Raw genomic sequence first — 57,671 nt, 5'->3', positions numbered from 1 at the left:
GCTCTACGAGAAGGCCGGGCTCGATCCGGCGAGCCCCGCCACCACCTGGGACAAGTTCCTCGCCGACTGCGCCGCGATCGACAAGGCCGGCGCCAAGTGCTTCGCCCTGGGCAACAAGGAGGGCGCCGGAATCCAGTTCTGGATGTCGGCGCTGGGCTCCGGCATTCTCACCGCCCAGGAGTACGACGACTGGATCGCGGGCAAGCGCAACTGGAACTCGCCAAACGTGAAGCGGATCTTCGAGCTGTGGAAGGAAGCCGGCGACGCCGGTCTGAACAACGACGGTGCCAACTCGACCGCGATGTTCAACGACTCGTTCGCACTCTTCCAGTCCGCCAAGGCCGCGCACGTCATCGGGCTGATGTCGGACGTCGGGCACTGGAAGGACTTCAACGAGTTCCTGACGCCCGACAAGCTCGGCGTGATGGGCGCTCCGGTCGTCACCGCCGGCACCACGCCGAGCCTGGCCTACGACGGTGGCATCGGATACGCGGTGGCGAAGTGGACCAAGGATCCCAAGGTCGCCGCCGACCTGGTGCGATCGCTGACGTCGACCGAGGCGCTCCAGGCGTTCTACGCCGACGCCGGCGCGATCGCCGCCGACACCACCATCGACGTGTCGCAGGCCGGTCCGGCCGCCGCCACGATCGTCGCCGCGCTGCAGAGCGGTAAGCCCGCCCTGCACGTGGCGCTCTCCTCGAAGACCCTGGATCTGATGGGACGGGTCTCCCAGCAACTGCTCAGCGGGTCGATCAGCGTCGACGAGGCGGTGAAGCAGCTGGCAGCTTCCGACCAGGCGGGCTGATTTCGTGCCGATCGGAAACGCAGAGCCGTCGGTCCGTCCGGTTCCCCCCGGACGGACCGACGGGGCGGCGGCCGGGTCAGCGGGCCCCCGTCGTGGCGCCGGGTCACGGCCCGTCCGCGGCGGCTCGCGGGCCGAGCGCTTCGCCCCTTACGTCCTGGTCGCACCCGCCATCCTGATCATCGTGGTGCTGCGGCTGTACCCGTTGCTGCTCGGCGTCAACTTCTCCTTCACCGGAGACGGCGAGCGCAACGGTACGACGGTGGGCTTCGACAACTACCTTGAGTTGATCGATGACCCGTTGTTCCGCACCGCGCTGGGCAACGTCGGGCTGCTGGTGTTGTTGCTCCCGGTGGCGGTGGCGATCCCCGGGCTGCTCGCGACGTTCATCTACCTGCGGGTACCGGGTCATCGCTTCTACCGCAGCGTCTACTTCTTCCCGGCGGTGCTCTCACCGGTCATCGTCGGCGCGATCTTCAACCTGCTGCTCGCCTTCGACGGCCCCGTCAACGCCGTGTTCGAGGCGGTCGGCATCAGCCCGGTGGACTGGCTCGGGAATCCCGACGTCGCGATGTTCGTGGTGGTCGGTGTACACATCTGGGCGACCTTCGGCATGGCGCTTGTGGTGTTCCTGGCCGGGTTCGCGACCCTGGACGCCGCGCTGTTGGACGCGGCCCGGGTGGACGGAGCGTCGCTGCCCCAGGTCATCCGGCACGTGATCATCCCGGGCCTGTCCCGCACCATCGCGTTCGTCGCCGTGACCACCATGGTCGGGATGCTGACCTCGATGTTCGGCCTGCTCTACGTGATGACCAGCGGCGGGCCGGAAGGATCCACCTACCTCCCGGAGTACTACATCTGGATCCAGCAGGGCCAGATGAATCGGCCCGCCCTCGCCTCGGCCGCGTCGACGGTGCTCTTCGTGATCATGCTCGTCGTGGGGCTGCTACAGGTGCAGCTGCTCAGGCGGGCGGGAGGGGAGGACTGATGTCCCGCGTACGACTGAGTCGGTGGCTGCTGGCCGTTCCGATGTCACTGCTCGCGCTGGCGACGATCTACCCACTGCTGTTCACCGTCAACGTGGCGATGAAGACCCGCCGCGACTACATCCTCGACCGGTTCTCGCTGACCGACACCCTGCGCTGGGACAACATCAGCACGGCATGGAACAGCGTCGGCATGGACCGCTACTTCGTCAACTCCCTCATCGTGGTGACCTCGTCGGTGGTCCTGCTGCTGTTGCTCGGGTCGATGGCCGGCTTCGCCCTGAGCCAGCTTCGGTTCCGTGGTTCCTCGGTGCTGTTCCTGGGCTGCCTCGCGGGTCTGTTCGTGCCGTTCCAGGTGATCATGGTGCCGCTCGCCCGGATCATGGCCGACACCGCCCTCATCGACACGTACCCCGGACTGGTCCTGGTCTTCGTGGCACAGTTCCTGCCCTTCACCGTCTTCCTGATGACGAGTTACTACAAGACCATTCCGCGGGAGGTCATCGACGCGGCCAGGATCGACGGCAACAGCGTGTACGGCGTGTACCGCCGGATCATGCTGCCGTTGGGCACCCCGGCCCTGCTGTCGGTCGGCATCCTCAACGCGCTGTTCTGCTGGAACGACGTCCTGATGTCGCTGGTGATGATGCCGTCGGCGGATCACCGCACGCTCATGGTCGGCGTGACCTCGCTGCGCGGTCAGTACTCCGACGACATCCCCACCTTCGCCTCGGGCGTACTGATCGCCGCGATACCGGTCCTGGTGGTCTACCTCTTCCTCCAGCGCCAGATTGCCGACGGCGTCGCCGCCGGCTCCACGAAGGGCTGAAATGCGCATCACCGGATATCGGACGCTCACCACGGTCCAGGAATGGGGGCGCCCGGTCGGCGACGCCAACGGCGTCCTCGCCGACGGAATCGTCCCGGTGCCGATCGTCGTCGTGGAGACCGACGAGGGGCTGTCGGGTGTCGGCATCGGCCCGCACGTCGAGATCGAGCGAATCTTCGAGGCCATCGACGGTGAAGATCCCCGCGCGGTGACGACGCTCTACGACCGCATGCTGCGCCACACCTTCAAGGCCGGTCACGCGGGCCCGGTGTTCGGCACCATCGGCGCACTCGACACCGCACTGTGGGACATCAAGGCGCAGGCGGCCGGCCAGCCGCTGTGGCGATTGCTGGGCGGCCGCGACCGCCGGGTGCCGGCGTACGCGTCCGGGCTCGACATCGCCCTGACCGACGAGGAACTCGTCTCGGCGTACACCCGTTACGCCGAGCACGGGCTGCGGGCCGCCAAGCTCAAGGGCGGTCTCGACATCGAGCATGACCGACACCGGCTCCACCTGGTCAAGGAGGTCCTGGCCGAGGCCGGCCACGGACTGCGGCCGGGCCTGATGCTCGACGTCAACGAGGCGTGGACCCGCAAGCAGGCCGTCCGGCACGTCTGCGAACTCGAACGCACCCTCGACCTCATCTGGATCGAGGAGCCGGTTCGGCGCTGGGACGCCGACGGGCTCGCCGCCGTCGGCCGAGGGGTGCGCGCCTCCGTCGCCACCGGGGAGAACCTCACCGGGCTCGAGCAGTACCGGCCGCTGATCGCCGCCGGCGCGGTCGACGTCGTCCAGACGTCCGCGGTCGGGGGAGTCACCCACTTCCTGCGGGTGTCCGCCCTGGCGCATGCCTACGACCTGCCGGTCAGCCCGATCGGCAACAGCCCGCTCGGGCTGCTGCACGCCGCCACCTCGGTGCCGAACCACCTGACCAGCGAGTTGCAGGACCTCTGGCCGCCGGTCGGTGTCTCGGTCGACATGCACGTCGAGGACGGGGTCTTCGTCCTGGGCGACTCGCCCGGCCTCGGCCTCCGAGTGGACGAACAGCGGATCCGGGCCGTGGACCGGCACCCCCAGGCACCGGCGGTCGACGGCCCGAACGTCCGGCCGGAGCAGGCCGGGCGACGGCTGCTGGCGGCGACGGACGGCGTCCTGCCCGCCGCGGCTGGCTTCCCGCTGGCCCCGGCGGCCACCCCGGCACACAACAGCAACCAGGTGTCGCCGACCGGAAGTCACTGAACGGACCCGATGGTGGTGGCCGGCGGCACGAGCGGCGTGCGGTCGTTGATACGGAGGATCGATGAAGGCAGTGGTCTACCGGGGAGCACGGCACCTCGGAATCGAGGAACGTGAGCCGGCGGCACCCGGACGCGGCGAAGTGCGGATCTCGGTGGCCTACACCGGGATCTGCGGCACCGACCTGCACATCTACCACGGCGACATGGACAATCGGGTCGGCGCCGCCGCGATCATCGGGCACGAGATGTCCGGGCGGATCGCGGCGCTGGGCGAGGACGTCACCGGCTGGTCCATCGGCCAGCCGGTGACGGTGCTGCCCACCAGGTGGTGCGGGCGGTGTGCCGCCTGCCGGCGCGGCAACTCGCACATCTGCCACGCCATGAACTTCCTCGGCATCGACTCGCCCGGCGCCATGCAGTCCGCCTGGAACGTGCCGGCGGAACTGGTCCTGCCGCTGCCCGAGGAACTGCCGCTCGATCAGGGCGCACTCGTCGAACCGGTCGCCGTCGCCGTGCACGACGTGCGGCGTGGAAAGGTGGCCTCAGGCGATCATGTGGTCGTCGTCGGCGGCGGGCCGATCGGGGTGCTCATCGGCACCGTCGCCCAGGGGCGCGGTGCGCGGGTACTGCTCGTCGAGCCGGACGAGGCTCGCCGCGCCGTGGCAAGCGAAATCGGGATCGAGGCGGTTGACCCGGGCGCGATCGACGTGGCGGCGTTGGTCGCCGACCGGACCGACGGTGCGGGTGCCGACGTCGCCTTCGAGGTCTCCGGCGCTGCGGCGGGTGTCGCCACCGCGGTCGAGGTGCTGACCGCCCGGGGTCGGCTGGTGATGGTGGCGATCCATCCCCGGCCCCGGGAGGTCGACCTGCACCGGTTCTTCTGGCGCGAGTTGGAACTGCTCGGCGCCCGGTTGTACCAGCGCGACGACATGGCGGAGGCGATCAGGTTGGTCGCCTCCGGCGCGATCCCGGCACGGCAGCTGATCTCCCGGGTCGAGCCGCCCGAGGCGGCGACCGCGGCGTTCACCGCGCTGGAGGGCGGCGGTGTCATGAAGGTGCTGCTGGACTGGCGGGAGGGCGACCGGTGACGAATCTGTTCGACCTGTCCGGACGAACCGCTGTGGTGACCGGCGCCCGGCGGGGCATCGGCCTGGCCATGGCCGAGGCGCTGGCCCAGGCCGGTGCCGACGTCGTGGGTGTCTCCGCGCACCTCGAACCGGAGGAGAGCGAGGTGGGGCGCCGGGTGCGGGCCGCCGGTCGGCGGTTCACCGCGCTGCGCGCCGATCTGGCCGATCGGGCGGCCGTGCGCCGGCTCGCCGACGAGCTGGTCGCGCTCGGCCCGATCGACATCCTGGTCAACAACGGCGGCACGATCGCCCGCGCCCCGGCCGTCGATCACCCCGACGAACTCTGGGATCATGTGATCGAGGTGAACCTGAACAGCCAGTTCGTGCTGAGTCGGGAGGTCGGTCGGACGATGGTCGAGCGCGGCCACGGGAAGATCATCTTCACCGCGTCCCTGCTCAGCTTCCAGGGCGGCATCACGGTGCCCGGGTACGCTGCGTCGAAGTCGGGCGTGGCTGGTCTCACCAAGGCCCTGGCGAACGAGTGGGCGGCGCACGGGGTGAACGTGAACGCCATCGCCCCTGGCTACATCGCCACCGACAACACCCGGGCCCTGCGTGCGGACCCGGAGCGCGACCAGGCGATCCTCGCCCGGATTCCGGCCGGCAGGTGGGGCGTCGCCGATGACCTCGGTGGTGCCACGGTGTTTCTGGCGTCGGCGGCCTCCGACTACGTCAACGGGATCGTGCTGCCGGTCGACGGGGGATGGTTGGGCCGATGACCGAGGTAGCTCCGGGGTCGGCCGGAATCGTCGACGCCCACCACCACCTGTGGGTCCGGGCACGGCATCCGCAGCCGTGGATCGACCCGGTGACCATGGCGGCCATCGACGCCGACTTCGAACTGGCCGACCTGGCCCCGCTGGCCCGGGCGACGGGCGTCACCAGCACCGTCGTCGTACAGTCCATCGCCTCGGCGAGGGAGACCGTGGACCTGCTCCGGGTCGCGGCCGACGACATCCTGGTCGGCGGTGTCGTCGGTTGGGTCGACCTGACGGCCGACGACGTCGCCGATCGCCTCGACCGCCTGCGCGCGGCGCCCGGTGGGCAGCGCCTGGTCGGCGTCCGTCACCTCGTGCAGAGCGAGACCGACCCGGCCTACCTGGACCGCCCGGACGTCCGCCGGGGCATCGCCGCGGTCGGCGCCGCAGGCCTGGTCTTCGACCTGCTGGTCCGGCAACACCAGCTGCCCATGGCCGCCCGGTTGGCGCAGGACCTGCCCGAGGTGCGCTTCGTCCTCGACCATCTCGGCAAGCCCGCGCTGGGCACCCGGGAGTTCGACCACTGGAAGCGGGACCTGCGGGCCCTCGCCGAAGCACCCAACACGACGGCCAAGGTGTCCGGCCTGACGACCGAGGTGCCCCGGTCACCTTGGGCGGTGGCCGATCTCCGACCCGCTGTCGACCACGCACTCGACGTGTTCGGGCCGCAGCGGCTGATGTTCGGTTCGGACTGGCCGGTGTGCCTGCTCGCCACCTCGTACCCCCGCTGGATCGAAGCGGTCACGGAGTTGCTGGGCGACCTCGACGCGACCGACCGGGCGGCGTTCTGGGCAGGCACCGCCCGGCGTGCCTACCGACTGGGGGCGTCGTGAGGACACACGCCCTGCCGCGCCGTCCGGCGATCGGCCTCACCGAGCTGGGCTTCGGCGCGGCACAGGGCGGCAACCTCTACCGGGTGACCACGGACGAGGAGTTCGTCGCCGCCATCGACTCCGCCTGGGCGGCCGGCGTGCGGTACTTCGACACCGCGCCGCACTACGGCCTCGGGTTGTCCGAACGTCGCCTGGGCAGCGCGTTGCGACACAGGCCACGCGACGAGTACGTGGTGTCGACGAAGGTGGGGCGACTCCTGGAGCCGTCTCCGCAGGACGCGCACCTGCGCGACCCCGAGGGGTTCGAGGTGCCCGCGAGCCATCGCCGGGTCTGGGACTTCAGCCGCGACGGGGTACGCCGTTCCATCGAGGCCAGCCTGGAGCGGACCGGCCTGGACCGGATCGACATCGCCTACCTGCATGACCCCGACGATCACTGGGAGCAGGCCGCCGCCGAGGCCGTGCCCGCTTTGGTCGAGTTGCGCGACCAGGGCGTCGTGGGCGCGATCGGGGCCGGGATGAACCAGTCGGCGATGCTCGCGCGGTTCGTTCGGGAAACCGACGTCGACGTGATGATGTGCGCCGGCCGGTACACCCTGCTCGAACAGGGCGCGGCCGGTGACCTGTTGCCGCTCGCGGCGAGTCGGGGGGTGGGTGTGGTGATCGCGGGCGTCTACAACTCGGGACTGCTGTCGCGGGACCGCCCGCCGGCCGACGCGTTCTACAACTATCAGCAGGCGCCGCCGGAGCTGATCGAGCGGGCGCGGCGGATCGCCGAGGTCTGCGAAGCACACGGTGTCACCCTGCCGCAGGCGGCGCTCGCCTTCGTCCGTCGGCACCCGGCCGTGGTGTCGACCGTGGTCGGCGTCCGCAATGGAACGCAGATGGCGGAGACCGTACGGCGCTCGGACGCGGTCGTGCCCGACGAACTCTGGCGGTCACTGGCCACCGCCGGTCTGCTCGCCTCGGCCCGCTGAACGTTCCTGAACACCGCACCGCGGCGGATGTCGAGGTACGGAAGTGGTTGGCGGGCCTGACCGCACCGGCGCGGGACGAGCCCGGCGCACCTATCACCGGTCAGGGCCTGGGTCGAAGTCGGCCGTCGCCCTTCGTTGCCTGCGGCGATGTGACGGTGGCGCCGTACGTCCCGGGTCGGGACCGGCTCCGCTTTCCAAGAACCGGTCCCGACCGAGGCGTCCCTGACGGTCGCGGTGGGTCGCGATGGTCAGGCCAGGCTGAACCGCCACTGCTGGTTGGTGCCGCTGTGGCAGGTCCACTGCAACAGGCGGGCGCCGTCGGTGGTGGCACCGCCGTTGACATCGATGCAGAGCCCGCTCAGCACACTCTTCACCGTGTAGACCCCGGTGGTTGCGGTGGACGTGACGGTGAACTTCTGCTGGTTGCTGTTGTTGCAGGTGGCCTGCTGAAGGAAGGCGCCGGCGCTGGTGGAACCGCCGATGATCTCCGCGCACTTGTTGCTGTGGACGGCCCGCAGATAGACCGCGCCGCCGCCGGCGTCGACCGCCTGCCACTTCTGGTTGTTGCCACCGGTGGCGGCCCACTGGTGGATCTGCGCGCCGTCGGCGGTGGAGACGCCGCTGACGTCCATCAACTTGTTGCTGTGTTGTGCGGTGAGCGTCCACGTACGGCCGGCTATCCCGCCGCCGGTGTCACCGACGCCCACTCCAGGACCACCGAAGGTGTGCGAGTCGAGGTCGAACCAGTTGTTGGCGCTGCCCTTGAACACCAGGTACAGGGTGTGGGTGCCGGCGAGGGACGTGACGTTCACCGGTGGCGTGGACTGGTAGTTGTCCCAGCCGCCGGTGCTCGGCACCGGAGTGGTGGCCAGTAGCGTGCCGGTCGGCGAACCGGCCCGCAGCTCGATCGATCCGCCGCCGGACGGCGACGACAGCCGGTAGCTCACGGTGTTGATGCCGGACAGGCTCATCGGGGTGAACGCCACCCAGTCGTTGTTGGAGATGTCCCCGATGCGCTTGCCGCTCTCCGCGCCGGCCTGGTCGATGATCCGGGTGCCGGACTGGCTGCTGTGGTACTCGGCCTGCTTGTGTTTGGGCTGGAGAATCACCTGGGCGCGGCCGGTGAGTGGGGCCGCGCCGCCCGCCCCACCGTCGTCGGTGTATCGCGCGTTGAGCACGTAGAACAGGTTGGCGCCGTCCGGGTGTCCGCCGAGCAGGTCGGTGGGGATGGTCCCGGAACAGCCGGCGTAGTCCGTGGTCTCGTGCGCGTGGTCGTCGTGCCCGAGCGCCGGGTTGAGGAAGACCTTGCTGCAGTCGATCGGTGCGCCGCCCGGGTCGGAGACGGTGATCTGGTACGAGACCCGGTCGCCGAAGGTGAGCATGCCACCGTTGGCGGGCGTGGTGATGGTGACCACCGGAGCGGTGTTGCCGACGGTGATCTGCACGTTGGCGAAGCCGGTCTTGCCCGAGCTGTCGGTGACCTTCAACTGCGCCGTGTAGTTGCCGTTGCTGGTGTAGACCTTCGACGGGTTGGCCGCCGTCGAGGTGGTGCCGTCGCCGAACGTCCACTGGTAGCTGATCGTGTCGCCGGGGTCGGGATCCGACGACCCGGCGCTGGAGAACTGCACGGTCAACGGGGCGTTTCCGCTGGTGGGAGTGCCGGTGGCCTTGGCGATCGGTGACCGGCCGCCCTGGACGTAGTCGATCCGGTAGAGACCGGAGTCGCTGTTGCCGCCACCGAAGTTGGTGCCCCACTCCAGCAGGTAGAGCGAGCCGTCCGGGCCGAACTCGAGGTCCATCGGGCTGTTGAACTGGGCGGTGGGCAGGAACGGGTTGATCCGGGTGACCGCCGACGCGGAGTCGAAGTGCATCTCCTTGATGTAGTCACGCGACCACTCGTAGAAGAAGTGCACGCCATCGTAGTAGGGCGGGAACTTCGTCGCCGACGGGTTCTCCGGGTCGTAGCGGTAGACGGGTCCGCCCATCGGCGCCGAGCCACCCGAGCCCACCTCCGGGAAGTTCTGCGAGGCGCCGTAGCCGTACCACATGTTGGGCGCGACGACTGGCCGGAGGTTGGTCAGGCCGGTGTTGTTGGGCGAGTTGTTTACCGGCGCGGCGCAGTTGAACTTGGCACCGACCTGGCCGGTGTCCGGGTTGTACGGCGCGTACGGCTGGTTGTCGCCGTGGCAGAACGGCCAGCCGTAGTTGCCCGGCGTCTTGATCACGTTGAGTTCGACGAGACCCTCGGGCCCCCGGTTGGTGGTCGGCGGGTTCCGGTCCGGTCCGTAGTCGGCCAGGTAGACCCAGCCGTTGGCCGGGTCGATCGAGAAGCGGAACGGGTTACGGAAGCCCATTGCGTAGATCTCCGGCCGGGTCTGCGCCGTTCCCTGGGGGTAGAGGTTGCCCGACGGGATGGTGTAGCCGCCGCCGGTGGAGGGACGGATGCGCAGCAGCTTGCCGCGCAGGTCGTTGGTGTTGCCGGCGGTACGCGCCGCGTCGAGCATGTGCTTCCCCGAGCGCCAGTCCAGCGGGGCGTAGCCCTGCCAGTTGGGGTCGAGGTTCGGCGCGACGTCGTCGCCGGTGCCGATGTACAGGTTGCCGTCGGGCCCGAAGGCGATGTACCCGCCGGTGTGGCCGGGCTCGGGGTACGTCCGATCCCGGTAGGCCGGGACGTCGATGATGGTCACCCCGCTGGACATGTTCAACGTGTCGCCGTTGAGCGTGTATCGGGAGACCCGGTTGACGTCGGTCGAGCTGCTGGCCGGCGCGTGGTACAGGTAGACGTACCCGTTGCTGGCGAAGTTCGGGTCGAGCGCCAGCCCGGTGAGCCCGTCCTCACCTCCGGTGTAGACGCTGAGCGTGCCGGCGGTGACCGTGCTGTTGGTGCTCGGCTTGAAGATCTTGACCTGGCCGCCGCGCTGGACGTAGAGCACCCGGCCGTCGGGTGCCACGGCCAGCGCCATCGGGTCGACGGTGTTGCTGTCGAGGGTCCGCTTCTCGAAGTTGCCCCAGACGGTGCCACCACAGTCGCCCGGCTCGTTGCCGGCGGCCCACTTCACCCCGCCGAGGACGTGGTTACGGAAGTGGGTCTCGCTGTAGGACGCCGCGGCGTGGCCCATCGCGGTGGCCCAGACCCGGCCACCGCCGGTGTTACGGCACCAGGAGATCGGGTGGTCGGAGCCCATCGCCCGGGGGCCCGGGTTGTACGTGCGTTCGTCGGCGGTGACCAGGACGTGCACCTCACCGCGCGGGTTCTTGTCGAAGTTGTACCACTCCTCGCTGCGGTTCCAGCGATCCGGCAGGCTGGCCGTCGACGGGTGCTTCTTGTCGGCGACGATGGCGGTGCCGGGCAGGACGCCGGGGGAGTGCTCCGGCATGTGCGCACCCGCGTTGATGGTCTGGTCCCACCAGGGGTACTCGCCCTCGATCCCCATGTCGGTGGCGTTGTGGATGGCCACGATGCCCTTGCCGCTGGCGAGGAAGCCCTCCACCGCCTGACGTTGGCTGGCCGAGGTCCACACCATGCCGGACGTCTGGAACATGATCAGGACATCGAAGGTGGCCAGGTTCGCTGCGGTGAAGACGCTGGAGTCCTCACTGTGTACCAGTTCGAAGTTGTCGGACGCGGCCTGCTGCTGGAACATCGAGACCCCGGCGGGGATCGAGTCGTGCCGATAGCCGGTGGTCTTGGTGAACAACAGGGCGCGGAAGGCCGGAGCCGCTGATGCCGGCTGGACCAGCGCGAGCGCCAGTAACAGACCGGTGATCAGCCCGATGATGGCTGTCTTACGACGCATGCCGTCTCCTCGTCGGGGCGGAGCAACAGGGGGTGCGACCACGGGTCCGGTCACCTCCCACGGCACGTCGGGTGGTGCCTGGTGGCACGACGGGGTGCGTGCGCGGTCGTCGTCGCACGGTTCGTCGCACCGATGTGACGCCGCTGGATGTGACGCAGAGTCACGGCCGGGTGGGTTCCGGGCCCCGTGGTGGCAAGGAGCCTAAATAGTATGGATATGGACATAAATTGATGTTAACGACAACATGGATGGGGCTGATCATCGGCGCCTGCGTTCCCCAGTGGACCTGACCCGGCATCGTTGCCTGCCACCAGCCCGGTCGGGAGTCCGGGAGATCGGGGATTGCGTACCTATCCCCGAGCATCTATCTTCATACGTGTGATGTTTCGGTCATGTCAAGCGAAAGTTTGAGCACGACAACAGGAAGCTTCGCTTCCGATAACTAAAGCCAGGTGACCGGCCGGTCCTAAGTGAATTCTGAGGTGGCGCACCGATGCCCTTGGCGATTACTATCCGTGAGGATTCTTGATGTCGGCTCGACCCCCGGCGCTGCTGACCCTGCGGGGCATAGGCAAGTCCTTCTTCGGGGTACGCGTCCTCGACGGTGTCGACCTCGACGTCGCCCCAGGCGAGGTGCACGCCGTGGTGGGGGAGAACGGTGCCGGCAAGTCGACCCTGATGAAGATCGTCTCGGGTGGATACGCCCCGGACGGCGGCACCGTCGAGTTCGCCGGGCAGGCACGCGTGTTCGGCGGCCCGCGTGACGCGCAGCGGGCCGGCATCGGCATCATCCACCAGGAGTTCAACCTTCTGCCGGAGCGCACCGTCGCGGAGAACGTGTACCTGGGCCATGAGCCGAGGCGGCGTGGCCTGGTCGACCGGCGACAGATGCTCAGCCGCACCAGGGAACTGCTGGCCACCATCGGGGAGACGGAACTGCCCGCCGATGCCGTGGTGGGCCGCCTCGGTGTCGCCCAGCAACAGGTGGTGGAGATCGCCAAGGCGCTCGCGCTCGACGCGCGCCTGCTCATCATGGACGAGCCCACCGCCGCGCTGGCCGACCACGAGGTCGAACTGCTCTACGGCCTGGTGCGACGGCTGCAACAGCAGGGCATCGGCCTGCTGTACGTCTCGCACCGGTTGACTGAGGTCTTCGACCTGTCCGACCGGATCACGGTCCTCAAGGACGGCCGCCTGGTGCGGACGATGCGCACCGCCGACGCCACGGCGGAGGACCTGGTACGCCAGATGGTCGGCCGGGAGTTGTCCAGCTACTACCCGGATCGGGCCGCTCCCGAGGACCTCGGTGCGGTCCGGCTCGCCGTGCGGGGTGGCGGGAACCGGAAGCTACGCGATGTCGACCTGGACCTGCGCGCCGGTGAGGTGCTGGGGGTCGGTGGCCTCCAGGGCTCCGGACGATCGGCGCTGGCCCGCGCGCTGTTCGGGGTCGAGCCGTTCACCACCGGCGTGGTCACGATCGACGGCCGGCCGGCGCGGCTGCGTTCACCGCGCGCGGCGACTCGGGCCAGCGTCGCGTACGTAAGCGAGGATCGCAAGGGCGAGGGCATCGCCGCCCGGCAGTCGGTGCTCGACAACGCGCTGCTCGCGAGCCGGGCGGTCTTCCCGGCCCGCTCGGGCCGCGCCGCGCGCACCGCGCGCGTCCGCGAGCTGCTCGCCGCGGTGGAGGTCCGGGCCGCCGGTGACGGCCAGGAGATCCGGTTCCTGTCCGGCGGCAACCAGCAGAAGGTGGTGCTGGCCAGGTGGCTCGCACTGGAACCATTGATCCTGCTCTTCGACGAGCCGACCCGGGGCATCGACGTGGGCGCGAAGTCGGCGATCCACGATCTCGTCCGGCGGCTCGCCCGGGCGGGTGCGGCGGTGCTGATGATCTCGTCCGAGCTGCCGGAGCTGCTCGGCATGAGTGACCGGATGCTCGTCATGCGCGACGGCCGCGTCGCGGGTGAGCTGCCCGCCGGCGCCACCGAGGAGGACGTCGTCGCCCTGGCGGTCGGCACCGTACGGGAGGCGGCGGCGTGAGTGAGCGTAGCGAGCGAACCATCAGGCTCAGCAGCGTGGCGTCTCGCGCCGCCGCGGAGCGAAGCGAGGCGGCGGCGTGAGCCTTCTGTCGCTGCGGCCGGCTCGACGGCCCCTGCCAGGCGTGTTCGTGGCGCTGACCATCACGCTGGCGCTCGGTTGGCTGATCGTCATGCTCGACGGCGGTCAGCTGTTCAACCAGTCGACGACGGTGAGCCTGCTGCACGTCGCCGCCGGGCTGGGCCTCGTCGCGGTCGGTCAGACCCTGGTCATCCTGGGTGGTTCGCTGGACCTCTCGGTGGCGTACGTGATCAGCCTGAGCACCCTCGTCGCGGCCGAGACGATGAACGGCAGCGACGGTGCGCTGCTGCCCGCGATCGGTCTGGCGCTGACCGTCAGCGCCGCTGTCGGGCTGCTCAACGGGCTGCTCGTCACCAGGCTGCGGATCAACGCCTTCATTGCCACCCTCGGCGTCGGGCTGCTGCTCAAGGGATACCTCGACAACGGCTACGACGGTCCGGCCGGCAGCACCTCACCCGGGCTCGTGCAGAGCCTCGGCTACCAACGCATCGGCCCCGTACCGCTGTCCTTCCTGCTGCTTCTCGCCGTGACCGGGGCATGCTGGTTCGCGCTGGTACGGACCCGGTTCGGTCACCATCTGATCGCTGTCGGCGGCGATCCGGAGGTGGCCCGGCTCTCCGGCGTCCGCAACGACCGGGTTCTGGTCATCGCCCACGTGCTCTGCTCGCTCTGCGCCGGGCTCGCCGGGATCTATCTGGCCAGTCGGCTCGGCTCGGGCGCCCCCCGGGTGGGCACCGAAGGTCTCTACGACCTGGAGTCGATCGCCGCCGTGGTCATCGGTGGCACCGCTCTCGCCGGTGGCCGTGGCGGTGTCGTCGGCACGCTCGGTGGCGTGCTGTTGCTCGCCAGCATCGACGCCATCTTCAACCAGCTCGAAGTGGACGCCTTCTTCAAGCAGGTGATCCGGGGGGCCATCATCATCGCCGCCGTGGCCGTCTACGCCCGTCGGGCCATGCGAAAGGCGGCCGTCTGACATGCAGCTCGTCAAGCGTCGCCCGCTGCCGCCCCAGCTGACCCGGGTACGCCGGGGCGGCCTCCTGCCGCTGCTCGCGATACTCGCGGTGTTGCTGGTCCTGGTCACCGTGCGCCAACCCGACTTCCTGGCTCCAGCGTCCCTGATGTCGTTCCTCGGCCGGTCGGCGCCGCTCATCCTGCTCGCCGCCGGTCAGTACTTCGTCATCGTCTCCGGCGAGTTCGACCTGTCCGTCGGCTCGTTGGTCACCGCGCAGGTCGTGGTCGCCGCGCGGCTGATCGACAGCGATCCGTCGCGGACCTGGCCGGTGGTGCTGGTGCTGCTCGCCGGCGGGGTGCTCGTCGGGCTGGTCAACGGTCTGATCACGACGCGACTACGGGTGCCCTCGTTCATCACCACCCTCGGCATGTTCCTGATCCTGGTGGGTGCGGTCTACCTCTGGTCCAACGGCGCGCCCAAGGGCGGCCTCTCCGAGGAGTTCCGTCGCTTCGGCCGGCGTGCGTTCGAGGACGTGCCGGTGTTCGGCCGCATCCCGTACGCCCTGCTGGTCCTGCTGGTCCTCGCGACGCTCGCGGTGCTGCTGATGCGCTCCGACTTCGGCCGGGTCCTGGTCGCGGTCGGGGACAACCCGCGTACGGCGGAGCTGAGCGGCGCCCGGGTGCGCCGTACCCGGACCATCGCCTTCATGCTCAGTGGTCTCGCCGCCGCCTTCGCGGCGATCCTGATCGGCGGCTACAGCGGCGTGTCCTTCCAGGCCGGTGCCGGCCTGGAGTTCGGAGCCATCACCGCGGTCGTTCTCGGCGGGGTCGCCCTGGGTGGCGGACGTGGCTCGGTCGTCGGCGCGATGCTCGGCGCGCTGACCCTCGAACTGCTCTTCACGCTCATGAACTTCTACGGCGTCTCCGGCGCACTCAGACCGACCGTCCAGGGCGCCATCATCCTGTTCGCCGTGGCGGTCTCAGCCCGACGTTCCACGTCGAGATAAGTCGAGATAAGGGGAGTCTTTCAATGAAACGACGCATGGCGGCCACGGCCGCGCTTCTCCTGGTGTCACTCGCCGGCTGTGCCACCGACGAGCCCGCTGCGACCCCGTCCGGTTCCTCCGCACCACCCGCCGGGGCCGGCACCGGCGAGCAGTCGAAGTTCTTCGTGCAGGCCGACTACGACAACGAACTCGCGCTGCTCGACGCCGCACCGACCGGACCGGCCGACAAGCCGTGGGAGCAGGTGCTCAACCCGAAGATGGTGGACACCGCCAAGTTCAAGAAGGACGGCCCGCACAAGATCTGCTTCTCGAACGCGGCGTTGAACAACCCGTGGCGGCAGGTCGGCTTCAAGACCATGCAGGCCGAGGTCGAGGCACAGGGCGACCGGATCAAGGAGTTCGTCCACGTCGACGCCGAAGGCAAGGACCAGAAGCAGATCGCCGACATCAACGACCTGCTCGGGAAGGGCTGTGACGCACTCATCGTCTCGCCGAACACCACCGCCACGCTCACCCCGGCCGTGACGGCGGCCTGCGACGCCGGCCTGCCGGTCATCGTCTTCGACCGCGGCGTGGACACCGACTGCCCGGTGACGTTCATCAACCCGATCGGCGGGTACGGGTTCGGTCACGTCGGAGCGGAGTTCGTCAGCCAGCAGATGAAGCCCGGCGGCAAGGTCCTCGCGCTGCGCATCCTGCCCGGCGTCGACGTACTGGAGACCCGCTGGTCCGCCGCGAAGGTCGCGTTCGACAAGGCTCAGGTCGACGTCGTCGGGGTCGAGTTCACCGACGGCGACCCGGCCAAGACCAAGAAGATCGTCAACGACTACATCCAGCGGCACGGCACCATCGACGGCGTCTGGATGGACGCGGGCGCGGTTGCCGTCGCGGCGGTGGAGGCGTTCCAGGACGCCGGTCAGCCGGTGCCTCCGATCAACGGCGAGGACCAGCTCGACTTCCTGAAGATGTGGAAGGACGAGGGGCTCACCGCCATCGCGCCCACGTACCCGACCTACCAGTGGCGTACGCCGATCATCGCGGCGCTGCGGATCCTCGACGGCCAGCAGGTGTCCGCCCCGTGGAAGCTGCCCCAGCCGACGATCACTCAGGAGAACCTGGACAGCTATCTCGACCCGAACATGCCGCCGCTGCACTACGCGATGTGCGGCTGCACCGACCTGCCGGGTTACCCGCAGCGCTGGAAGTAGGTGTCCGGTGCGTGCCGTCGGTGTCAATCCCTGGGTGTGGACCTCGCCGGTCGACGACGAGGCCCTGACCGCATTGATCCCACGGATCGCGGCGCTCGGCTTCGACGCGGTCGAACTGCCGATCGAGCAGCCGGGCGACTGGGATCCGTACCGCGTTCGTGACCTGCTCGCCAGGTACGGACTGGCCGCAGCCGGCGTCTGTGCGGTAACCCCGCCCGGCCGGGAACTGGTCAATGCCGCACCCACCGTGGTCGAGTCCACGGTGGCGTACCTGGACAGCTGCGTCGACAGTGCGGCGATCATCGGTGCGCCGTGCGTCGGTGGTCCGGTCTACGCGTCGGTGGGCCGGACCTGGCGGATGACGCCGACGGAGCGCGCGACCTGTTACGCCGATTTTCGTCGGGCGCTGGTACCGGTCGCCGACCGGGCCGCCGAGCGGGGCGTGTCCATCGGGGTCGAGGCGCTCAACCGGTACGAGACCAGCGTCGTCAACACGCTCGAACAGACCGTGGAGATGATCGACGGCCTGCCGTCGAACGTCGGCCTGATGATCGACACGTACCACATGAACATCGAGGAGGCGAACCCGTACGCGGCGCTGGCCGCGGCGGGTCCGCACATCAAGCACGTACAGGTCAGCGGCACCAACCGGGGGGCGCCCGGGTCCGATCACCTGGACTGGCCCCGGCTCCTCGCCGCCCTGGCCGCCACCGGCTACTGGGGTGCGATCTGCATCGAGTCGTTCACCCCGGAGAACGCGACGATCGCGACCGCCGCCTCGATCTGGCGCCCGCTCGCCCCGTCACCGGACCGGCTCGCGGGGGACGGGCTGGCCTATCTCCGGAGCATCCTCGGCTGAGCTGCGCCGCCCTCGCGTCGGCATCGGGTCACCGGCGTGATCTCAGTCGATCCTTGCGCAGACATCATTCGTATGATGAACTGCCGTCCACATACCACCCTCCACACCGCACCACCCGTCCAGGTAAGGAGACCCCCGTGTCCGTACCTCCACCCCCCGCTGCACCCCGACGGGTGCTGGCCGCGGCCGCGACGGTGGCGCTGACCGCTGCGGCCACCGTGACCGCCGTGACGGCGTTCGCCGCCCCCGCCCTCGCCGCTACCACCACCCTCTACGCGTCGCCCTCCGGTGGCGGCAGCAGTTGCACCGCCGCCCAACCGTGTTCGTTGACCGGTGCGCAGTCGGTCGTCCGCTCGATGAACGGCTCGATGTCGGGTGACATCGTGGTGCAACTGGCTGACGGCGTGTACCGCCTCTCCTCGCCGCTGCGGTTCACCGCCGCCGACTCCGGCACCAACGGCTACCGGGTGATCTGGCAGGCGGCACCGTCGGCCCGTCCCGTGATCAGCGGCGCGCGGGCGGTCACCGGCTGGTCGCAGGTGGACGCCGGCCGCAACATCTGGCGGGCCAACGTCGGTGCCGGGACCGACACCCGTCAGCTCTACGTCAACGGCGCGCTCGCCACCCGGGCCCGTACCCAGGTCAACCGGGCGGACTTCACCGCGGACAGCACCGGCATGAGGTTCACCAGCGGCGCCCTGAACTACCTCAACAACCTGGCCAACCAGAGCCGCATCCAGATGGAGAGCGTCAACTCGTTCACCGACCGGTACGTGTCGGTGCAGAGCATCAGCGGGAACCTGATCCGGATGCAGCAGCCCGGCTGGAGCAACAACAACTTCGGCTACGACACCTTCACCAGCCCGCACCGGGCCGGCCCGCTCTACCTGGCCAACGCCTACGAGTTCCTGGACACGCCGGGGGAGTGGTACCTCGACCCGGGCAGCGGCGCGCTGTCCTACATCCCACTCGCCGGGCAGAACATGAACAGCGTCAGCGTGGAACTGCCGACGCAGCAGTCCCTGGTCAACCTCGGCGGGACCTACGCCTCGCCGGCACACCACATCACGTTCACCGGGATCACCTTCACCGGCACGACCTGGCTGGGCGCCAGCAGCAATCAGGGCTACGTGGACCAGCAGACCGGCGCCTACATCTACGGCAACTGGAACTGGCCCAGCTTCTCCTCGTGCCACAACGGCTGCCCGCAGTTCGAGGCCACCCGGCCGAACTGGCAGCAGATGCCTGCCGCCGTGCAGGTCTCGGCCGCCAACAACATCACCTTCAGCGACTCCCAGTTCGTCAACCTCGGGCAGACGGCCATCGGGATCGGCAACGACGCCAACGCCCACGCCAGTGGGGTGGGCCTGGGTGCCAGCAACATCATCGTCACCCGCTCCGAGATCGCCCGCAACGCGGCCGGTGGCATCGTCGTCGGTGGCGTACGCGCCGACGCCCACCACCCAAGTGACCAGCGCATGGTGAACCGGGACATCACCGTCAGCAACAACCGCCTGCACGACCTGGGGATCGAGTACCGCGGCATCGTCTCCGTGCTCACCACCTACGTCACCAACTCCACCGTCTCGTACAACGAGGTCTACAACATGCCGTACACGGGCATGTCGATCGGGTACGGCTGGGGATCCAACGACGCGGGCGGCAGCGAGCACTACGCCGGCCGTGGCCTGTACAACTACCAGCCCCGCTACACGACGGCCACCACCGCGTCCAACAACCGGCTCATCGGCAACTACGTGCACGACGTGATGCAGCAGATGAACGACGGCGGCTGCATCTACACCCTGTCCGCGAACCCGGGCGGGTTGATCAGCGACAACTACTGCCTGCGGACCAACGGCTACTTCGGCGTCTACTTCGACGAGGGGTCCCGCTACTACACCGCCCGCAACAACGTGTTCTCGTCCACCGGCACCTGGGCCACCGCCAACTACTGGTACGCGGAGAACATGGGCAACTTCACCGTCACCAACAACTGGTCGACAAACGGCAGCACCAACGTGACAAACGGTGACCGGGGCAACGTCGTGTCCGGCAACGTGACGGTGACCAACGGCAACTGGCCCTCCGGCGCCCAGGCGGTGATGGCCGGGGCCGGTCCGCAGGGCGGCAGCAGCCCGCAGGGTGTGCAGATCGTCGGTGCCCAGTCCGGCCGGTGCGTGGACATCGACGGTGCGAGCACCGCCAACGGCGCCCAGGTCAAGCTCTGGGACTGCCACGGCGGGACGAACCAGCGCTGGACCTACACCGCCAGCAAGCAACTGATGGTGTACGGCAACAAGTGCCTCGACGCGTCCGGCCAGGGCACCAGCAACGGCACCCTGGCGATCATCTGGGACTGCAACGGTCAGGCCAACCAGCAGTGGAACGTCAACGCCAACGGCACCATCACCGGCGCACAGTCCGGCCTGTGCCTCGATGCCAGCGGCTACGGCACCACCAACGGCACCGTGATCCACCTCTGGGCCTGCCACGGCGGCACCAACCAGCAGTGGAGTCTGCGTAGTTGACACTGCGGGTGGGTGGGGTCGACGCGCCGACCCCACCCACCCGGGTCACTCGGTTCAGGACGACTGACGTCGAAGGTGTTCGGCGAAGGCGGCCTGGCTGCCCAACATGACCATGATCGCGTTGCGGTAGGCGACCGACCCCCACAGGTGCAGTTCCTCGTCGTCGATACCGCCGAAAATGCCGGCGAGCGCCAGGCGTTCGCGGCGGCCGAGGACCTTCTGTGGCCGGGCGAGCAGCTCGCCCTCGCGGCGCAGGGCGTCGAGGTAGGCGGCGACCGCCGAGGTGTACGCGGGGCCGCCGAGTTCCTCAAGCATGCCGAACTCGAAGAGGTGCAGCGCCGCCTCCGACTCCCAGTCCGGGGTGCGCTGCACGTGGCGGATCAGCATCACGTGCCGCGCCTCGAACAGCAGCAGGATCCCGCGGCCGAGCCGACTCAGCGGCCGGCGGCTCGACGGCAGCCGCAACGTGCGTACCGGTTGCCCGGCGGCCACGTCCACCGCACCGGCGAAGCTGGGCATCCGCTCGCCGCCGGGCACCGGGTCGGGTACCAGGCAGACCCGGTCCGCGTAGACCGGGTCATCCTGACCGGAGAGCGACCGCATCGCCGCCGCGCACACCTCGGCGAAGGGACGGTCGTCGGCCGGCGCGTCGGGGTCGAGGGCGTAGACCATCCCCGGCAGGCCGGCGGGGACGCCCAGGACCGCTGAACTCCGCAGGAAACCCCAGGTCGTCGCGGCCCATCGGCTGCGGCGGGCCACCTCGGCGGCGGTGTCGCGCCAGTCGCGGGCGAGCCGCAGCCGCTCCCGGACGCCGGCGACGTCGGTCATCTCGAGCAGCGCCCGGGGCAGCACCGTCACGGGGTGCACGTCGAGCGGGTCGGTGACCACAGGGGGACCGATCGCCGCATGTTCGGCGCAGTCCGCGTCGGTGTGCGGGTTGCCGGTCGCACCGTGACAGTCGCCCAGCCAGGTGACCTCACGACTCACCGACTGCCGGGCGAACGCCGGCGCCGGCAGCATGCCGGCGCGCAGGATTCTCTCGTACTGCACCCGGGCACGGGCCGTCCGCAGCATGTCGAGCGGCAGGACCGGGGCCAGCTTCAGGACCGTCTCGATGATCAGACAGTGCGGGCAGGTGGGTCCGTCCGGGTCGACCACGCGGAACTCCCGCAGATGGTCGAGACCCGGCTGCTCCCACTGCACGCCGATGCCGCCGCCCTCGCGCAGCATCAGGTAAAGGTGAGTGGTGGCCTGCCGTTCCCGGGTGACGGCCACCATCTCGTCGAGGAACCGCCGCCGGCTGATCTGCTCCACCGGGTCACTGTATCGACCGGCGTCGCGATCGCGGCCCGGCGAAATCCAGTGCCGTCGTACGGCATCGGGTGGCTATCCTCCGCTTCGACATCCGTCGACGGACAGGAGTAGAGATGCGCCTCGACCTGGTCACGGCCCCCGCTCCGGCGCGAGAGTTCACCGTGCGCTGACCCGTGCGGCCCACCGTCGGTCCACCGACGGTGGCGGTGCTCCTCGCTGCGGAGCGGTCCCCTGCCGGCCGTTTCCTTTCCAGCTTGAGGAGCATTCTTGCGTGCCCTGGTATCCGCGCGTCTGGGCGCGGACTTCGCCAAACTCTGGACCGCCTCGGCGGTGTCCAGCGTCGGTGACGGCATCACCATGGCGGCCGGCCCGCTGCTGGTCGCCTCGATCACCGATAACCCGGCGCTGATCGCCGGTGCCGTCTTCGTACAACAGCTGCCCTGGTTGCTGTTCGCCCTGATCAGCGGTGCCTACGTGGATCGGCTCGACAGGCGTCGTCTGGTGGTGACGGTTAACCTGACCCGGGCCGTCGCCCTCACCACGTTGGCCCTCACCGTCGCCACCGGAACCGTCACGGTGGCGGTCTTCTACGCGGTGCTCTTCCTGCTCGGTACGGCAGAGACGCTTGCCGACACCGCAATGGGTGCGCTGCTGCCGTCGGTGGTCGCACCGGACCGGCTGCCGAGTGCGAACGCCCGGCTCTACGCGACCTTCACGATCGGCAACCAGTTCGTGGCCAAACCGTTGGGTGCCTGGCTGTTCGTCATCGCCGCAGCGGCACCGTTCGGACTCAACGCGCTCACGTTCGCCGTCGCCGCGGCGCTGCTTGCCGGAATCCGGCCGACCCCGGTGCCGACACCGGAAGCCACGGCGCACGCGTCGATCGTCCGCTCGATCGCCGAGGGTGTGCGGTGGTTGTGGCGGCACCGGCTGCTGCGGACCCTGGCCCTGAGCATGGGCGTGGGCAACGTCGCCTTCTGCGCCGCGTTCGCGGTGTTCGTGCTCTACTGCCGGCAGCGGCTGGGCGTCTCCGACGTCGGCTACGGTTTCCTGCTCACCGCGTTCGCGGTCGGTGGGTTGGCTGGCACGGCGGTGGCGACCCGCCTCGTCCGGACGTTCGGGCGGACCGTGGTGCTGCGCGCCGGGCTGGTCATCGAGATGGTCACGCACCTGATCCTGGCGACCGCCACGGCAGTCTGGGTCGTGGTGGTCGTCCTGGTCGTCTTCAGCGCGCACGGCATGGTCTGGGGAGTCACCGTCGCGTCGCTGCGTCAACGGCTGGTGCCGTCCCGGCTGCTCGGGCGGGTCGGCAGCGCGTACGCGGTACTCGACCTGGGCGGGGCGGCGGTCGGCTCCCTCGTCGGCGGTCTGATCGCCGCCACCTGGGGCATCACGACACCGTTCTGGATCGCCGGGGTGGCGATGGCGGTCGTCACGCTCGTTGCCTGGCGCCCGCTGGGGCGGAGTCCGAACCGGTCGGAGGCTATCGAAGAGAGCTGATTACCGTACCATCGGGCTGTTCTTCCCTGGGCGGGTGCGGAGGAGACCGCATGGACGATGTGACCCTCCGAGCCCTGCGGCTACTGGAGGAGGCGCAGGCCGGTGGCGCGTCCCAGGTGCTGGCGGAGGCGGTCGCGGCGCTGCGGGAACCGACCGGGGAACTGCGCGACGGTCCGGCGGCGATGCATTTCGCCCGCGTCGTGGCGCTGACCCGACTCGGTGACCTGCGCGCCGCGATCGCCGCCGCCGATCTGATGCTTGTCGCCGCGGAGCGGGAGAACAGCGCCGGGTGGCGCTCCTGCGCGCTGTCGCTGCGCGCCGACCGGCGGCTTCGCCTCGGCGACCAGGACATCGCCGAGTACGACATCGAGGCTGTCCTGCGGGATCTCGTCCGCGCGGAGACGGCCCTGCTGGCCGGCGAACCCGATCCGGTGATCGAGGGCAACGCCCGTACCGGGCTGGCGATCGGTTACGCCAAACTGCGGCTCTACGAACTGGCGGCGCCCCAGTTCCAGGCCGCGTACGAGACGACCTGCCGATCCGGGTATCCGGACAACGGCAACCGGGCGATGTGGTTGTGCAACCTTGCGGAACTCAACCTGATGTGGGCCCTGGAGCTGTACCAGGTGGGTCAGGTCGCCGAGGCGGAGAAGCACACCACGGTGGCCGAGGAGCACGCGATGCGGGCGATGACGGAAGCCTCCGGCCCCAAGGCGGAGGTGTGGCGGCTCTCCGCGTCGCTGTTCGCAGCGTGTGCCCGCGCCGACCGCCAGGACCCGGCCGGTGCGGCGGAGGACATCCCCCGGGTACTGGCGTCGTTGCAGGAGCACGGTGTCGGACAGGGACACCAGGAGCAACTGCTGTGCCGGCCGTTCCACGCCGTCGCGCTCAGCCGGTCCGGGCGGCCGGGTGAGGCGCTGCACGTCATCGAGGAGGCGGTGACCGGTCTCTCTCCCGACAACGACTGGTTGATCACAGCGGCGCTGCACCGTACGCACGCGGTGCTGCTGGCGAAGAACGGGGCGCGCGACGCGCTGCCGGGCCTCACCTACGGCGATGCGCTCGCGGAACTGCTGTGGCGTCAGCGGCACCGATGGCTGCACGCGGCGGTGACCATGCAGTCGTACGACGTGCTGCGGTGGCAGCACGAGCGGGCCGAACGGGCCGCGCGGATCGACCCGCTCACCGGGGTGGCCAACCGGCGTGGCCTGGACAGCTTCCTGGAACGCCTGGCCACTCCCACGGCGGCCGGGACCGATCCGGTGGCGGTGCTGATCGTGGACGTGGACCGGTTCAAGGACATCAACGACTCGTTGGGGCACGCCACCGGCGACGACGTGCTGAGGGCGGTGGCGCAGATGGTCGCGGCCAGTGTCCGCCGGGACGATTTCGTCGCCCGGCTGGGCGGTGACGAGTTCGTCGCGATCCTGCCGGGAGCGGATCTCGGTGCCGCTGAGCAGGTCGCCCAGCGGACCGTCGACGCGGTGGCCGGGATGGCGGCGTGGCAGGTGACGGTAAGCGTCGGGGTGGCCGGCGGTTCCGCGTACACCCTCGGGGAGACCCTGGCGCACGCGGACGGTGCGATGTACGCGGCGAAGCGGTCCGGCGGAAACCGGATGAGCAGCCGTCACCCCGGTACCTGACCGCGGATCGCGCCGGGTGCCGCGGCTTACGCCGGTCGGGCAGGATCGGTGCGTGGACATCGAGCCGGTCGACGCCGCGCCCATCCGGGGGTTCCGCCGCGCGATCCTTCGGCAACGCTGGGATGATCTGGTCTTCCTGCACTGGCCGGTCGAGCCGGCGCGGGTCGCGCCGCTGCTGCCCGCCGGCACCCGCCCCGACACGCTCGACGGAGTGACCTACGTCGGGCTGATCGGCTTCCGGATGGTCGGGTTGGGGCTCGGATGCGGGCCCGGCGTACCGTACTTCGGCAGCTTCTGGGAGACCAACGTCCGGTTGTACTCCGTGGACGACTCCGGCCGACGGGCCGTGGTCTTCCGCTCGCTCGACGCCTCCCGGCTGGTGCCGGTGCTGGTCGCCCGGGCGACCCTGCGGCTGCCGTACCTGTGGTCGGCCATGAAGCTGGAGCGCGACGGCGACCGACTCAGCTACCGGTGTCGGCGTCGCTGGCCGGGCCCGACCGGCGCGACCAGCCGGATCGAGGTCCGGGTCGGCGGGCCGATCGCCGAGCCGACGCCGCTGGACCACTTCGTCACCGCCCGCTGGGGCCTGCACACCCGGGCGTACGGACGTACCCGGCACCTGCCGAACTGGCACCCCCGCTGGCCGCTGCACCACGCGGAACTGCTCGCCTTGGACGACGAACTGGTCACCGCCGCCGGGCTGCCGCCGCCGCAGGGGCCACCGACAAGCGTGCTCTACTCACCGGGGGTGCCGGTCGCCTTCGGCCCGCCGACCAGCGTGCGCTAGCCCATGCTAGCATTGCTCTCATTAGGGTGGGTGGGAGGAACAGCATGGCAGCCCTCAGCATCAGAGATCTCGACGACAGCGTGCGCGACAAGCTGCGCCGCCGCGCTGCGCAACACGGCCGATCCATGGAGGCCGAGATTCGCGACATACTCACTGCGGCAGTTGCCGAGGACGCGCCGGCAAACGACCTGTTCAGCGCACTCACCGATCGATTCACCAGACTCGGTGGGGTCGAGCTGGATCTACCGGCACGTTCCACGGCCCCCCGTGCGGCGGATCTGCCCGAATGATGATCGTTCTCGACACCAACGTCGTCTCCGAGCTCATGCGGGCCGAGCCCGCTCCAGTGGTGCTCGCGTGGCTCCAGCAGAGTTCGAGCACCGGCCTGTACACCACAGCCGTCACCGTCGCCGAGATCCGCTACGGCATTGCGCGGCTGCCGGAAGGCCAGCGCCGGGAATCACTGCACCAGGCTGCCAGCGAGATCTTCGCCGCCTTTCCTCGCCAGGTGCTGCCCTTCGACCTCGCCGCAGCCGGTGCCTACGCCGACGTGGTCACGGTGCGGGAGAAACTAGGCCACCCGATCGATGGGTTCGACGCCCAAATCGCCGCCATCTGCCGCGTCCAGGCCGCCACCCTCGCCACCCGGAACACTAAGGACTTCACTGACACAGGGATCAATGTCGTCGATCCCTGGCGCGGCGCGACCAGCTGAGACGCCGGCACTCACTGCATGGTCGATCGGCATGAAGGCGCTTCAAGTGGTTGCCGGTGCCAGGAGCTGGAAGATCGGCGCGCAGGCGGCCACCGGGCGCGGACGATTGGCGTCAGTGCTAGCCGGTGGCCGCTCGGGGTGCGCGGCAGGTCAGAGGTAGCTGAACAGCGGGGGGAAGAGCAGGACCACGATCCAGGCCCAACCGGCGTACACCGGTAGGTAGCCGGTCTGCCAGCGTTCCAACGCTGCGAACGGGGTGCGGCGGCGGACGAATCCCAGCATCAGCCACGCCGACCAGGCGAGGTTGGCCAGCAGGATGACGTTCTCACCGAGTGCGGCGGCCTTGTTCGGGGTGGTGCCGTACTCGGTGATCCGCTCGGTGATCGCCCACAGCACCAGCACGTCGATGATGAGCGCGCTGATCACGAGGGCGAGTTGCAACCTGTCGAACAGTCCGGGCGGGGCCAGCGGGTCGCGGGCCGAGATCGAGTAGAGCAACAGCCCCAGCACCACGACCAGCAGCAGGTCGAACAGGATCAGGGCCTCCCGCTCGACGTTGATGCCGGTGGTGGTCCAGACGATGGCGACCAGGAAGGCCAGCAACGCGGCGGTGAACAGCGGCGTGAACAGGCGGGTGAGTACCGGGGCGATGTTCTCGACGACGCTCTGCTTGGCCTCGACGAGCCAGCCCGCCACGACCACCGCGGCCACCACGCCGCACGGCAGCAACCACTGCGAGACGAAGCCCTCGGGGTCGATCCCGATGGCCTGGAAGGTGCCGACCGTGAAGGCGGTCAGCACGCCGCCGCCGAGGGCGATGAGGACGAAGTAGACGAAGCATTCACCGGTGAATCTGATGAAGTCCATGCGTCGTCGCGACGATCGCAGGTCGTCGGAGACGTAGGCCAGGCCGACCACGAACCATAGGGCTATCGGCAGGTGGATGGTGGTCAGCACCAGCGACTGGGAGTCCTCCGCGAGGGAGTAGACGTTGGCGGCCACCGCACCGAGCGTGAACAAGGCGACCATCGCCCCGATCAGCGCCCTGCCGGCCCGGCGACGCCAGGCCAGGTACGCGGCCAGCCAGGGCAGCGTGAACAGCGCGAAGTTGGGTGCGTAGAAGGCGCCGTCCTGTTGGAAACCCAGGCCGAACAGCTCCGGTAGCTTGATCGACACGGCTGCGCCGACCGCGCAGACGATCATCGCGATCAGGTCGCGCCGGGACCGGTTGTCCGTCTCCGGGTCGTCGGTGCCGCCGGTGAGCACCAGTTGCTTCCACAGCCGCTCCGAGTGTTCCCGGGCGAACTCGCGGGACAGCTCGTCCAGGCCGCCGAGCCGTTTGACCGCGACCAGGAACGCCTCGTCGGGGCGCAGACCGGCGGCGATGAGCTCGTCGACCGAGCCACGAAGATGGTCCTCCAGTTCCTCGGCGTCGGAGCGTTGCAGCTCCGGGCGGCGTCGTACGTAGTTACGCCACTGGGTGAACTGGGCCTCCAACCCTTCCTGGCCGGGCGCCATCGTCGCGCCCTCGGGGTCGCCTGGCGCGGTCGTGCCGTCCGGGCCGGTGGATGCCGTGCTGCCGTCCGGCCCGCTGGGCGCGGTCATGCCAGACCTCCGAGGGGAATCGTCGTCGAGCGCCGTACGTCGCCGGGGTCGACCCAGATCGCCTTGAGCGCGCTCACCACGGTGTCCCACTGGCGACGTTGCTCGGCTAGCTCGGCGAGGCCGCTGTCGGTGATGCGGTAGTACTTGCGCCGCCGCTCGCCGGGGACCGACTGCCAGCTCGACTCCACGTGACCGAGCCGTTCGAGCCGGTGCAGCAGGGGATAGAGCAGCCCTTCGGTCCAGTCCAGCTCGCCGCCGGACAGCTCGTTGATGCGTCTGAGGATCGCGTACCCGTAGCTCTCCCCGTCGGCCAGGATGCCGAGCACCATCGGCGTCGCCGAGGCGGCGACGAGATCCTTGGTGACCTTCATGAGATTCTCCCACCACCAATACCTAGAACTATTAGGCATAGTAGTTCTAGGTATTCGAGGGGCGCAAGAAAAACCCGCCGGCATCGCCGGCGGGCTCTTGGAAGCGCTGCTCAGGATCGTTGACGGGAGCGTCCCGGGCGGCGGTGCCGCTCAGCGACCGCCGCCACGCCCGCCGGGCCGGGCCCGGGCGGAGAAGGCTGCCGCACCGGACCGGACGGCACCCGAGCGCGCCGAGCTGGCCGGGGCGGACCGCCCTGAACCGGCCGGAACGGACCGCCCCGAGCTGGCTGAAGCGGATCGGGTCGAGCCGGCCTGGGCGGGCTTGCCACCGCGCCGGCTCCGCCCTGCGGGGGCGGGTGACGCCTCCCGTCGGGCGGCCGTTGGCCGGACGGCCGGCGCGACCGCCAGCGTCCGTTCCCCCGGTGCGAGTTCACGCAGCAGCGCGTCCCCTGGGCGCAGTCGGGTGGTGGTCGCCGCGATGCCCGCCTTGCGGGTCAGTTCCCGCACCTCGGGGGCCTGCGTGTCGGTCATCAGCGTCACGACGGTCCCGGCCGCGCCGGCCCGCGCGGTACGCCCCGAGCGGTGCAGGTACGCCTTGTGCTCCACGGGCGGGTCGGCGTGCACGACGAGGGCCACGTCGTCGACGTGAATGCCCCGGGCCGCGATGTCGGTGGCCACAAGCGTCCGCACCGTGCCGTCGGAGAACGCCTGGAGGTTCCTGGTGCGGGCGCCCTGGGCCAGATTGCCGTGCAGCTCCACCGCGGCCACGCCGGCCGCGACCAGTCGGCGGGTGAGGGTCTTGGCACCTCGCTTGGTGCGGGTGAACACCACCGTCCGCCCCGGCGCGGCGGTCAGGTCGACCAGCACGGCGAACCGGTCCTCGGCGTGCACGTGCAGCACGTGGTGCGTCATCGCGGCGACCGGCGACTTGGTCGAGTCGACGCTGTGCACCACCGGATCGGTGAGGAAACGCCGGACGAGCACGTCGACGCCGGAATCCAGGGTGGCGGAGAAGAGCAGCCGTTGCCCGCCGCGCGGGGTCAGCTCCAGCAACCGGCGTACGGTCGGCAGGAACCCCAGGTCGGCCATGTGGTCGGCCTCGTCGAGCACGCTGATCTCGACGGCGTCCAGGTGGGCGTGTCCGGCCTGCACGTGGTCGGCGAGTCGACCCGGGCAGGCCACCAGGACGTCGACCCCGGCACGCAACCCGGTGATCTGTGGCCGAGCGGCCACGCCGCCGAAGACGGTCATGGTGCGCAGCGACAGTGCCTGGGCCAGCGGCGCCATCACGCTGTCGATCTGGGTGGCCAGCTCCCGGGTGGGCGCGAGGATGAGTGCCCGGGGACGTCCGGGCCGGCGCGGCGCGGCGGTGGCGGCGAGCCGGGTGAGCACGGCCAGGACGAAGGCGTACGTCTTACCCGAACCGGTGCGGCCTCGACCGAGCACGTCGCGACCGGCCAGGGCGTCGGGCAGAGTGGCCGCCTGGATCGGGAACGGCCGGTCCACCCCGGTCGCGGCCAGCACGCGGGTGAGTGCCGCGGGCACGCCCAGCTCGGCGAAGGTCGGGAGGGTGGGCGGGGTGGTCTGTTGCTGTGGGCGGCGTGCCGCCATGAAGGCTCCGAACGTAGAAGGGGACGTCCCACCCGGCGCTGCGGTGCCGGCCGTGGCCTGGCGCGTCGAAGGCGCGGGGCCCGGGACATCGAATCGGACCCGCGGTCAGGCGGGTCGCACGATCAGCTTACCCGACGGGCGGCGGGCAGGCCGCCGGTGAGGCTCAGGAGGGCGCCACGACCCGCCAGCGGCTCTGGCCGCCCATCCACGCCCCGGCCAGGATCTCCGCCGACTTGCGGCCGGGGCAGGGGTAGATCTTCGAGCGGCCGGTGCCGCCGCCGGCCCGGGCCTCGACCTCCCACAACTCGCCGTCGGTGCGGATGTAGACGTCGCGACGTCCGCGCGGGGTGTGGTCGCCGTTCCACCAGTGACGCTCAACTCTCACCCGCTGACCGTATAGCACCAGGTCCGCGAGGGAAACGTTAGATGATCTTGGGAGATGCCACCACCACGCAGGGTGTTTGTCTCCTCGACCCGTCGTGGTCGGACGAGGCTCGTCCGAGGTGATCCGGGCCACCCGCAGTCGGCGTCGGAGGGTGGCCTTGGTGGTTTCCGACAAAATCCGTTGTCCGGAGGTGGCAGTTCCCACGTCTTCCTTACCCGCCAGTAGCCACGAAGGTTGGTTCAACGGGACCCCTGTCCGAGGGTGAGTCCCGTCCTGTCAGGGACGATCTTCCGGAGGCCTGCTCGGTGTTCAGCCGCATCGCCATCGTCAACCGGGGAGAGGCCGCCATGCGGCTTATCCACGCTGTTCGCGAGCTCAACGCCGAGAGCGACGCCCCGCCGATCGAGACCGTCGCGCTCTACACCGAGGCGGAGCGCTCGGCCACCTTCGTGCGGGAGGCCGACCACAGCTACTGCCTCGGGCCCGCGTCGGCGCGACCGTACCTGGACCACCGGGTCCTCGAACGGGCGCTGCACGACACCGGCGCCGACGCGGTCTGGGTGGGCTGGGGCTTCGTGGCCGAGGATCCGGCCTTCGCCGAGTTGTGCGAGAAGAACGGCGTCACCTTCATCGGCCCGAGCCCGGAGGCGATGCGCAAGCTCGGCGACAAGATCGGCGCGAAGCTGATCGCCGAGGAGGTCGGCGTCCCGGTGGCGCCGTGGAGTCGTGGCGCGGTGGAGAGCCTCGCCGCGGCCCAGCGTGCCGCGGCCGAGATCGGCTACCCGCTGATGCTGAAGGCCACCGCGGGCGGGGGTGGCCGGGGCATCCGGGTGGTGCGCAGCGACACCGAACTTGCCGAGGCGTACGAGCGCACGAGCCTGGAGGCCCAACGCGCGTTCGGCAGTGGTGTGGTCTTCCTGGAACGGCTGGTCACCGGTGCGCGGCACGTCGAGGTGCAGGTGATCGCCGACGGCCAGGGCACCGCGTGGGCGCTGGGCGTACGGGACTGCTCGGTGCAGCGACGCAACCAGAAGGTGATCGAGGAATCCGCCTCGCCGGTGCTCTCCGCCGAGCAGACTCGTGAGCTGAAGGAGGCGGCCGAGCGGCTCGCGCTGGCCGTGGACTACCGGGGCGCGGGCACCGTCGAGTTCCTCTACCACCCGGGTGACCGGATGTTCGCCTTCCTGGAGGTCAACACCCGGTTGCAGGTGGAGCACCCGATCACCGAGGCGACCACCGACTTCGACCTGGTCAAGGCACAGATCCAGGTGGCCGCCGGTGGCCGGCTCGGCGACCGGATCCCGGCCGAGGCGGGGCACGCCGTCGAAGCCCGACTCAACGCCGAGGACCCCGACCGGGACTTCGCGCCGTCGCCCGGCCGGATCGTGCGACTGGTGCTGCCCAGCGGGCCCGGCGTGCGGGTGGACACCGGGGTCAGCGAGGGTGACGTGATTCCCGCCGACTTCGACTCGATGATCGCGAAGATCATCGCGTACGGCCGCAGCCGCGGCGAGGCGCTGAGCCGGCTGCGGCGCGCGGTCGCCGAGACCACGGTGATCATCGAGGGTGGTGCGAGCAACAAGAGCTTCCTGCTCGACCTGCTGGACCAGCCCGAGGTGATCGATGCCAGTGCCGACACCGGCTGGATCGACCGGGTCCGCGCGCAGGGTCGCCTGGTCTCCACCCGGCACTCCGGCGTGGCGCTGGCCGCCGCCGCCATCGAGGCGTACGAGGACGAGGCGCACGTCGAGCGGCAGCGACTGCTCTCCACCGCGCACGGTGGCCGTCCCCAGGTCCAGCACTCCAGCGGCCGGCCGATCGACCTGAAGCTGCGCGGCGCGACCTACCGCGTCTCCGTCGCGCAGACCGGCCCGCACCGGTTCCGGGTCGGTGTCGGTGACACGTCGACGGTGGACGTCGAGCTGGAGCGCTTCGACGAGCACAGCGGCCGGATCCTGGTCAACGGACGGCGGTTCCGGCTGGTCACCGACACCCACGGGCCCATCCACCTGGTCGAGGTGGACGGCATCACGCACCGGGTCAGCCGGGACGAGGGCGGCGTACTGCGCTCCCTGTCACCCGCGCTTGTCGTCGCGACCCCGCTCGCGGTGGGCGACGAGGTCGAGGCCGGCGCGCCGGTGCTGGTCCTGGAGAGCATGAAGATGGAGACCGTGCTGCGCGCCCCGTTCGCGGCGAAGGTGCGCGAGTGCCTGGTCTCCGTCGGCAGTCAGGTGGAGACCGGTGCACCGCTGCTGCGCCTGGAACCGCTCGGCGACGGGACCGTGAGCGAGGCCGCCGAGTCCACGGCCGTCGACCTGGAACTGCCGCCCGAGCCGACCGGGCTGTCCACCGGGGACCGCGTGGCCCGGGGCATCGCCGAGCTGCGCAGCCTGCTGCTCGGCTACGACCTGGATCCGCGCGACGAACGCCGAGCCCTCGCCGCCTACCTGGCCGCCCGGGCCGAGCTGCCACACCGGCCGCTGGAGGATGAGGTCGAGCTGCTCCAGGTCTTCGCCGACCTGTCCGAGCTCAGCCGCAACCGTCCGGCCGGCGAGGAGACCAGGGCCGACACCCGCGTGCACAGCCCACGCGAGTACTTCCACACCTACCTCCAGTGCCTCGACGTCGAGCGGGCCGCCCTGCCGGAGACGTTCCGCCAGCGCCTCGCCCGGGTGCTCGCCCACTACGGCATCGACGACTTCGAACGTACGCCGGAGCTGGAGGAGGCGGTCTTCCGGATCTTCCTGGCGCAGCAGCGGGCGGCGGCCGACGTGAAGGTGATCGTCACCTTCCTGCAACGGTGGCTGACCGAACCGCCGCCGGCCGAGAGCCTGCGCGAGCTGGTCGGTCAGGCGTTGGAACACCTGATCTTCGCCACCCAGCGTCGGTTCCCGGTGGTCGGCGACCTCGCCCGCAGCGTGGTGTTCCGTTGGGCGGCGCAGCCGATGCTGCGACGCAAGCGGGCCGAGGTGTACGCCGACGTCCGTGGCAACCTGCGTCATCTCGACCGCAACCCCGACGCGGCCGACCGGGCCGAGCGGATCGCGACGATGGTCGCCTCACCCGAGCCGTTGGTCCGGCTGCTCGCCCAGCGCATCGGCCGACCGGGCGTCGACCACGGCCCGATGCTCGAGGTGCTCAGCCGCCGCTACTACGGCAGCCGTGGCGCCAGCGACGCCCGAGCCGTCGAGGTGACGGGGCAGTCGTTCTTCACCGCCGGGTACGACCGCGACGGCGAACGTTTCCGCCTGGTCGCCGCGGCCACGGACTTCGCCGGGCTGCCGGCGACCCTGACGAAGGTCGCCGCGTTGGCCGGAGCGGGCGGCGACGATGCTGGCCCGACGCCGCTGGAGCCCGGCCGTGATCGCGCGCCGTCGGTCGCCGACGTGTACCTGACCTGGGCCGAGCAGCCCGACGCGGAGGCGATGGCCGCGACCCTGCGGGAGGTGCTCGACCAGGCTGGCCTGCTGGACGTGCTCCAGCGGGTGACGGTCTCGGTGGCCGGGCGTAACGGCGCCGAGATGCACCACCACTTCACCTTCCGGCCCGAACTCGGCGAGGACCGGGTGATCCGGGGCCTGCACCCGCTGATCGCCCAGCGTCTGCAACTGCCCCGGCTGCGCAAGTTCGAGCTGACCCGACTGCCCTCGGCCGACGAGGAGGTGTACCTCTTCCACTGTGTCGCGCCGGACAATCCGGCCGACGAGCGGCTGGCCGCGATGGCCCAGGTACGCGACCTCACCCCGCTGCGCGACACCGACGGCCGGATCCTGGCGCTGCCCGCGATCGAGGGCGCGCTCGACGCCTGCCTCGACGCGATCCGCAAGGTACAGGCGCAGCGCCCGGCGAAGAAGCGGTTCGACACCAACCGGATCACCCTGTTCGTCTGGCCCCCCAACGACCTGAGCATCGAGGAGTTGAACACCGTCGCCCAGCGGGTGCTGCCGATCACGGCGGACGCCGGGCTGGAGGAGGTGCTGTTCCTCGGCCGCCAGCGGGACGAGGACACCGGCGAGCTGATCGACATCGCGGTGCAGATCTCCTACGACGAGGGGATGCGGATCTCCGTCACCGAGCCGACGGCGGAGCTGATCCAGCCGCTGGACGACTACCGGCAGAAGGTGCTGTCGGCTCGGCGGCGCGGCACCACCTATCCGTACGAGCTGACCGAGATGCTGGCCGGCCGCAACGGCAGTTTCGTCGAGTACGACCTGGCTGATTCCGGCGAACTGGTTCCGGTGCAGCGGCCGAAGGGGCAGAACCGGGCGGGCATCGTCGTCGGTGTGGCGAGCACGCCCACCGAGCGCTATCCGGAGGGTGTCACCCGGGTGGTGCTGCTCGGCGATCCGACCAGGGCGCTGGGTGCGCTGGCCGAGCCGGAGTGTGCCCGGGTGATCGCCGCGCTCGACCTGGCCGAGCGGATGCGCGTACCTGTCGACTGGTTCGCGCTGTCGGCCGGCGCGCGGATCTCGATGAGTTCGGGCACCGAGAACATGGACTGGGTGGCCGCCGCGCTCAAGCGGATCGTCGAGTTCACCCAGGCCGGTGGTGAGATCAACATCGTCGTCGCGGGGATCACCGTGGGTGCCCAGCCGTACTGGAACGCCGAGGCCACGATGCTCATGCACACCAGGGGCATCCTGGTGATGACCCCGGATTCGGCGATGGTGCTGACCGGTAAGCAGTCGCTTGACTTCTCCGGTGGGGTGTCCGCCGAGGACAACTTCGGCATCGGCGGCTACGACCGGGTGATGGGCCCCAACGGTCAGGCCCAGTACTGGGCGCCGGACCTGCGGGGTGCCCACCAGGTCCTGATGGCGTACCACGACCACGCCTACGTGGCACCGGGCGAGAGCAGGCCACGCCGGGCGGTCACCACCGACCCGGTCGACCGCGACATCTCCGACTACCCGCACGCGATGCCGGACAGCGACTTCACCACCGTGGGCGAGATCTTCTCCCGGGAGCGCAACCCCGACCGCAAGAAGGCGTTCGACATCCGTACGCTGATGCGGGCCCTGGCCGACCAGGATCACGCGGTCCTGGAACGCTGGGCGGGCATGGCCGACGCCGAGACGGCGGTCGTGCAGGATGTGCACCTCGGCGGCATCCCGGTGTGCCTGCTCGGCATCGAGTCCCGCTCGGTGCCCCGGCGCGGGTTCCCGCCCACCGACGGGCCGGACACCTACACCGCCGGCACGCTTTTTCCGCGTTCCTCGAAGAAGGCCGCCCGAGCGATAAACGCGGCCAGCGGAAACCGGCCGCTGGTGGTGCTGGCCAACCTCTCCGGCTTCGACGGCTCGCCGGAGTCGATGCGACAGTTGCAGCTGGAGTACGGCGCGGAGATCGGCCGGGCGATCGTCAACTTCGACGGACCGATCGTCTTCTGCGTGATCTCGCGGTACCACGGTGGCGCGTTCGTGGTCTTCTCCAAGGCGCTCAACCCGAACATGACGGTCCTCGCCGTGGCGGGTTCGTTCGCCTCCGTCATCGGCGGCGCACCGGCTGCGGCCGTGGTGTTCGCCGGTGACGTCAACGCCCGTACTGCCAAGGATGCCCGGGTGGCCGAGCTGGAGGCCCGGGTCGCGGCGGCGAGCGGCGGGCAGCGGGCGGCGCTGGTGACGCAACTGATGGACGTGCGCGCGTCGGTGCGGGCGGAGAAGCTGGCGGAGGTGGCCGCCGAGTTCGACGGCGTGCACAGCATCCAGCGTGCGGTCGAGGTCGGCTCGGTGGACGCCATCATCCGGCCCGAGGAACTGCGTCCGCAGCTCATCGCCGCCGTCGAGCGCGGGCTGGCGAAGGCGACCCCGCCGTCCTGACCGGCCGGGCACGCCGACGGCGGGACACGGTCCCGCCGCCGGCGTGCCACCATGGGGCGTGCCCGAGGACCGGAAGCCGCCGATCGCGTTCGAGACGACCTGCACCGTCGCGGCCCCGCCGGAGGTGGTGTACGCGCACCTGGCCGATCCGCGCAGCTACATTGGACTGTCGCCGCTGATCGTGGCGGTCGACGACGTGCGGCACGGTCACGACGCCGAGGGCCGCGCGGTCGCCGAGTACGTCGCCGTCGAGCGGTTCCGGTTGGTCGGGCCGTTGCGGTGGGACAACCGCATCCGGGTACGCATGGTGTCGACGCCGCCGCACGGCCCGCTGGTCAGCGCGGTGCGCAGCCCGGGCTGGGTGTCCCTGCGCGCGGTGGTGGAGCTGACCCCGGTACCGGAGGGCACCCGGGTCGATGAACGGGTCACCGCCGACGCACCGGCGCTGCTGCGGCGCTTCGTGGCCGGTCAGGCCAGTCGGGTCGCGGCGTACCGGGCGGCCGAGCTGACCCGTCGCATGGCGACCCGGTAGCCGCACCGGCCCGACCGGCGGCGTGCCCCCGGACTGATGGTTTCGGTGCGAGCGTCACCAGGCCCAGATCGTAGGTTCAGCGATCTGGTTGCTGTCGGCGACGAGGTGCGGCGTGGCCGTGCTGAGCAGGAGCTGGTCGGCACTGTCGAAGACCTTCACCCCGGCAACCTTGCGATGGTCGATCTCGAAGACGCCGATCCCGTCGGTGAGCGGACCCTCGGCCAGCGTCGACCCCCGCGCGTCGATCAGCTCGGCGCGTTTCGCCGACTCCGGCCCGGCCACCAGCACACCGGCGGTCTCGCCCGGCAACGGCACGGCGACCAGGACGGCGCTACCGATGCCCGTCCGGTCGGGCGGAACCGCTTGGTCCGATGACGCAAGCGCACGGGCATCGGCCTTGAGCAGCGCGGCGCAACCGCCGTCGGCCGAACAGGACCGGACCAGGACGGCTGCCGGCGCGTTGGGAACCCAGGTGGGCAACCGACCGGTCCAGAGCACCTCGGGCGCCGAGCCGGTGAGTCCTTCGCCGTCGAGCGCGGCGCGCAGTTCTCGGACGGCGGTGCTGCCGAGGTCGGTGCTCTGCGCATCCGTGATCGTCAGGTTCCTCCGTAGGCCGATCCGGACCGCCGGTCCCGCATACCGCACGACGCTGTCACAGCTGAACTGCCACCGTCCGGCCGGATCATCCGCCGCCTGCACCACGAAGCCGTCGGTGCCCACCGGCTGCCAGGAGCGGACGACGGAGCCGCTCGGCTGGAGCCGACCGTCGTGGGAGGTCTCCACTTGACAGCCGGCTGGTGCCAGGCCGACCGCGAGATCGGCGGTGTGGTCGCCGTCCGCGAGGGAGTGCCGTCCGATGAACAGGTACGGAGTCAATTCCTGCGGCTCGTCCGGCGTCCCGGTCCGGTCGAGCAGTTCCGGCACGGAAGCGCCCTGCGGGCCGCTGGCATGGCGTAGCAGTGCGTGTGAGTCGTTCAGGTAGGCCACCACCACCACTCGGGCACCCGGCACGTCGTGGGCGAACAGCACCCGGACGTCGTCCAACGACGGATCGACGAGGAGGTCGGCGCGGGCGGCCCGGTACTCCCGCTCGATGGTGGCGATCAGCGCCGTGTCGCCGGCCAGACTGCCGCGCGTAGGTGAATCGAGCAGCCGCCGCACCATCGGATCGCCGATCGGACTCGCCGGCTGGTACGCCGCCGCGGCCAACGTGGATTCGTCGGTCCTCAGCAGGCTCACAAAACCCACCGGCGGTATGACCACCGCGGCCAGCACCAGGGCGGCCACGCCCGTCACCGCCGTCTGTCGCCGCCGGCGCCGCCGCACGCGACCGAGCAACCGCTGGTACGGGTCGGGTTGTGGCACCACCGGTTCGGCGAGCCGGGCCAGTGCCTGCCTGATCTCATCGGCCATCGCTCGGGTCTCTCCTTCTCGACACGTCCGCCACCGCGGCCAGCGAACCCTCTCCGACACGCCGTTGCGGTGCCGCTCGTTGCGACGTCATCGGCCGGGACGGTGCTGCCGGCAACACCGCCCGCAGCCGGGCGAGTGCCCGCGAGGACTGACTCTTCACCGTCCCGACCGAGCATCCGAGCGCGTCGGCGATCTGTGACTCGGTGAGGTCCTCCCAGTAGCGCAGCACCAGCACCGCGCGCATCCGGGGCGGCAGGCCGTGCAGCGCGGCGAGCATCTCGTCGCGGGCCACGACATCGTCGGCCAGGTCCCGGCCAGGCTCGGTCGGGGCCTGCCAGGAGCCGGTGACACCGGCGAGGAACTCCCGGGAACCGAAGCGCCGCCACAGTCGGGTCCGCTCGTTGACCATGATCCGGCGGACGTACGCCATCGGCTCGTCCACCTGCCGCCACCGGCGCATCGCCCGCATCAGCGCGATCTGCACCAGATCCTCGGCCGCGTGCCGGGAACCGGTAAGCAGGTACGCGGTCCGGATCAGGTCCGTGTACCGGATCTCGACGAACTCGCGGAAGCCGTCATCGGTCACCTGTGCCCTCCAGCCCCGTCTGGGCATCGTTCATGACAGGAAGACCCCGGGCCGCCAGGAAAGGTTGTGCGGTGCCGGCGAGGAGTGTGATTTTGCACTAGCAGTGCATCTTGTCGTGGCGGCTCCGGCTGCCTAGCGTCTCCAGCATGGCTGCCTCCTGGACGTTCGCCGTGGACCGTGCCGAGCTGAGCCGCACCACCCTGGTGGAGTGGGCCGTGCCGGAGCTGTCCGACGGCGAGGCGTTGTTGCGCGTGGACCGCGTCGGACTGACCGCCAACAACGTCACCTACGCGGTGCTCGGCGAGTCGATGCGGTACTGGGAGTTCTTCCCCGCCGACCGGTACGGGCTGGGCGGGCGGTGGGGGCTGCCACCGTTGTGGGGGTTCGCCGAGGTGGTCGCCTCGACCGTCGCCGAGGTCGAGGTGGGGCAGCGGGTGTACGGCTATCTTCCGCCAGCCGGGCACCTGGTGGTGCGGCCGTCGAGGGTGGACGCCTCCGGGTTCCGGGACGGAAGCGCGCACCGGGCCGAGCTGCCCTCGCCGTACAACGGGTACCGCTCGACCGACGGTGACCCGGCGTACCGGGCCGACCAGGAGGACCTGCTGATCCTGTTCCGGCCGCTCTTCTTCACCTCCTTCATGCTGGCCGACCAGGTCGTCGACAACGACTGCTACGGCGCGACGTCGCTGGTGTTTTCGTCGGCGTCCAGCAAGACCGCGTACGCCGCCGCGGTCGAACTGCGCGGGCGCGGCCCGCGCCTGATCGGGCTCACCTCGCCCGGCAACCTGGAGTTCACCCGCTCGCTCGGCTGCTACGACGAGGTGCTGCCGTACGACGGGATCGCCGCCCTAGACCAGGAGCCGGCCGCCTACCTCGACCTGTCGGGTGCGCCCGCGACCCGGGCCGCCCTGCGGCGGCGTCTCGGCGACCGGCTGGTCCGCGACATCGCGGTCGGTCTGACCAACCAGATCCCGAATGCCGACGCCGCCGGAGAGGTCTTCTTCGCCCCGGTGCAGATGCGCAAACGTCGCCTGGACTGGGGTCGCGACGGGCTCGACCGGCGCTTCGCCGAAGCCTGGTGGCGTTTCGCGGAGGTGGTGGGCGGATGGCTCGACGTCCAGCCCGGCACCGGCCCGGCCGCTCTGGAGCGGGCCTGGCTCGACGTGCTCGCGGGCCGTACCCCGCCCCGGGTGGGGCGGGTCGTCCAGTTCTGAGCGCGGGAAGCGGCCACCCCGGCCACATGGAGGATTGCGAGTGCGTTACCAGGTAGTAACGATGTCGTGTCATGGACTCCGCCCTGACCTTGATCGGACTACCCGTCGCCCTCGGCATCATCATGCTCGGTCTGGGTCTCGGCCTGACCACCGGCGACTTCCGCCGGGTGGCCCGGCACCCGAAGGCCGCCGTCATCGCGCTGGTGTGCCAGGTGCTGCTGCTGCCGACGCTCTGCTTCGGCCTGGTGCTCGCCTTCGACCTGCCGCCCGAACTGGGGGTCGGGATGATGCTGTTGGCCGCCTCGCCGGGCGGCACCACGGCCAACCTCTACAGCCACCTCTTCGGCGGACACGTGGCCCTGAACATCACCCTGACCGCCATCAACTCGGTGCTGGCCGTGTTCACCCTGCCGATCGTGGTGAACCTGTCGGCGGCGTACCTCCTCGGCGATGCGCGCAGCATCGGGTTGCAGTTCGACAAGGTGCTCCAGGTGTTCGCGATCGTGCTGGTCCCGGTCGCCGTCGGGATGCTGATCCGGGCCCGGTCGGCCCGGATCGCCGAGCGGTTGGACCGCCCGGTCCGGGTGCTGTCCGTGGTGGTCCTGGTGGCGGTGATCGCCGGTGCCGTGCTCGGTGAGCGGGAGAACCTCGCCGACTACTTCGTCTCCGTCGGACTGGCCGTGCTGGCGTTCAACCTGCTCAGCCTCGGCATCGGGTACGGGGTGCCGAGGCTGGCCGGGGTCGAGCGCAGCGCCGCCAAGGCGGCCGGGTTCGAGATCGGCATCCACAACAGCACCCTGGCCATCACCATCGCGCTCAGCCCGGCGCTGCTCAACAGCACCCAGATGGCGATTCCCGGCGCCGTCTACGGCATCGTCATGTTCTTCACAGCCGCCGCCTTCGGGTACCTGGTCAACCGGGTCGGTGCCCGCCGGGAACCGGCGCCGGACGGTGCCGCCCGGAGCTGAGCCCGCCGGGTGCGGAGGTGACCGGGCACCGGGACGGATCGTCGTTTGCGTTCCCTCCCTGTGCAACGATCGTTGGGCGTCATGCCGACCGCCCGGCTCCGTCGGTCTGCCCGAGCACCGGTCACTGGCCGGCAGGCGGAAAGGCGCCACACCTCGTACCCCCTTTGGAGAGCACCATGTCCCTCTCTCCGGCTCGGGTCCTCGCCGCACTGAACGCGGTGCGACCGCCCGACCAGGCGTCCCCTGTCATGGGCAAGGCGGTGGTGATCGGCGGCAGCATCGCCGGAATGCTGGCCGCCCGGGTGCTCTCCGAACATGCCGACAGTGTGGTGATCATCGATCGCGACGACCTGCACGCCACCGGTGGACGACCGGGCGTACCACAGGGGACCCAACTGCACGCCCTGCTTCCCGGCGGCTTCCTCCAGTTGGAGCAGCTGTTCCCCGGGTTCCGGGAACAGGCCCTGGCGCAGGGGGCGATCGAGGCCCCGCCCGCGGCCCGGCGGAACTACCTCGACGGCCGGCTGAAGGTCGTCGTACCGGACGACGCCGACAGCCTGGCCGGCAGCCGACCGCTGCTGGAGTCGTTGATCCGGCAGCAGGTACTGCGACTGCCCAACGTCAAGACGCTCACCGCGCGGGCCACCGGGCTGGTGTTCGACGGTCCGGTGACCAGCGGCGTCCGATACGACGTCGGCGGTTCGCCAGGTGTCGAGCACGCCGACCTGGTGGTGGATGCCATGGGGCGGTCCAGCCGGCTGTCCGACTGGCTGGCGGAGGCCGGGTGGGAGCGGCCGGCACTGCGACGGATGACGGTGCACCTCAACTACGCGACCGCCCTGTTCCGGCGGCACGAGGCCAACCCCGAGCACGCGGTGGTGCTGGCGCTGCACAGCCCGACGACGTCCGTGGATGTTGCTGGTGCCGCGTTTTTCGCGATCGAGGACGGTCGGTGGATGGCCATGATGGCCGGTTACGGAGAGAACCGGCCCGGCCGTACCGCCGAGGACTTCGTCCGCCGGTTGCGCGAGCAGTTCCCGCCGGAGTTCGCGACGGTCGCCGACAGCGAGATGCTCGGCGACGTGCAGACCTACCGGCACGCCGACAGCCGGCGTCGGGACTTCCACGCGGTGACCCGGCTGCCGGCGGGGCTGGTCGGCGTCGGTGACGCGGTCGCCTCGTTCAACCCGGTGTACGGGCAGGGCATCACCGCCGCCGCGCTGCACGCGGCCTGCCTTTCGCACTACCTGCGGCCCGGTCCGGACCTCGGTCTGCCGGCCCGCCACTTCTTCGCCCTCCAGAAGATCGTGGTCGACGCCGCCTGGTCGATCTCGACCTCGGCCGACCTGGCGTTGCCGCACGTCGACGGCCCCTACCCACGTGGCTACCGGTTCTCCAGCTGGGTGAGCCGGCAGATCGTCGCGGCGACCGTCACCGACGTGGCCACCGCCCGCCGGTTCAACGACGTCGTCTCGATGCGGAAGCACCCGAGTTCGCTGGCCACACCGAAGGTGATCCTCGGCGCCCTGCGCGCCAACCGGCGCACCCGCTGACCGACCGACCCACCCACCCACCCACCCAAACACCCCTCCTCCCCGAGCCCGACCCCCTCGCTCGCGATCTTGCACTTCTTGTCCCCTCAGAAGTGGTGAAAAGGTGCATCTCGGCGACCGGAAGTGCAAGATCGCGGGGCGGGCCGGCTGGGACAGTTGCTCTTATTGCGATGTACGCATATGTTGGCGACGGTGACGGCGAGAGGGGCTCGGGTGGGTGCGGGGCACGATCACGGGCGGCAGGTCGCCCGGGCGGGGGAGAAGCACCGTGGACGGCTGTGGGCGGCCTTCGCCCTGTTGGCGGTCTTCATGCTGGTGGAGGCGGTCGGGGCCTGGGTGACCGGTTCCCTGGCCCTGCTGTCGGACGCCGGGCACATGTTCACCGATGTGCTGGGCATCGGCATGGCGCTCGCCGCGATCACCGCCGCGAGCCGGGCCTCCCGGGACGGTCAGCGCACCTTCGGCCTGTACCGGATGGAGGTCCTGGCGGCGCTGGCCAACGCGGTGCTGCTCTCCGGGGTGGCCCTCTACGTGCTGGTGGAGGCGTTGCGGCGGTTGGACGAACCGCCGGAGGTGCTGGTCGGCCCGATGCTGGCGGTGGCCGTCGGCGGGCTGGTCGCCAACGTGGTCGCCTTCCTGCTGCTGCGGGCCGGGTCGACGGAGAGCCTGAACGTGCGCGGCGCCTACCTGGAGGTCCTCGGTGACCTGCTCGCCTCGGTCGGCGTGCTCGTCGCGGCCGGGGTGATCGCGCTGACCGGCTGGTGGTACGCGGACCCGATCGTCGCCGTCGGGGTGGGCCTGTTCATCCTGCCCCGCACCTACCGTCTCGGCCGCGCCGCGCTGCGGGTCCTGGTACAGGCCGCGCCGCCGCACGTGGACGTCGCCGAGGTGCGCGACGGGCTGCGTGGGCTCGATGGCGTCGCCGACGTGCACGACCTGCACGTGTGGACCCTGACCTCGGGCATGGAGGTGGCCTCGGCACACCTCACCCTGGACGTCGGCGCGGATCTGGCCCCGGTGCTGGCCGCCGCCCGCCAGATGCTGCACGACCGCTTCAGCATCGAGCACGCCACGTTGCAGGTCGAGCCACGGGGTGCCGAAGGCGTCTGCGGCGGCGCCCACTGGTGAGCCGGTCAGCGCAGCTGGACCACGTTGCCGGTGACCAGTCGCCCGCTCTCCCCGGCGAGGAAGGCGATCACCTCGGCGACCTCCTCGGGCTCGGCCACCCGCAGCAGATGGGGGTCGTCGGCGACGGCGGCGCGTACCTCCTCGCTGATCCAGCCGGTGTCGGTGACCGGTGGGTGCACGGCGTTGGCGGTGATGCCGAATGGTGCGAGTTCGTGCGCTGCGGCCATGGTGTAGTTGACCAGGGCCGCCTTGGCGGCACCGTAGGAGACCTCCTCGGGGAACCCGTCACTGCCGCCCGAGGTGAGGCTGATGACGCGCCCCCAGCCGCGTCGCGCGGCGACGTTGCGGCGGGCGAACTCGGCGATCAGCAGGGCACCCGCGCGGGCGTCCACGGCGAACTGGGCGTCGAAGGACTCGGCGCTCACCGGCCGCAGCGTCCGGCCGTGCCGGTCGACGGCGGTGGGTTTGAAGGTGTCGGCCAGCCAGCCGCTGGCATTGTTCACCAGAATGTCGACCGTGCCCAGCTCGCGTTCGGCGATGTCGAACAGCCGGGCCGGGACGGCCGGGTCCGCCAGGTCCGCCTCGACCGGCAGCACCCGGCCACCGACGGCGCGGACCCGCTCGACCACCCCGGTCGCGTCGGCGGCGCGGTTGCGTCGGTACGCATCCGGGATGCCCGGGTCCGACCGGTCGTCCAACCGTAGATAGCTGACCAGCACGGCTGCGCCCAACCGGGCCAGCGCGACGGCGGTGGCCGCGCCGATGCCGTGGTTGGCCCCGGTGACGAGGGCAACCCGACCGGTCAGGTCATTGGCAGCTGCTGTCGGGAACACGCCTTCCACTCTCACGGCGCGGGTACGACTTCCTGCCCCAACGGCCAGATCGCCGCCGGGACGAGCTTGAAGTTGGCCACGCCGAACGGGATCCCGATGATGGTCAGGCAGAGGCTGACGCCGGCGACGATGTGCGAGAGCGCCAGCCACCAGCCGGCCAGCAGCACCCAGATGATGTTGGCGAGGCCCGAGGCCACCCCGACGCCGGGCTTGGGCACCAGGGTCCGGCCGAAGGGCCACAGCGAGTACGACGCCAGCCGCAACGACGCCACGCCGAACGGGATGGTGATGACGAGCACGAAGCAGATCAGGGCGGCGATCCCGTAGCCGATCGCCAGCACCAGGCCGCCACCGAAGATGAGCCAGAGCACGTTCAGCAGGAAACGGATCATGGTCCCATGATGACCGCTGCGCGCCACCGGCCACCCGGTGGGCGGCCGGTGGCGCTGGGCGGGTCAGCCGGTGACCCCGGTGACGGTGCTGCCGGACCGGGTGACGCGGTAGGTCACCTGTGCACCGCTCCAGAAGTGGAAGGTGAGGGTGACCGGTGCGCCGTCGCGGACCTCACCGAAGAATGTGTCGGTCAACGCGATCCGGTTACCCGGATAGTCGGGGCTGAAGGCCACGTCGAACTCCTTGAACGACGTCCAGTCGTGCGGGCCGGCGTTGCTGCCGTCGGCGTACCTCGCCTCCATGGTGGCGAGCTGGTCGCCGCGGAACTGGGTCGGGATGGCGAAGGTGGCCGTCGTTCCGGTGGCGTTGGACAGGACCGGAGTGTCGTAGGTGATCACGTCGATCCGCCAGGGCACACCGGCCGAGAAGCGGGCCTGGAGGCTGGCGTTGACCCCGTACGCCCGGTTTCCGACCAGCCGGGTCAGCGCGCTCGCGGTGATGGTGAGCTGGTTGCCGGAGACCGTGTAGTCGGTGCCCTGCGTCAGGTTGGTGCTGCCCTGGCGCAACCCGGAGAAGGTGGTGCCGTTCAGGTTGAGGGTCAGCGACTTCGCGGTGATCGAGCCGGTACGCGGCACGTACACCTGATCGGACGACGCGGTGCCGGAACGGGTCGTCCAGCTCGACCTGATCTGGGCCCACAGCTCCGGGTCCTTCCACTGGAAGGCGACCCGATCGAAGTGCTGGCCATTGTCCCAGAGCTGGGTGGTGATCCGCTTGGTCCGCGCGTAATGGCCGAGGAACTCGAAGAACTTGAGCTTCTCGCCCTGCTGGATGGTGCCGGTGTGCCGGTCGAAGCCGAGCAGCCCGTACTCGCCGATGACGACCGGGATGTTGCGGGTCACGAAGGCGTTGTGCACCCGGTCGAACGAGTCGGTCAGATCCTGCTGGGTGGTGGCGTCGAAGCGGGTGCCACCGGCGACGTTGACGCTGAACGGCCAGTAGCCGTAGAAGTGCACGGTGGCGATCAGGTTGCGGTCGTTGAGCTGGTTGATCGTCGTGGTCAGCTCGTTGATCCGGGCCTGCTCGGATGAGGTGTGCAGGGTCGGCAGGACCAGCATCCGGGTGGCGTTGGCGCCGCCGGAGGCGCGCACGATCCGGTGGAAGTTGACGTTCAGCTCGTGCAGCAGCTCCGCGTTCTGGGCGTCGCCGGAGCTGTTGGCGAACTGCGGCTCGTTGACGCTCTCGAAGTGCAGCCTCGGCGAGTGGTCCCGGAACGCGGCGGCGATCTGGGTCCACAGCGCGTTGTAGCGGTTGAGCACCGTGGTCCGGTTCGTCGGCATCTCGTGAATCCACTGCCACGAGTCGTGGTGCAGGTTGATCATCACGTAGAAGCCGTCGTCAAGGGCCCAGCCGACGACCTCCTTGACGCGGTTCAGCCAGGCCGCGTCGATCGTGTACGACGGCGCGGGTCCGTGGTGGTTGCTCCAGGTCACCGGGATCCGGATGCTGTTGAAGCCCTGTGCCCGGACGGCGTCGAGCTGCGCCTCGGTGACGCGCGGGTTGCCCCACGCGGTTTCGTCGGCGCCGACCGCGTCGAAGGTGTTGCCGAGGTTCCAACCGGGCTGCATCGCGGCCACGTAGGCCATCGGGTCGCCGGCCGGCGGCGGGCTGGTCGGCGGCGGGGTGCTCGGCGGTGGCGTGCTCGGCGGCGGGGTGGTGGTCGGTGGCGGGGTGGTGCCGACGCTGCCGGTGCAGGTGACGCCGTTGAGGGCGAACGTGGTCGGTGCCGTGTTGCTGCCGGACCACGACCCGTTGAAGCCGAACGACGCGGTCTGGTTGGTGCCCAGGGCGGCGTTGTAGCTGACGTTGCTGGCGGTGACGTCGTCGCCGGACGAGGTGACCGTGGCGTTCCAGGCCTGCGTGACCCGCTGCCCCGAGGGGAACGTCCAGGTCAGCCGCCAGCCGTTGAGCGGGTCGCCGAGGTTCGTCACGGCGACGTTGGCGGTGAACCCGCCCGGCCACTGGCTGGGGGCGGAGTACGCCACCCGGCATCCGGCCGCCGCGTGGGCGGTGCCGGCGTTGATCAGGCCGGCACCGGCGAGTAGTGCGGCGATGCCGCTGGCGACCAGGCCGAATCGCCAACGTGTCCTGCGTAGTGTGCCCTTCAGCCCAGCCATGACGCTCCTCGCGTGGTGATGGTGTCAACGGGGTGGCTGGCCGGGCGTCGCCGGGCCACCGGAAACATCCGGCCGGCTCGCACCATAAGTTGGGATCATCAACTTTGTCAATCGATGCATCGCGATATGAGGTCTTACTTCCCAGGTGAGGCGGGTGCTCGGGCGGGAAAGCGCGATGGCTCGGCGTACCGGAACGGGTGGGAGATCGCGTCGAGCTGGTCGACGGCGGGCCGTCCGCCCGCCACGGAGGAAGCGGCACCGGCATCACCGGGCGGCGAATGAGAGGGGCCCGGCGGGGTAGTCGGCGGCGTGGCGGCGGGGGAGGACAACGCGAGTCGGGCGCGTCGTGCCCGCGGTCGGGTCGAGGCCGAGGTCGCCAGCACGGTCAGCCGCATCAGCCGGCGGATCAACTGGCGGGAGCGACGCCGGAGCCTGGAGCTGTACGGCATCCTCGCGGTGCAGGCCGGGGTGTCCGCCGCGCTCGCCTGGACGCTGGCGCACGAGCTGCTGAACCACCCGTCACCGGTGTTCGCCCCCAGCGCCGCCGTCGGCACCATCGCCGCCGCGATCGGCCGCCGTACCCGCCGTACCGTCGAACTACTGGTCGGCGTGCTGGCCGGTCTCCTGGTGGGTGACGCCCTGATCATGGTGATCGGCACCGGCCCGTGGCAGATCGGCACCGTGGTGACCCTGGCCATCCTGCTCGCCTTGACCATGAGCCGGGGTGGCGCGGTCGTCACCCAGGCCGGCGGTACGGCGGTGCTGATCGCCACCCTCTCGCCGATCCAGCGGGGACTGGAGGTGCCGCGGGTCATCGACGCGGTCATCGGCGCGATCTCCGCCGTGGCGGTGGTGGCCCTACTGCCGGTCAACCCGGTGCGCATCATCCAGCGGGCTGCGCGCCCGCTCTTCGCCGCCCTGATCGAACACCTGCACGACGCCGCGGACGGCATGTCCCGGCGCGACGCCGCGGCCGTGGCCGCGGCCCGGGACGGGTTGTACGGCCTGAGCCCCCAACTGGCCCTGCTCAACGACGCCGTCTCCGGTGCGCAGGAGGCGGTGGCGGTGTCGCCGGCCCGCTGGCACCGACGGGGCGTGTTCGAGCACTACCAGCGCGGTACGCGCTACCTCGACCTGGCCGTCGGGGGCGGTCAGGAGATGCTGCGCCGGGCGGCCACCGCGGTCCGCGACGACGAGCCGGTACCGCCCGGGCTGGCGGCCGCCGTGCACTACTTCGGCGACGCCTTGGCGTTGTTGCAGGTCGAGGCCGAGAGTCGGCAGCACACGAACCGGTCCGAGCAGTTGGTTCTCAAGGCGGTCGACCGGGCCGCCGAGGCGTACAACGAGGGGGTCGGGTTCTCCGGCAGCGTGGTGGTGGCCCAGATCCGCACCGTCGCCTCCGACCTGCTGCGCAGCCTCGGCTGTCACGACGAGGAGGCGGTGGCCGTGATCCGGCGACGCTTCGAGGGGCGGCGCCACGAGGCGGAGCAGTCGCCCGCCGAGCGGGAGTCGGCGTGATCCGGCCGGCCGGGCTCAGAGCCGCCCGGCCACCGTCCGCGCCAACTCGGTCAGCGGCTTGTCGTACTTGGCCGGGTCGTCCAGCCGGACCAGTCGGACGGCCACCCACACCCCGGCGGCGTGGACGAAGACCGCGCCGTCCTCCAGGTACGCCTCGTCCCCGATCCCGGACAGCGTCTCGAACTCGTGGTCGAGGTCGCGGTCGATGTCGAGGATCTTCTTGGCTCCGTCGCCCACGTAGACCTCCACCTGCGCCAACGGACCCGAGACCGGCCCGCTGTACGTGCAGGTCTCGCGGACCGGCACCGCATCCTCCAGGGGGGTGCCGGCCAGCTTCTCGGCGTCCTCCTTGGGCACCAGCGCGCAGGCGTCGACCTGCGGTGCCTCGGCCGACGGCTCGGTCGACTCGACGGCCGGTGCCGGCTCCGCAACCTCTGTCGGTGGCGGTGGCGCGGCGGCGGGTTCGGCGCTGCCGCCGCAGGCGGTGAGAGCGGCGACGGCGGCGGCCGTCGCGGTGAGCTTGAGGTACCTCACGGTCGTCTCCTCGGGGCGTGGTGTCACCGGGGCAGGGCGTCGAGCAGCCGGCGCAGCGCCTGCTCGTAGCCGTCGGGCTGCGCGCCGAGGCGCTCGAAGCTGCTCAGCGTCACGGTGAAGCTGCCAGTCCCGCCGACGAGTACCGCCTCGGCGCCGATGTCCTTGACCGCCAGGTAACCCTTGCCGTCGCCGTCGAGGTCCGTCACCGTCTGGTAGGTCTGCTCGGCCTGCTGGCGCTGGTAGTCGTAGGTCGTCTCGCCGGCCAACTGGGAGGCGGTCGTCACGGACAGCGCCGCCACCCCTTTGCCGTCACCGAAGCTGCAGTTGCCGTCGTCGACCATGGACTGGCCGACCAGCTCGGAGATCTGGGCCGCGCTGAACGGGCAGGGCGGGGCCTCGCTGCCGGCACCGTCGGCGGGCAGATCCAGGTCGGTCTCCACGTCCGCGCCGGGGCCAGCCGCTGGCGGTGCAGGTTCGGCGCTGTCGCAGCCGGTCAGCGCGAACGCGACCGCGAGCACCGCGGGCAGGATCAGTCGACGCACGTGTTCGGTTCCCTTCTGACGCCCGGCCGCCACCGGGCCGGGCTGTTCGACCACACCTGGAACGGCGCATCGCCGCTCGCACGGCACGGCTGGATCGGTGCCGACAGCCGGCAACGGGTTCACCCCGAAGCCGGTCCGTCGGTAGTGACGTCTCGACGCTACGACCGCACGGCCGTCGAGGAATCCGGTGTTTCCCTAGCCTTTGGCCGTGGCGGTCGGTGCACCGGCGGTGGCCGCCGGCCGGCGTAACCGTTCGTCGGGTCCACCGACCCGCGCCAGCGCGGCACCCAGTTCCGCCCGACGGGAGATGCCCAGCTTGCGGTAGACCCGGGACAGGTTGGTCTCCACGGTCTTCGGGCTGACGAACAGCTCGTCGGCGATGGCGCGGCTGGTCCGTCCCTGCGCGGCGAGCCGGGCGACCCGCTCCTCCGTGGCGGTGAGGTCCGACGGCGCGGGCGGGCGCCCGCCGAGCCGGGCGGCCTCGGCCCGGGCCCGCCCGGCGAACACCGTCGCGCCCAGGGCGTCGAATTCGACCGCCGCGGCGGCCAGTGCCTCCCTGGCCGGCCGCTTGCGGCGGGACCGACGGTGCACCATGCCCGCGACCAGCAGACACCTGGCCCGGTCCAGCGGCAGGACCTCCGGCGGCACGGCGGCCCGCGCGGCGGCGAGGTCGTCCAGGGCAGCCGAGGGGTCGACGCCACTGGCGCTGTCCAGCAAAGCGCGGCTGCGCGCCAGGCCCAGCAGCGTCCAGGGGCGGGGCAACCGCCGGTGACGTTCCGCCAGCCTGTTCAGGGCACCGCGCGCCGTGACCAGGTCACCGGCACCCACGCACGCCTCGATCCAGTCGGTCTCGAAGCGCTGTGCGAGCGGCTCGGCCAGACCCATCCGGTCGACCGTCGCGGCAAGTCGGCCGTACCCGGCTGCGGCGTCGGCCATCCGGCCGGCGCAGAGCGCCACGAACGCTGCCAGTTGCAGGTGGATCCGCCGACACCAGTCGTCGTCGAGCTGCTCGCCCAGTCGGAGCCCCGCCTCGGCCACCCGCTGCGCCACGTCGAGTCGGCCGCGGAGCGCGTCGAGCAGCCCGGCCAGCCAGATCTCCGCGGTCGCCTCGGTACCCAGCAGCTCACCGAGCTCGCGGGCCGCCGCGATGTGCCGTTCGGCAGCCGACCACCGCCCCGCCAGCAGCTCGGTCTCGCCGAGGTGTTTGAGCAGGTCGTACTGCGAGGGTTCGTCTGACCGAGCCGCCGCCAGGCCCAGCAGTTGGCCCAGCCGTCGTCGGGCCCCGGCCGGGTCGTCGATCGACTTCCACCAGATGGCCGGGATCGTGCCGGCGAGCCACGACGGCTCCGAGCCCTCCATCTCCAGCGCCCGGTCGAGCAGTTCGACGCGGGGTGGTTCGCCGGCGCGTACCTCGTTGAAGAACAGGTGCAGCAGCGCCGCGGCGAGCAGCGTGCGGTCTCCACCGGGCCCGGTGAGCAGTGCGATCGCTGCCTCGGCATGGGCCCGTGCCGGATCCGGCAGGTCGACGAAGAGCGCCAGGTGGGCGTGGATCCGGCCGGCCAGCGGGGAATCCGGACGGGTCGCCGCCAGCGCCCGGCCGGCTGCCTCGACCGCTGTGCCGCCGGACTCGTCGGCGCTCCAGGCGACCACCGCGCGCAGCAGCAGCGCCTCCGCGCGGACGTCGCCGCCGAACTCGGCGGCCACCGCCTCGGCGGCGACGCGTGCGCCGGGATGATCGCCACATCCGAAGCGGCAACGGGCCGCCGCCAGCAGCCGCTGGCCCCGGCTGGCCTCGTCGTCGACCGGAGTGAGCCGCGCCGCCGACTCGTACAGGTTCGCGGCGGCCTCCGGCGCGCCCCGCGCGTACTGCCGGGCGGCAGCCGCGGCGAGGGCATCGGCGACCACCGGATCCGGCGTGGTGGTACACAGGGCCAGGTGGCGGACCCGTTCGTCCGGATCGGCCACCACCTCGGCCAGCCGGCGGTGCAGGCCGCGCCGAACGCCGGGTGGGATGCCGGCGCGGACCGCCGCCGCGTAGACCGGATGGGTGAACTCCACTCGCACCGCCCCAACCACGAGCAGGCCGGCCTCCTCCGCGGCGTCGAACGCGGCGGGGGAGATCCCCGCCGCGGCCAGGTCCCGAAGCAGGGGTACGCCGAGCAGGGCGGCCAGCCGTACGGCGTCCCGGCAGCGGTCCGGCAGCCGGGCGAGCACCTCACCGAGGAGCTGGTGCATGGACGAGGCCACCGGCAGATCCTGCGCCGGCTCCGGTGGCTGCGGCAGGCGCTGCACCGCGCGGGTCACCTCGATGGCGACCAGCGGGTTACCGGCAGCCTCCCGGGCGATCCGGGCGAGCAGGGAACGACTCAGGGTGGCACCGACCCGCTCACGCAGGAGGTGGTGCAGGGCGCCCACTCCCAGCGGAGCCAGTGCCAGCCGGGTCAGCCGGCCGGGACCGGAGTCGAGCCCGAGCGGCGCGGTCCGCAGCGTGGGCGTGTTGTCGGTGCGGCAGCCGACCAGGGTGGACAGCCCGGGCCCGACCCGGCGCAGGGCGAACCGCAGCGCTCGTTCGCTCGGCCGGTCCAGCCACGGCGAGTCGTCCACGGCGACCAGCACCGGCCGGCCGGCGGCAAGCACCGCCTCCAGCAGCGAGCGGGTGGCGGCACCGACCACCCGCTCGTCGACGGTCTCGTCGCTGTCCCGGGTGAGCAGCACCATCTCGGCCGCGACACGCTGCGGGCGGGGCAGCTCCACCACCAGGTCCGCCAGGGGGCGGAGCAGGTCGGCGAGGGCAGCGAAGGGCAGGTCGCTCTCACACTCGGTCGGCCCGCAGGTCAGCACCGACCAGCCGGCCCGCGTCGCCTCGGTGACCAGTTCCCGGAGCAACGTCGTCTTGCCGATGCCGGCCGGGCCCTCCAACAGCACCGACCCCGGCTCGCGCAGTGCGCGCCAGGCCTGATCGAACACCCCGTCGCGGCCGACGAGCGTACCCCGCATGGTGCGATTCTGGCACCGATGAGGTGGGGCGGCCATCGTGCGGACGGTGGTCTGCCGCGGGCGGTCGGTCAGGGTGGCCGTCAGGCGTGCAGGGTGCGGCTGGGCGGAAATCCGTAGGTGGCGTGGTAGCGCGCGGTGAACCGGCTGTGGCTGAGGAACCCCCAACGCGAGGCGATCGCCGAGACGGTTTCCTGGCGCGGGTCGGCCTGCATCAGATCGCGGTGGGCGCGGTCGAGCCGGACCCGGCGCAGGTGCGCCATCGGGGTGGTGTCGAGGTGTCGGCGGAATGCCAGTTGCAGGGTCCGCAACGAGACCTGGGCGGCGGCGGCGATGTCGGCCGCACCGATGTCGCGGTCGGCGTACTCCTCGATGAACGCCGTGGCCCGGCGCAGCGTGGCGGTGGTCGCGGCGCGCCGGTCGGTGGCGGAGGGCCAGCCCGCGGTGGTGTTGGGGAAGACCGCCAGGGCCGAGGCGGCCAGCATCCGGGCCGCGTTGGCGATGACCAGGGGCTCGCGGTACGCGTACGGATTGCTCAGCACGACGTGGTTGAGATAGCTGGTGGTGTGCCGCCACAGCCCCGCCAGGGCCGGCGAGGCCGGGGTCAGCCCGGTGAACTGGACGGTGCTCGCCCGGCCGGCGGATGCTGTTCCGGTCACCCGGTCCAGGACGGAGAGGCCGAGCAGGCAGGTGGTGACCCTGCCCGGTAACCAGCGCAGCGAGCAGGGCAGGTCGGGAAGCGTGACCAGGAAGATGTCGCCCGGCCCGAACCGGCCGTACGCTCCGCAGGTGCGGTCGATGCGCCCGTTGACGACCTCGCAGATCACCAGCCCGGCGGCCGGCTCGACATCGATATCGAGCCGGGTCGACTGATCCGATGCCTCCAACCAGAACGAGCCCGCGTCCACCCGGTGGTGGCGGAACCGGTAGCGGACGCCGCCGGCCGGGCGGACGGAGACCTTCCCGCGATAGGCGCGCGCCAGGAAGTCGTGGATCGTCTCCGGGTCGCAGCTGTCGAACCGGTGGGTGGTCGGAACCTTCGTCTTCACTACGTCTCCATCGACCTGGACGGAGGGCGCTTCGGCACGCCGGGACGGCACCCGGCGAGACGTGGTGGATCCGGAAAGCGGTAGGACATGCGGAGCCAGGATTCCCATCGATGGTATCCACAAAGGAAGGACTCCCATGAAGTTTTCGTGGCGCATCCGTCGCGCGGGTGGATCTCGCTCGTTGTCGATGTCAGGGGAGTTTTCGTTTTTGGGCTAATCGGTACGGTCCGGCGTGCGCGCACCGGGCTAGCCGACAACCCTCCGTGGCCATGATCATGCGAAGGGTGTCGAACGAGGGGTAGCTGATCGACCAACGGGTGAAGGGGTGGGGTGTTGGAGACCAAGGATCCGACTGACATCGTCCGACTGGCGACGGCTGAGGCACTCCGGCGGATCGCCGGTGAGACAGACCTGACCGGCATCGTGGGATCCCGCATGTCCGACCTGGGTGGCGGTCTGCGGGACGTGCTGCGCTGCGCTCTGGTGGCGCAGCGGGTGGCGGCACCGACGCGACTGATCGCGCTCTGCCGCGACCTCACCCTCGGGCCGGACGCCTTCGACCTGCTGGGCCATCACCTGCTGGGTGCCCTGGTCGGCTACCGCCCGGGGCCGGACGCACTGGTCCGGGTGGGCGGGGCGCTCGGACTGGCGCGACGGGAACTGTTCACCCATCGGCATCCCGCGCCCGGCGATCCACACCGGGCCCCCACCCGGGTCGGCCGACGCAACAGCGCCACCGTTCGTTACCGCTCGGCCAAGCCGCCGGAGCACCTGCCCTCGCCGCCGAACTGGACCTGCACCGGCTGCGGGCAGGAGTGGCCGTGCGCGGTCAAGCAGAGCCAACTGCTCGCGGAGTTCGGCGGGGCCCGCGCCGCGCTCGCGGTCTACCTGGGCTCGTGTCTGCTCGCCGCAGCCCGGGATCTACCCGGGCTGCCGCTGGCCCGGGCGCGCAACCGCTTCCTCGGCTGGCTGCCCCGCCGGCCGTTCTGACCGGCCCGGCGGGCGCACCCTTCGTCCGGTGGTCTCGGTCTCACGCCAGACCGAGACCCCGGACCCATGGGTGTCATCGGCTGCCGTCCCGGCCGACCCGATATCGATCGAACCTCGCCGGGTGCGGAGGAAGGTCACTTCTGGAGCGCGAAGAAAGACTCGACCAACCAGACCTTTCGTCGTTTCCACCGGTGGCACCGGTGTGGCAAGCAGGTCGGGTCGTGGAGTGTCCGCCACCGGACGGTCGGGGGCGCTGGGTCGCTCTTGTCGCCGCTTCGGGCCGGATCTAGCATCGTCGATAATTCCGCGGGAGGAATTTCGGCCGAACGCTGTCCCCCTTTGTCGTGCCAATCGAGAAATGGATGGCTCATGCCTTCGATGCTTGAAATCGCCATGCATCTCTTTCTGCAAATGGCCGTGATCCTGGCCGTCTATCGGCTGATTTGGCCGCTGTTCCGCAGGTTGGGGCAGGTGCAGGTGGTCGCCATCATGGTCGCCGGGTTCCTGCTGGGGCCCTCATTGTTCGGGCTATTGTGGCCAGCGGCACAAGAATGGATGTTTCCCCTGACTTTGCAGGTCGGTGGTGAAACCATGCCGCACCCCTCGCTGACCGCCATTTATGTCATCGGGCAACTCGGCCTCGTCGTCTACATGTTTCTGGTCGGCTGCTCGTTCGATCTGGGTATTCTCCGGGGGCACGTCCGGCAGGCCGGGGCCACCGCCTCGGCGGGGCTCGGCGTGCCGTTGCTGCTCGGTGGCGTGCTCGGCTGGTGGTTGACCGTCCACAGTGACGAGTACTTCACCGCCGGAGTCGCACCCTGGCAGGGGGCACTGTTCATCGCCTCGGCCATTGCCATCACCGCGTTTCCCATGCTGGCGTGGATCGTGTACGACTCGGGCCTGCTGCGCACCCGGCTCGGCACGATGGCCCTGGCCTGTGCGGCCTCGGACGATGCGTGTGCCTGGATTCTGCTGGCGATCGTGGTGGCCACCGCCTCCGGCGGGTTCGCCGGGGGCGTCGTGGCCCTCGGGGGTGGGCTGGCGTTCCTGCTTTTCATGATCCTCGTGGGTCGGCCCCTGCTGCGCCGAGTCGAGGGCTGGGCGGAGCGGCGACGTAACGCCGGTGAGACGGCGGCACTGCCGGTGGGGCCGCTGACCGTCACGCTGACGGTGGTTCTCCTCGCCGCCTGGTTCACCGACTACGTCGGCATCTACTCGGTCTTCGGTGCCTTCGTCGCGGGCACGGTCATGCCGCGTGGGCGCTTCGTCGACGCGCTCCGGGAACGAGCCGAGCCGCTCGCCGCGTACCTGCTGCTACCGGCCTTCTTCATCTACTCCGGACTGAACACCAAGCTCAGCCTCATCTTCGAGCCTTCCGTGCTGCTGGTGGCCGCCGTGGTGCTGGTGGCCTCCTTCGTCGGCAAGTTCGGTGCCGTCGGCCTCGCGGCCCGCTGGCAGGGCATGACCTGGCGGGAGGCCGGGTCGATGGGCGCACTGGCCAACGCCCGTGGGCTGATGGAGCTGATCCTGCTCAACATCGGGCTCTCCGCCGGCCTGGTGAGCCAGCAGCTCTACACGGTGCTGGCCATCATGGCCATCGTGACCACCTTCGCCGCGACTCCGCTACACCGGATGTTCGAGTGGGGCGCGCGGCGCAAGGGCCTTGTCTACGGCCCCTCCGGGCTGGTGCCGGATCCGACCGCGCGGGAACCGGAACTGGTGGCGGGCCGGTCCTGAGCGCAGTGGGCCGCCCGCCCCGAGCCCTCGGGGTTGGGCGGCCCATCGTCCGTTGCCCGACGGATCGGGCTCAGTTCGCTGCGGGTTCCGGTGCCCGGTCGGTTTCGGTCGATCCGGGTGCCGGCGTTTCCTCCGCCTCGGACTGCTGGTGCGCGGCCTGGCCGGCGAACCAGTCGATGCCGCCCGGCCCGCCGGCCGCCACCGCCGCCGCCGCGCGAGCCACCGGATCCACCGCCGGGCGTGCACCCTGCTCCGGGCCGCCGCCGGGTCCGCCCGGCTGCGGACCACCCGGCCTGCCGGTCGCGGCGCCGTTGCGGTCCCGGCCCGCCGGATCGGCACCGTCGGTGACCGTCCGCTCCGGATCCGACCCGGCTCGCTCGACGTCCACCTCCCCAGCGGCGGCCGCGGCCTCGGTCTGACCGCCGGCCGCCGAGGTCCCCTCGCCACCGCCCGCCGTGGCCGCGTCGCCAGCGGTTCGGGAAACCCCGAGTCGGGCGGCCACCATCGGGTACTCGGCGGTCTCGCCGCCACCCGCCGCGGCGGCCATCACCGCCGCGGCCGCCAGATCGGCGACCCGCTTGGCCTCCCGCTGCACCCGGGCCCGGGTCTCCTTGGCGTGCCGTTCGGCGGCCTCGGCCGCCCGGCGCACCTCGTCCAGCCGCTGGCGCTCCGCCACGAGTTCGTGGCTGGTCTCCTCCAGCAACTGCCGCAGCCGGGTCAGCTCGGCCTCGGTGGCGTCCTTGGCGCGGCGAGCCTCGTCGAGCTGCTGCTCGGCGTCGTCCAACTGCTCGTGCAACTGGGCGAGGGCCTGACGCTGCTCGCCGACCTCAAGCTGGACGGCGTGCAGCTGTTCCTCGGCTGCCGCGGCCTGCTCGTCGCTGAGCTCGCGCACCTCGGCCGCCTGCTCGTCGGCGCGCTTGCGGATCTCCGCCGAGTACTGCTGGGCGTCGGCGATCATCGAGCTGACCCGCTGCTCGGCGGCGGTCCGCTGCGCGGCCAGCTCACGCTCGACGGCGGCCCGCTGCTCGGCCAGGTCCTCCTCGGCAGTGGCCCGCCGCTCGGCCAGTTCCTCCTCGACCGTGGCCTGCCACTGCGCCAGCTCCTGCTGGCTCTTCGACCGGGCCGCCTGGATCTCCTGGTGGATCTGGGTACGCGCCGAGGTGGTAAGCGCCTCCGCCGCCGAGCGGGCCTGCTCGACCTGCTGGCGGCACTGCTCGCCGATCCGCTGCGCCTCCTGCTGCGCACGCTCGTGCGCGGCCTCCCCGTCGGCGCGCAGCTTGTCGGCCCGCTCGCGGGTCTCGGCCAGTTCCGCGTCGGCCGCCGCCCGCAACTCCTCGTACGTCTTCTCGTGCTCCGCCCGTCGGCCGGCCAGCTCCTCCTCGAGGTCGGCAAGTGCCTTGACGGTGCGTTCCCGCGCGTTGGCGAGCGTCTTCTCCGCCTCCGCCTGGAGCTTGGTGGCCCGCTGGGTGTGTGTGTCGATGATTGCCGCAGCCTGCTTTTCGGCCAGGTCCAGGATCTGACCGACCATCGGGCCCACGTCCTGGAAGGTGGCCTTGTCCACTTGCGCCGGTCGCTGCCGCAGCTCGGCCATCTCGCTCTGCACCGCCTGGAGCTTTCCGCTCAGCTCCCGTACGTGCGCGGTGGCCCGGTCCCGTTCTGCCGAGATGGCGGCGAGTCGGCCGTCCATCTGCTCGACATAGCGCTCGACCTGCCGTTTGTCGAACCCGCGCAGGGCGACCTC

The 57,671-nt window shown here is 70.6% G+C and carries 44 protein-coding genes (2 of these 44 cut by a window edge); 28 read left to right on the top strand and 16 right to left on the bottom strand.

The genetic code is table 11. From position 1 onward, the window contains the following. The 8 genes from AB0J93_RS07975 to AB0J93_RS07940 form a co-directional block, all read left to right on the top strand. Positions 1-805: the 3' portion of an extracellular solute-binding protein gene (locus tag AB0J93_RS07975; protein ID WP_363919293.1), read on the top strand. 347 nt of this gene lie to the left of the window's left edge; the window shows 805 of its 1,152 coding nt (coding positions 348-1,152); the start codon falls outside the window, past its left edge; the stop codon is at positions 803-805. Positions 806-986: 181 nt separating this feature from the next. Further along, positions 987-1,790, top strand: a complete 804-nt coding sequence (locus tag AB0J93_RS07970; RefSeq protein WP_363919291.1) for a sugar ABC transporter permease — start codon at positions 987-989, stop codon at positions 1,788-1,790. Further along, complete coding sequence (locus AB0J93_RS07965) at positions 1,790-2,617, top strand: carbohydrate ABC transporter permease (RefSeq protein ID WP_363919289.1); 828 nt, start codon at positions 1,790-1,792, stop codon at positions 2,615-2,617. The genes AB0J93_RS07970 and AB0J93_RS07965 overlap by 1 nt, the downstream gene beginning before the upstream one ends. A 1-nt stretch (position 2,618) precedes the next feature. Further along, a complete protein-coding gene (locus AB0J93_RS07960; protein ID WP_363919287.1) occupies positions 2,619-3,857 on the top strand; it encodes a mandelate racemase/muconate lactonizing enzyme family protein in 1,239 nt (412 codons plus the stop codon). A 61-nt stretch (positions 3,858-3,918) separates the two neighbouring features. After that, on the top strand, positions 3,919-4,944 hold the full coding sequence (locus AB0J93_RS07955) for an alcohol dehydrogenase catalytic domain-containing protein (protein ID WP_363919285.1): 1,026 nt from the start codon (positions 3,919-3,921) through the stop codon (positions 4,942-4,944). After that, the gene (gene kduD, locus AB0J93_RS07950) at positions 4,941-5,702 is read left to right on the top strand and encodes a 2-dehydro-3-deoxy-D-gluconate 5-dehydrogenase KduD (RefSeq protein ID WP_363919283.1); all 762 of its coding nucleotides are present in this window, start codon (positions 4,941-4,943) and stop codon (positions 5,700-5,702) included. The genes AB0J93_RS07955 and kduD overlap by 4 nt, the downstream gene beginning before the upstream one ends. After that, complete coding sequence (locus AB0J93_RS07945) at positions 5,699-6,574, top strand: amidohydrolase family protein (RefSeq protein WP_363919281.1); 876 nt, start codon at positions 5,699-5,701, stop codon at positions 6,572-6,574. Before kduD ends, AB0J93_RS07945 begins: the two co-directional genes overlap by 4 nt. Continuing rightward, positions 6,571-7,551, top strand: a complete 981-nt coding sequence (locus AB0J93_RS07940) for an aldo/keto reductase (RefSeq protein WP_363919279.1) — start codon at positions 6,571-6,573, stop codon at positions 7,549-7,551. Before AB0J93_RS07945 ends, AB0J93_RS07940 begins: the two co-directional genes overlap by 4 nt. 248 nt (positions 7,552-7,799) lie before the next feature. Here AB0J93_RS07940 and AB0J93_RS07935 read toward each other — a convergent pair whose 3' ends face one another. Next, the gene (locus AB0J93_RS07935; protein WP_363919277.1) at positions 7,800-11,348 is read right to left on the bottom strand and encodes a ThuA domain-containing protein; all 3,549 of its coding nucleotides are present in this window, start codon (positions 11,346-11,348) and stop codon (positions 7,800-7,802) included. A gap of 528 nt (positions 11,349-11,876) precedes the next feature. Between AB0J93_RS07935 and AB0J93_RS07930 the strand changes: the two genes are divergently transcribed. The 6 genes from AB0J93_RS07930 (at position 11,877) to AB0J93_RS07905 (ending at position 20,019) form a co-directional block, all read left to right on the top strand. Beyond that, positions 11,877-13,385, top strand: coding sequence for a sugar ABC transporter ATP-binding protein (locus AB0J93_RS07930; RefSeq protein ID WP_363919275.1), 1,509 nt, complete (start codon positions 11,877-11,879; stop codon positions 13,383-13,385). A gap of 76 nt (positions 13,386-13,461) precedes the next feature. Then, positions 13,462-14,436: an ABC transporter permease gene (locus AB0J93_RS07925; protein ID WP_363919273.1), complete on the top strand. Its 975-nt coding sequence runs from the start codon at positions 13,462-13,464 to the stop codon at positions 14,434-14,436. 1 nt (position 14,437) lies between these two features. After that, complete coding sequence (locus tag AB0J93_RS07920; RefSeq protein WP_363919271.1) at positions 14,438-15,421, top strand: ABC transporter permease; 984 nt, start codon at positions 14,438-14,440, stop codon at positions 15,419-15,421. Positions 15,422-15,444: 23 nt separating this feature from the next. Beyond that, positions 15,445-16,629, top strand: coding sequence for an ABC transporter substrate-binding protein (locus tag AB0J93_RS07915; RefSeq protein ID WP_363919269.1), 1,185 nt, complete (start codon positions 15,445-15,447; stop codon positions 16,627-16,629). A 7-nt stretch (positions 16,630-16,636) separates the two neighbouring features. Further along, on the top strand, positions 16,637-17,488 hold the full coding sequence (locus AB0J93_RS07910; protein WP_363919267.1) for a sugar phosphate isomerase/epimerase family protein: 852 nt from the start codon (positions 16,637-16,639) through the stop codon (positions 17,486-17,488). A 137-nt stretch (positions 17,489-17,625) separates the two neighbouring features. Next, the gene (locus tag AB0J93_RS07905) at positions 17,626-20,019 is read left to right on the top strand and encodes an RICIN domain-containing protein (RefSeq protein ID WP_363919265.1); all 2,394 of its coding nucleotides are present in this window, start codon (positions 17,626-17,628) and stop codon (positions 20,017-20,019) included. 54 nt (positions 20,020-20,073) lie between these two features. Here AB0J93_RS07905 and AB0J93_RS07900 read toward each other — a convergent pair whose 3' ends face one another. Continuing rightward, complete coding sequence (locus AB0J93_RS07900) at positions 20,074-21,333, bottom strand: hypothetical protein (RefSeq protein WP_363919263.1); 1,260 nt, start codon at positions 21,331-21,333, stop codon at positions 20,074-20,076. Positions 21,334-21,600: 267 nt separating this feature from the next. Here AB0J93_RS07900 and AB0J93_RS07895 point away from each other — a divergent pair, with 267 nt between their 5' ends. The 5 genes from AB0J93_RS07895 to AB0J93_RS07875 are packed head-to-tail and all read left to right on the top strand — an operon-like array spanning position 21,601 to position 25,978. Continuing rightward, a complete protein-coding gene (locus AB0J93_RS07895) occupies positions 21,601-22,833 on the top strand; it encodes an MFS transporter (RefSeq protein WP_363919261.1) in 1,233 nt (410 codons plus the stop codon). A 50-nt stretch (positions 22,834-22,883) separates the two neighbouring features. After that, a complete protein-coding gene (locus AB0J93_RS07890) occupies positions 22,884-24,476 on the top strand; it encodes a GGDEF domain-containing protein (RefSeq protein ID WP_363919259.1) in 1,593 nt (530 codons plus the stop codon). 52 nt (positions 24,477-24,528) lie between these two features. After that, positions 24,529-25,263, top strand: a complete 735-nt coding sequence (locus tag AB0J93_RS07885; protein ID WP_363919257.1) for a DUF2071 domain-containing protein — start codon at positions 24,529-24,531, stop codon at positions 25,261-25,263. A gap of 44 nt (positions 25,264-25,307) precedes the next feature. After that, the gene (locus tag AB0J93_RS07880; RefSeq protein WP_363919255.1) at positions 25,308-25,553 is read left to right on the top strand and encodes an Arc family DNA-binding protein; all 246 of its coding nucleotides are present in this window, start codon (positions 25,308-25,310) and stop codon (positions 25,551-25,553) included. Continuing rightward, complete coding sequence (locus AB0J93_RS07875; protein ID WP_363919253.1) at positions 25,550-25,978, top strand: type II toxin-antitoxin system VapC family toxin; 429 nt, start codon at positions 25,550-25,552, stop codon at positions 25,976-25,978. Before AB0J93_RS07880 ends, AB0J93_RS07875 begins: the two co-directional genes overlap by 4 nt. 150 nt (positions 25,979-26,128) lie before the next feature. On the opposite strand, the gene AB0J93_RS07870 is transcribed toward AB0J93_RS07875, so the two are convergent. The 4 genes from AB0J93_RS07870 to AB0J93_RS07855 form a co-directional block, all read right to left on the bottom strand. Next, the gene (locus tag AB0J93_RS07870; RefSeq protein ID WP_363919251.1) at positions 26,129-27,583 is read right to left on the bottom strand and encodes a permease prefix domain 1-containing protein; all 1,455 of its coding nucleotides are present in this window, start codon (positions 27,581-27,583) and stop codon (positions 26,129-26,131) included. Further along, entirely contained in the window at positions 27,580-27,954 is a 375-nt protein-coding gene (locus tag AB0J93_RS07865; protein WP_363919249.1) for a PadR family transcriptional regulator, read from the bottom strand. The genes AB0J93_RS07870 and AB0J93_RS07865 overlap by 4 nt, the downstream gene beginning before the upstream one ends. Before the next feature lie 150 nt (positions 27,955-28,104). Next, positions 28,105-29,565, bottom strand: coding sequence for a DEAD/DEAH box helicase (locus AB0J93_RS07860; protein WP_363919247.1), 1,461 nt, complete (start codon positions 29,563-29,565; stop codon positions 28,105-28,107). 163 nt (positions 29,566-29,728) lie between these two features. Continuing rightward, on the bottom strand, positions 29,729-29,950 hold the full coding sequence (locus AB0J93_RS07855) for a hypothetical protein (RefSeq protein WP_363919245.1): 222 nt from the start codon (positions 29,948-29,950) through the stop codon (positions 29,729-29,731). A gap of 305 nt (positions 29,951-30,255) precedes the next feature. On the opposite strand from AB0J93_RS07855, the gene AB0J93_RS07850 reads away from it, so the two are divergent. Further along, positions 30,256-35,769, top strand: coding sequence for a biotin carboxylase N-terminal domain-containing protein (locus AB0J93_RS07850; protein ID WP_363919243.1), 5,514 nt, complete (start codon positions 30,256-30,258; stop codon positions 35,767-35,769). A gap of 58 nt (positions 35,770-35,827) precedes the next feature. Further along, entirely contained in the window at positions 35,828-36,301 is a 474-nt protein-coding gene (locus AB0J93_RS07845) for an SRPBCC family protein (protein WP_363919241.1), read from the top strand. A gap of 54 nt (positions 36,302-36,355) precedes the next feature. Here the strand turns inward: AB0J93_RS07845 and AB0J93_RS07840 are convergent, their stop codons facing one another. Together AB0J93_RS07840 and AB0J93_RS07835 are read right to left on the bottom strand one after the other, a co-directional pair. Next, positions 36,356-37,714: a hypothetical protein gene (locus tag AB0J93_RS07840; protein WP_363919239.1), complete on the bottom strand. Its 1,359-nt coding sequence runs from the start codon at positions 37,712-37,714 to the stop codon at positions 36,356-36,358. Further along, on the bottom strand, positions 37,704-38,300 hold the full coding sequence (locus AB0J93_RS07835; RefSeq protein ID WP_363919237.1) for a SigE family RNA polymerase sigma factor: 597 nt from the start codon (positions 38,298-38,300) through the stop codon (positions 37,704-37,706). The genes AB0J93_RS07840 and AB0J93_RS07835 overlap by 11 nt, the downstream gene beginning before the upstream one ends. A gap of 146 nt (positions 38,301-38,446) precedes the next feature. Here AB0J93_RS07835 and AB0J93_RS07830 point away from each other — a divergent pair, with 146 nt between their 5' ends. From AB0J93_RS07830 to AB0J93_RS07815, 4 genes are all read left to right on the top strand, one after another. Then, positions 38,447-39,514, top strand: coding sequence for a DUF2855 family protein (locus tag AB0J93_RS07830; RefSeq protein ID WP_363919234.1), 1,068 nt, complete (start codon positions 38,447-38,449; stop codon positions 39,512-39,514). Between the two features lie 71 nt (positions 39,515-39,585). Then, positions 39,586-40,482: a bile acid:sodium symporter family protein gene (locus AB0J93_RS07825; RefSeq protein ID WP_363919232.1), complete on the top strand. Its 897-nt coding sequence runs from the start codon at positions 39,586-39,588 to the stop codon at positions 40,480-40,482. A gap of 176 nt (positions 40,483-40,658) precedes the next feature. Further along, positions 40,659-42,035 carry an FAD-dependent oxidoreductase gene (locus AB0J93_RS07820; protein WP_363919229.1) on the top strand — a complete coding sequence of 459 codons (1,377 nt, stop codon included), beginning with the start codon at positions 40,659-40,661 and terminating at the stop codon, positions 42,033-42,035. A gap of 213 nt (positions 42,036-42,248) precedes the next feature. After that, the gene (locus AB0J93_RS07815) at positions 42,249-43,163 is read left to right on the top strand and encodes a cation diffusion facilitator family transporter (protein ID WP_363919492.1); all 915 of its coding nucleotides are present in this window, start codon (positions 42,249-42,251) and stop codon (positions 43,161-43,163) included. A gap of 5 nt (positions 43,164-43,168) precedes the next feature. Here AB0J93_RS07815 and AB0J93_RS07810 read toward each other — a convergent pair whose 3' ends face one another. The 3 genes from AB0J93_RS07810 to AB0J93_RS07800 form a co-directional block, all read right to left on the bottom strand. Beyond that, a complete protein-coding gene (locus tag AB0J93_RS07810) occupies positions 43,169-43,996 on the bottom strand; it encodes an SDR family oxidoreductase (RefSeq protein ID WP_363919226.1) in 828 nt (275 codons plus the stop codon). Between the two features lie 11 nt (positions 43,997-44,007). After that, complete coding sequence (locus AB0J93_RS07805) at positions 44,008-44,388, bottom strand: YccF domain-containing protein (protein ID WP_099851924.1); 381 nt, start codon at positions 44,386-44,388, stop codon at positions 44,008-44,010. Positions 44,389-44,451: 63 nt separating this feature from the next. Then, entirely contained in the window at positions 44,452-46,566 is a 2,115-nt protein-coding gene (locus tag AB0J93_RS07800; RefSeq protein ID WP_363919223.1) for a cellulase family glycosylhydrolase, read from the bottom strand. Between the two features lie 309 nt (positions 46,567-46,875). Between AB0J93_RS07800 and AB0J93_RS07795 the strand changes: the two genes are divergently transcribed. Further along, the gene (locus AB0J93_RS07795; RefSeq protein WP_363919221.1) at positions 46,876-48,084 is read left to right on the top strand and encodes an FUSC family protein; all 1,209 of its coding nucleotides are present in this window, start codon (positions 46,876-46,878) and stop codon (positions 48,082-48,084) included. 15 nt (positions 48,085-48,099) lie between these two features. Here the strand turns inward: AB0J93_RS07795 and AB0J93_RS07790 are convergent, their stop codons facing one another. From AB0J93_RS07790 to AB0J93_RS07775, 4 genes are all read right to left on the bottom strand, one after another. Then, entirely contained in the window at positions 48,100-48,618 is a 519-nt protein-coding gene (locus AB0J93_RS07790; protein ID WP_363919219.1) for a hypothetical protein, read from the bottom strand. A gap of 23 nt (positions 48,619-48,641) precedes the next feature. Further along, on the bottom strand, positions 48,642-49,160 hold the full coding sequence (locus tag AB0J93_RS07785; RefSeq protein WP_363919217.1) for a hypothetical protein: 519 nt from the start codon (positions 49,158-49,160) through the stop codon (positions 48,642-48,644). Between the two features lie 195 nt (positions 49,161-49,355). After that, positions 49,356-52,157, bottom strand: a complete 2,802-nt coding sequence (locus tag AB0J93_RS07780) for an AAA family ATPase (RefSeq protein ID WP_363919215.1) — start codon at positions 52,155-52,157, stop codon at positions 49,356-49,358. Positions 52,158-52,237: 80 nt separating this feature from the next. After that, the gene (locus tag AB0J93_RS07775; protein ID WP_363919213.1) at positions 52,238-53,203 is read right to left on the bottom strand and encodes a helix-turn-helix transcriptional regulator; all 966 of its coding nucleotides are present in this window, start codon (positions 53,201-53,203) and stop codon (positions 52,238-52,240) included. Between the two features lie 435 nt (positions 53,204-53,638). Here AB0J93_RS07775 and AB0J93_RS07770 point away from each other — a divergent pair, with 435 nt between their 5' ends. Continuing rightward, entirely contained in the window at positions 53,639-54,193 is a 555-nt protein-coding gene (locus AB0J93_RS07770; protein ID WP_363919211.1) for a hypothetical protein, read from the top strand. A gap of 369 nt (positions 54,194-54,562) precedes the next feature. Beyond that, positions 54,563-55,930 (top strand): cation:proton antiporter, encoded by a 1,368-nt coding sequence (locus AB0J93_RS07765; protein ID WP_363919209.1) that lies wholly within the window; start codon positions 54,563-54,565, stop codon positions 55,928-55,930. 70 nt (positions 55,931-56,000) lie between these two features. Here the strand turns inward: AB0J93_RS07765 and AB0J93_RS07760 are convergent, their stop codons facing one another. Beyond that, positions 56,001-57,671: the 3' portion of a hypothetical protein gene (locus AB0J93_RS07760; protein WP_363919207.1), read on the bottom strand. 60 nt of this gene lie beyond the right edge of the window; only the last 1,671 of its 1,731 coding nucleotides appear in the window; its start codon lies beyond the right edge, outside the window; its stop codon occupies positions 56,001-56,003.

Origin of the sequence: Micromonospora sp. NPDC049374, assembly GCF_040677165.1 — a bacterium.
Classification (GTDB): domain Bacteria; phylum Actinomycetota; class Actinomycetes; order Mycobacteriales; family Micromonosporaceae; genus Micromonospora.
This window is presented reverse-complemented; position numbering and strand designations above follow the sequence as displayed.

Excerpts from the sequence above, each read along its gene's own strand:
- AB0J93_RS07965 (WP_363919289.1), top strand. The coding sequence starts at position 1,790 with ATGTCCCGCGTACGACTGAGTCGGTGGCTGCTGGCCGTTCCGATGTCA.
- AB0J93_RS07960 (WP_363919287.1), top strand. The coding sequence starts at position 2,619 with ATGCGCATCACCGGATATCGGACGCTCACCACGGTCCAGGAATGGGGG.
- AB0J93_RS07955 (WP_363919285.1), top strand. The coding sequence starts at position 3,919 with ATGAAGGCAGTGGTCTACCGGGGAGCACGGCACCTCGGAATCGAGGAA.
- AB0J93_RS07945 (WP_363919281.1), top strand. The coding sequence starts at position 5,699 with ATGACCGAGGTAGCTCCGGGGTCGGCCGGAATCGTCGACGCCCACCAC.
- AB0J93_RS07935 (WP_363919277.1), bottom strand. The coding sequence starts at position 11,348 with ATGCGTCGTAAGACAGCCATCATCGGGCTGATCACCGGTCTGTTACTG.
- AB0J93_RS07930 (WP_363919275.1), top strand. The coding sequence starts at position 11,877 with ATGTCGGCTCGACCCCCGGCGCTGCTGACCCTGCGGGGCATAGGCAAG.
- AB0J93_RS07920 (WP_363919271.1), top strand. The coding sequence starts at position 14,438 with ATGCAGCTCGTCAAGCGTCGCCCGCTGCCGCCCCAGCTGACCCGGGTA.
- AB0J93_RS07915 (WP_363919269.1), top strand. The coding sequence starts at position 15,445 with ATGAAACGACGCATGGCGGCCACGGCCGCGCTTCTCCTGGTGTCACTC.
- AB0J93_RS07890 (WP_363919259.1), top strand. The coding sequence starts at position 22,884 with ATGGACGATGTGACCCTCCGAGCCCTGCGGCTACTGGAGGAGGCGCAG.
- AB0J93_RS07880 (WP_363919255.1), top strand. The coding sequence starts at position 25,308 with ATGGCAGCCCTCAGCATCAGAGATCTCGACGACAGCGTGCGCGACAAG.
- AB0J93_RS07875 (WP_363919253.1), top strand. The coding sequence starts at position 25,550 with ATGATGATCGTTCTCGACACCAACGTCGTCTCCGAGCTCATGCGGGCC.
- AB0J93_RS07870 (WP_363919251.1), bottom strand. The coding sequence starts at position 27,583 with ATGACCGCGCCCAGCGGGCCGGACGGCAGCACGGCATCCACCGGCCCG.
- AB0J93_RS07865 (WP_363919249.1), bottom strand. The coding sequence starts at position 27,954 with ATGAAGGTCACCAAGGATCTCGTCGCCGCCTCGGCGACGCCGATGGTG.
- AB0J93_RS07860 (WP_363919247.1), bottom strand. The coding sequence starts at position 29,565 with ATGGCGGCACGCCGCCCACAGCAACAGACCACCCCGCCCACCCTCCCG.
- AB0J93_RS07840 (WP_363919239.1), bottom strand. The coding sequence starts at position 37,714 with ATGGCCGATGAGATCAGGCAGGCACTGGCCCGGCTCGCCGAACCGGTG.
- AB0J93_RS07830 (WP_363919234.1), top strand. The coding sequence starts at position 38,447 with ATGGCTGCCTCCTGGACGTTCGCCGTGGACCGTGCCGAGCTGAGCCGC.
- AB0J93_RS07825 (WP_363919232.1), top strand. The coding sequence starts at position 39,586 with ATGGACTCCGCCCTGACCTTGATCGGACTACCCGTCGCCCTCGGCATC.
- AB0J93_RS07820 (WP_363919229.1), top strand. The coding sequence starts at position 40,659 with ATGTCCCTCTCTCCGGCTCGGGTCCTCGCCGCACTGAACGCGGTGCGA.
- AB0J93_RS07805 (WP_099851924.1), bottom strand. The coding sequence starts at position 44,388 with ATGATCCGTTTCCTGCTGAACGTGCTCTGGCTCATCTTCGGTGGCGGC.
- AB0J93_RS07800 (WP_363919223.1), bottom strand. The coding sequence starts at position 46,566 with ATGGCTGGGCTGAAGGGCACACTACGCAGGACACGTTGGCGATTCGGC.
- AB0J93_RS07780 (WP_363919215.1), bottom strand. The coding sequence starts at position 52,157 with ATGCGGGGTACGCTCGTCGGCCGCGACGGGGTGTTCGATCAGGCCTGG.
- AB0J93_RS07770 (WP_363919211.1), top strand. The coding sequence starts at position 53,639 with ATGTCCGACCTGGGTGGCGGTCTGCGGGACGTGCTGCGCTGCGCTCTG.
- AB0J93_RS07765 (WP_363919209.1), top strand. The coding sequence starts at position 54,563 with ATGCCTTCGATGCTTGAAATCGCCATGCATCTCTTTCTGCAAATGGCC.